We start from the raw sequence: 57530 nt of genomic DNA, 5'->3' as shown, positions 1-57530 counted from the left end.
TAATAACAAAGGATTTTTTAAATCTCCAAATTTTTTAGAAACATCTTTTTCTATATTTTTTAATTCTTTTTTAATTTGAGAAATTAAATTTTTATTTAATTTTTTCTTATCTTTATAAAAAATCTCACAAACTTTTGTAGATATTGTAAAACCAGGAGGAACTGGCAAACCCATTCTGCCCATTTCAGAAAGGTTAGCACCTTTTCCACCTAAAAAATTTTTTGGATTTTTAATACTTTTAGATTGTTTCGAATTAAAATTTAATATGAGTTTCGTCATTAGCTAGACTCGATTAAAGAAAAGTTAACATAATTGTCGAATGTTTTACACATCATTTGAATTAGTTCTAGCCTATTTTTCTTAATTACCAGATCATCCTCATTTACAATTACACTATCAAAAAAATCAAATACCTCTCTTTTAATACTTGCTAAATTGTCCAATGTTTGAACAAAATTTTCATCATTATTAATACTTGAAAAATATTTCCTCAATTCATTAATTTTTTTAAATAGATTTTTTTCAAGTTCAGTTTTAAAAATACCAGGGTCAGTTGTATTAGATAACTCAATTTTATCTTTTTTTAATTCACTTTCTAGAATATTTGATGCTCTTTTATAGCTTGAAATAATATCTATTCCGTTTTGTTTATTAATTATTTTATTTAAATTTTTTGCTTTGTTAAAAATAATTACAGATTGATCTAAGTTAGAAGAACTTATTGAAGCTTTTATTATATCGTTTCGGATATTTTCCTCCTTCATATAATATTTTAATCTATCTAATAGAAAATCTAGTAATTCTTTTTGTAAAGATTTATTCTCAAATTCAAATCCTTGATCCTGATACAAACTTGAAGAATAATTTATTAAATCTCTAATTTTAAAATCTTTTTTATTTTCAATTATAATTCTAACAATCCCTAATGCTAATCTTCTTAAGGCAAAAGGATCCTTGGAACTTGTTGGTTTTTGGTTTACACCAAAAAATCCAACTAAAGTATCAATCTTGTCAGCTAAGGATAAAGCAATGCTATAAGGTTTTTTTGGAATTTTTGTTCCAGATCCAACGGGTAAATATTGCTCACTAACAGCAAGTGATATTTCTTTTTCAAAACCTTGTACATTTGCAAAATAACCTCCCATAATCCCCTGAAGTTCTGGAAATTCACCAACCATTTCGGATAATAAGTCTACTTTGCTAATCGATGCTGATAATTCTACTTTTTCTTTGCTAATTAATAACTCATCAGAAATAATAGCACCAAGCTTTCGCATTCTTTGAGCTTTATCAAAATAATTTCCAAGACCTTTGAAATAATTCATTAATTTTAAATCAGAAATTTTTTTGACCATGTTTTGAGTTTTATCTTTCTGCCAGAAAAATTCTGCATCACTTAATCTTGCTTCAACTACTCTTTCATTTCCTAATTTAATTAATCCTTTTTTATCTTTATTGTTTGCTACTACCAAAAATTGATTTGTAATGTTTCCTTTTTTATCAAAAGTAGGAAAATACTTTTGGTGGTGTTGCATGGTTAGTATTAAAATCTCTTTAGGTATATTTAAAAATTTTTTATCAAATTCACAAATAATTATGTTTGGTTGGTCAGTTAAATCGACTACTTCCTGAAGAAGCTTGGGATTGCTATTAATATTTATATTTCTTTTTTTTAAAATAATATCAAATTTTTTTTCTATTAAATCTTTTCTCTCAGTGTGATCGATAAGTATATCCATTTTTTTAAAAAAATTTTTATAAGATTTAAAGTCTAAAAATAGTTTTTTCTTTTCTTCAAATTCTTTATCTACAAATGTTAAATTAGATGAAATGAAATGATGAAATTTAAAATTTAACTTTTTTTTATCAAAGATGGATAAGATAGATTTTAATGGCCTACCCCATAATAGTTCATAATTTGACCATCTCATTGACTTTTTCCATTGAATTTTATTCAGTATTTGAGGTATGGCTCCTTCTAATAATGTATGAGTATCTAATTTTTTTGATCTAGTTTTATAAAAATAGAACTCACCTTTATCTGTTTTTTTTATAAACAATTCTTTTTTTGAAACACCATTAGATCTCGCAAACCCCTCCAACGCAGCATCTGGAGACTTTGTACTCGGACCTTTTATTTCCTCAGATTTTAAAACTATCTTCTTTTCAACTCCCTCAAACAAAATTGATAATCTATTGGGTGTTGAGTAGGACGAACTTTTTTTAAATTTAATTGATTTTTCTAAAAAAAATTCATTAAAACTTTTTAGTAAATTTTCTCTTAAATTTTTTTGTAAATTTGAAGGTATTTCTTCACTAAACAATTCTAAGAAAAATTCAGACATTATTTTTGACTATCTAACCAAATACTAGCCGCTGATTTTGTAATATCTCTTATTCTTGCAATATATCCTGCTCTTTGAGCAACGCTAATTGCTCCGCGTGCATCTAATATATTGAATACATGACTTGCTTTTAAACATTGATCATAAGCAGGTAATGAAATTTTTTTTTCAACTAATGACTTTGCTTCCAACTCGTGCATATCAAACATTTTAAAAAGTGACTCTACATTTGCATGTTCAAAATTATATGCTGAAAATTCTCTCTCAGCTTGATGAAATACTTCTTTATATTTTACACCATCATCATTCCATAACAGATCGTAGACATTTTTTTTCTGCTGAATAAACATACATATTCTTTCTAATCCATATGTAATTTCTACAGAAACAGGTTTGCACTCAAATCCTGCCATCTGTTGAAAATAAGTAAATTGAGTAATTTCCATGCCATCACACCATACCTCCCAACCAAGACCAGCAGCGCCCAATGTTGGACTTTCCCAGTCGTCTTCTACAAATCTAATGTCATGATCTGAATGATCAATTCCTATAGACGATAAACTATTGAGGTAAAGTTTTTTAATATTTTCAGGCGAAGGTTTTATAAGAACTTGAAATTGATAATAATGTTGAAGTCTATTTGGATTATCTCCATATCTTCCATCTGTGGGTCTTCTTGATGGCTGCACATATGCTGTCTTCCAAGGTTTAGCCCCTAATGACCTCAATGTCGTTGCTGGATGAAATGTGCCTGCTCCTACTTCCATGTCATAAGGTTGGAGAACTACACATCCTTTTTTACTCCAAAACTTTTGAAGATTTAAAATTGTATCTTGAAATGTAAGAATTTTCTCTTTTGATTTAGAAACCATATCTTTGCCAGATTGATCTTTCATCTAAAATATTTGCAAATTGGTCAATATGATTTGAAGATGAAAGTTTTTGACTTAACCACCCTTTTGTTTTTTCAAATTTTTTAATTACAACATCTTCACCATACTTTTCTTTTAAGATTTCATGTGCATCTCCTATGCCATCTATTAATCCTAATTTCTTAGCTCTTGAACCTGACCAAAATTCACCGGAAAATAATTCTACTTCAGTTTTATTTAATTTTGCTCCACGACTTTTTTCAACAACATTTATGAAATCTTGGTGTAAATCTAATTGAATATTTTTAAGTCTTTGAATATCTTCTTCCTTTTCTTCCATAAAAGGATCTAGTGTGCTCTTGTTCTTTCCAGCTGTATGAACCCTTCTCTCAACACCTATTTTCTTAATTAGTTCAGTAAAACCAAATGATGAATATATAACCCCTATAGACCCAATAATTGAACTTGAATTTGCATAAATTTCATCTCCAGCACATGAAATAAGATATCCCCCAGATGCAGCAACATCTTCTGCAAAAAAAATAACTTTCTTATTACTTTTTTTAGCTTGCTGACGAATAAAACTATAAATTAAATGTGACTGTACAGGTGAACCTCCTGGAGAATTGATTGATATTGCTACTGCAGTAGCTTTTTTTAGAGAAAAAGCTTTTTTAATAATTTCTTCCTGTCCTGCAAAATCAATACCTTGCTTAAATTTACCAGCATTACCAATGACGCCATTTAATTTAATATGTGAAACAATTTTTTTCTTTTTTAAAAAGGAGAACATATTTATCTCTTACAGAATATTTAGTTGATTATAAAGACTACTTATAATTGAAGAAATAGGTGCGTCAAATGATAAGTAATAAATATAGCTTATTTATATTAATTTAAAATTAATATGGGAACTGTAGTACAGCTTAAAAACCAGATAAATAATTCATATTTCCAATTGAAGGATTCTGTTGAAGAAAAACTAGCTTTGACTGAAGAAAGAATAAAATCCAAATTAACTAGTGATGTTCAATTAGTTCAAAAAATGACTAATTATCATATAGAGACTGGTGGCAAAAGACTAAGGGCTTTATTAACATTAGGAAGCGCTAAGTTATGTGGTTACTCAAAAGGTTCAAGAGACGTAAATTTAGCAGCTTGTGTAGAACTTATTCACAGTGCAACTTTGATGCATGATGATGTTATCGATGAAGGTGAGATTAGAAGAGGTAAAGAAACTTTAAATAAAATTTGGAGCAATCATTCCTCGATTTTGATTGGAGATTATCTCTTAAGTAGATGTTTTGAGATGATGGTTGAAGATGGAAACTTAGAGGTATTAAAATTATTATCATCAACTTCATCTAAAATTGCCCAGGGAGAAGTATTACAACTACAACATAATAATGAAGTTGATATGCTTGAAGAAACATATCTAAAAATTATTTCTGCCAAAACTGCAGAACTATTTGCTGCTTCAACAAAAGTAGGTGCAATTTTAGCTGAAGTAGAAAATAAAGAAAAGGATGCGCTAGAATTTTATGGAAGGAATTTAGGGTTAACTTTTCAAATTGCAGATGACACATTAGATTATAATTCTGAATTAAAGTTGTTTGGAAAAAAAATAGGAAAAGATTTTTTTGAAGGAAAAGTGACTTTACCAATAATCTTGCTTTACCAAAAATTAGAAAACAATGAAAAAAATAAGCTAAAAGAAGTATTTAATAAAAAAGAAAGAACTAAAGAAGATTTTAATAATATTATATCTTTGATTAATAAATATAAGATTATAAATGAGTGCTACCAAAAAGCTCAGCACTATATTAATTTAGCATCAAATTCTTTAAGTGTGTTCAGGGATACTAAAGAAAAAGAAATTCTTAAAAAACTTACATCTTTCAGTTTAGCGAGAAATTTTTAAGGACTTAATAAAGCTTTATTCCATAATCCATTCTGGCTTTTTGTATATAGTAATCTTTCATGAATTCTATTTTCTCCATCTAGCCAAAACTCTATATTTTGTGGATTTAAATTCCACCCAGACCAGTGTTTTGGTCTAGGAACTTTTGTTTCATCAGAATATTTATTTTTATATACCTTAATTGAATTTATCAATTCATCTCTATTTTTTAATTCTTGGCTCTGATTTGATGCCCATGCACCAATTCTACTTTCATATGCTCTGGAAGAATAATATTCATCTGCAACATCATCAGAAACTAATGATACAGTCCCGGTAATTCTGACTTGTCTTAAAAGACTTTTCCAATGAAAACACATTGAAGCGTTAGGATTTTCCTTTAGTTCATTACCTTTTCGACTATTTAAATTAGTGTAGAAAACAAATCCATCTTTATTAAAATCCTTAAGGAGCACCATTCTGACAGATGGAACATTATTTTTACTTGAAGTTGCTAGCGCGACTGCATTTGGATCATTGAGTTCACTCTGTTTGGCTTTTTCCATCCATATTTCAAATAACTTAATTGGGTCATCTAAATTTAAAAAGCAGCTGTCGATACCAAGTTGGTTTTTTTCATTCATAATTTAAACAAAATAATCTATATAATATAAATAATGTCATTTAACACTTTTGGAAAGCTATTTCGTTTCACAACTTGGGGTGAATCTCATGGTCCTGCTATTGGCTGCATAGTTGACGGTTGTCCTCCAAATATAAATCTAGATGAAAAAGATATTCAATTAGAATTAGACAAAAGAAAACCTGGACAATCAAAATTTACCACACAAAGAAAGGAAGATGATAAAGTCCAAATACTTTCAGGTGTATTTGAAGGAAAAACTACTGGCACACCAATTTCTTTAATTATCTATAATAAAGACATGAGATCTAAAGATTATGGAAATATAAAAGATAAATTCAGACCAGGTCATGCGGACTTTACCTATTTCAAAAAATACGGAATTAGAGATTACAGAGGTGGAGGAAGATCTTCAGCTAGAGAGACGGCTTCAAGAGTTGCGGCTGGTGCTATAGCTAAACTAGTACTTCAAAAAAAATTAGGAAAAAAATTTAAAGTTATAGGTGCTGTAACTCAATTAGGAATCTTAGGATGTGATACGTCACAGTGGAATGATAAAATTATTTCAAAAAATCCATTCTTTTGTCCAGATAAGTCCATGATTAAATTATGGGAAAAATATTTACTTGGTGTAAGAAAATCAGGGTCATCATGTGGTGCTATAATAGAGGTTAGAGCAAGAGGTATTCCTGCAGGTCTTGGTGCACCTATTTATTCTAAATTAGATTCTGATATTGCATCAGCGTTTATGAGCATTAATGCAGTTAAAGGAGTAAATGTTGGTGCTGGAATGAATTCTGCACAACTAAGTGGCGAGCAAAACTCTGACGAAATATCATTAAAAAATAATAAATTAAAATTTAACTCTAATAATGCAGGCGGGATCTTAGGCGGAATTTCTTCTGGTCAAGAAATAATAGCATCATTTGCAGTTAAACCTACATCTTCAATTTTAACTACAAGAAAAACTATTAATAAATTCGGAAAAAATACCACAATATCAGTTAAAGGGAGACATGACCCTTGCGTAGGAATAAGAGCTGTTCCAGTTGGAGAAGCTATGATGAATTGCGTTTTATTAGACCACTACTTAATGAATCAGGCTCAGTGCGGATAAATAGTTAGTTTTTCACTACTCTAATTGAATCCTTATTAAATAAAACTTCTAAAACTTTTTTTGTAATTTGTGGACTATTAAGTCCAGCAATATCATACATATTTTTTGGATTATCTTGCTCTATGAATTCATCTGGAAGAGTCATGGATCTAAATTTTAACCCTTTATCAAATATCCCTTTTTCAGCTAATAAATTTTTAACATGGGAACCAAATCCTCCTATAGAACCTTCTTCAATCGTAATCATTAATTCATGTTCTCTTGCAGATTTTAAAATTAAATCTTCATCTAAAGGTTTTGCAAATCTGGCATCTATAATTGTTGTTGAAATACCCTTTGCTTTCAATTCTTCTGCAGCTACTTTACATTCCTCAAGTCTAGTTCCTAAGCTCAACAAACAAACTTGAGTTCCTTGCTGAATAATTTTTCCTTTACCTATCTCTATTTTTTCCTCTATTGAAGGAAGTTCAACTCCAATACCTGTTCCTCTTGGATATCTTATTGCACAAGGTTTATCATTAATATCAACCGAAGTATTAATCATTTTTACTAACTCAGCTTCATCACTAGCTGCCATCACGATAAAATTTGGTAAAGTTGACAAATAAGTAATATCAAAAGACCCTGCGTGCGTTGATCCATCTGCGCCAACTAATCCAGCTCTATCAATTGCAAATCTTACAGGTAGACTCTGTATTGCTACATCATGCACTACTTGATCATAAGCTCTTTGAAGAAAGGTAGAATAAATAGCGGCATAGGGTTTATACCCTTCTGTTGCAAGACCTGCAGCAAAAGTAACTGCATGCTGTTCGGCTATACCAACGTCAAACATTCTTTTTGGAAATTCCTTGCCAAAGATATCCATACCAGTTCCACCTGGCATTGCTGCAGTTATTCCAACAATCTTACTATCTTTTTTTGCATGCTTAACAAGTGTATTTGCAAAAACTTTTGTATATGCAGGTAAATTAGAACCACTTTTTTGTTGCTCTCCAGTTTCAACATTAAATTTTGATACTCCATGATAGTGATCACTAGCTTTTTCAGCATAAGAATATCCTTTTCCTTTTTGAGTTTTAATATGTATCATAATTGGACCCTCATGCTTTGAGTCTCTAGCATTTCTTAAAATAGGGACAAGTGTGGAAAGATCATGTCCATCTATTGGTCCTGCATAATAAAAACCAAGTGAGCTAAATAGTGTTCCACCGGTGACAGCAGAACGAAAAAAATCTTCTGCCTTACCAGCTTTAGCACTAAATCTTTTTGAAAAAGCTGAGGTGATTAATTTTAAAGTTTCTCTTAAGCTAAAATAGATTTTTCCAGTAAATAACTTTGCTAAATATGTTCTCATTGCACCTACTGGTTTTGCTATAGACATATCATTATCATTTAATATAACGATCATTTTAGTTTTTGATGCACCAGCGTTATTCATAGCTTCATATGCCATACCAGCACTAATTGCGCCATCTCCAATAACAGCTATTACATTTGAAGATTTATTTTCTAATTTATTTGCTTCAGCCATGCCAAGTGCAGATGATATTGATGTGGAACTATGAGCTGCACCAAATGGGTCATACTCACTCTCAGATCTTTTAGTAAAACCTGATAAACCGTTGCCTTGTCTTAAGGTTGTAATTTTTTGTTTTCTGCCCGTTAAAATTTTATGTGGGTATGCTTGGTGTCCTACATCCCAAATTAATCTATCACTAGGTGTGTCAAAAACATAGTGCAGAGCTACAGTCAGCTCAACAACCCCCAGACCTGCACCTAAATGTCCACCAGTTTTAGATACTGCACTGATCATCTCTTCTCTAACTTCATCAGCTACTTGTTGTAAATCATTTTCAGAAACTTTTCTTAAATCGGATGGAAAGTTAATATTATGTAAAAACTTGTAATTATTTTTCATTTATTTCTATTCAATATAAATTCTAATGTATCGTTTAAATTTTTTGATTTTGAACCATAAATTTTTAAATTTCTATTAATATCTGAAATAATCTTACCACAATATTTGATTGAATAATCATAACCTAGCAAACTTATAAGCGTAGCTTTGCCTTTTTTTTGATCTTTTTTTGTTCTCTTCCCAGCAATTTTAGAATTACCTTTAAAATCTATTAAATCATCTGCTATTTGAAAAAGAAGACCAATATCAGAACCAAGACTCTCAAAAAATTTGATTTCCTTTTGACTTTTCTCCTTAATGATTGCTGGTACTGCACAACAAAAACTAAAAAGTTTTCCTGTTTTTTTAATTTCCATTTCTATAATTTGTTTTTTTGAAACTTTCTTTTTTTCAAAATCTAAATCTAAATATTGACCACCCGCTATACCCAAATGTCCTGAACACATAGAAAGTTTATCAACTAGTTTAACTTTAATTTTGTCCCTCAACTTTATCTTCGAACTAGTTAAAATTTCAAAAGCCATTGTTAATAATGAATTTCCAGCAAGGACAGCTGTCGACTCACCAAATTTAATATGAGCTGATGGTTTACCTCTTCTCATATTATCATTATCCATGCATGGTAAATCATCATGAATAAGAGAATAAGCATGAATACATTCTACAGCAGCACCTATAGCAATTAATGTATGATAGTTAATTGAGAATAACGATCCAATATCAATTAATATTTTAGATCTAATTTTTTTTCCTCCAGGAAATAATCCATACTTCATTGCATAAATTAATTTGGAATTTTCTTGTTCCTGAATGTATTTTTTCAAGAATAAATTGGTATCTTTTGCAATTTTATTAAGTTGATTTTTCACTTTCTCTTAATGATATCCTTAATTTTTTTATTTGTATTTTCACTAATAGATCTCAAATTTTTTTGAAATTTTTTTTCAATTAAATTATTTAATTTTAGTAACTCTTGATAGTTTTCTACAGAATTGTCTAGGTCATCTTTTTCTTCTAAAGACTTTATCATTTGATTTGCTTCATCTGTTAACTCTTCGAGCGTTCTATTATCATAATCGAGTGGTAAATTTTTATCTTTCATATATTAATCATTACTATTACATGAAAAATATTCAATCAAACATCAAAAAAGCAAAAAATTACCTAGATAAAAGTCATTGTGTAGCTGTTCCAACAGAAACTGTTTATGGACTCGCAGGTAACGCATACTCGGACACCGCTGTTAAAAAAATTTTTAACCTAAAAAAAAGACCTACTAACAATCCACTAATTGTTCATTACTATAATTTAAAAAAAATTTCAGAAGACTGTGAGATAAATGATAATTTTATTAAACTTTATAAAAAATTTTCTCCAGGACCAATAACATATATATTGAAGCTCAAAAAAAATTCTAAAATATCAAAGTTTGTAACTAATAATAAAAAAACAGTTGCTATACGATTTCCAAAACATCCTCTATTTAGAAAATTACTTAAAAATTTAAAATATCCAGTTGCAGCACCAAGTGCTAATATTTCTTCAAGATTAAGTGCTGTAAAAGCAGCAGACGTCAAAGATGAATTTGGCAACAAAATAAAATTTATTTTGAATGGTGGTGTTTGTAAAATTGGTGTCGAGTCTACAATATTAAATATAACAAATAAACCTAGATTACTAAGATATGGAGGACTGAATGTTTCAAAGATTAAAAAAACTTTGAATCAAAAAATAACAATTAATATAAGTTCAAAAGATAAAATTTCTCCTGGTCTTTTTCCTTTACACTATTCTCCAGGACTACCTTTAAGAATGAATGCAAAAAAAAACAAAAAAAATGAAGCTTTTGTACTCTTAAAAAAAAGAGAAAATATATCTAAAGATATTTATTACTTAAGCAAAACAAATAACTTAAATGAAGCTGCCAAAAACTTGTATAGTGTTTTGAGGAAAATAAAAAAAGATAAATATAAATCAATAGCTGTAGAAAAAATACCAAATGAAGGAATTGGAAAAACAATAAATGACAGACTCAAGAGAGCATCAAACTTCAAATGAAAAACTCAATAGAAGTCATAAAGCTATCAAAATCATATAAGACTAAAAAAGCAGTTAATAATATAAATTTTAAAATTAATGAAAATGAAATAGTAGGACTGTTAGGTCCAAATGGTTGTGGAAAAACAACAACAATAGGAATGATACTAGGATTATTAAAACCTACAAGTGGCCAAGTCTTAATCAATGGTAAAAATATTGAAAATAATAAAATTTCAATTCTTCACAAAATGAATTTTATTTCTCCCTACATTGAATTGCCTAAAAAATTAACAGTAAAACAAAATTTAATTGTGTATGGGAAACTATATAATATTCAAAATTTGAATCAGAGAATTAATTTTCTCTCAGAAAAATTAAGATTGGGAGATCTTTTAGATAAAATTACAGGAGAACTGTCATCAGGACAAAAAAATAGGGTCAGTCTTGCGAAAGCATTAATTAATGATCCTACAGTGCTCTTGCTAGATGAGCCAACTGCTGCTCTAGACCCCGAAACAGCAGATTTTATTAGAACATTTTTAGAAAAATACAAAGAAGAAAAAAAAATATCTGTTTTGTTGGCTTCTCATAACATGGATGAGGTAAAGAGATTATGTAATTCAGTTATGATGATGAAAGATGGTAATATTGTAGACAGTGGTACTCCAGAAAATTTAATAAAAAAATATGGACAAAAAAACTTGGAAGAAGTTTTTTTGGAAATTGTTAGGAACGATAAATGAATATTACAAGAATATACGGATTATTTTTAAGGCATTTTTATTTAATTACTAGGTCGTTCCCGAGAATACTTGATTTAATATATTGGCCTTCTATCCAAATAACTCTTTGGGGTTTTATTTCGAATTTCTTTGCAGCACACAGTTCATACTATAGTGGAGCTGTTGGAGTTATATTGTCTTGTGCAATTCTTTATGATTTTCTTTTTAGAACAAGCATTGGTTTTAATATGTTATTTTTAGAAGAAATTTGGAGTAGGAATTTTACTAATTTATTTATTGCTCCAATGAAAATTAGTGAAATAATTACTGCACTTGTAATCACCGCTTTAATAAGAGCTTTAATCGGATTAATTCCAGCGATACTTTTAACCTCACCATTATTTGGCATATCTATATTAAACTTGGGATTACCATTAGCTTTTCTTTTTTTAAGTTTGTATATTTTTGGAATTACTTTGGGGCTTTTTGTTTCAGCTGGGTTGCTGAGATTTGGGCCGTCTTTTGAGAATATTGCATGGTCTACAATGTTTTTATTGGCACCTTTTGGTTGTATCTATTATCCAGTTGAAATTTTACCTGAAATATTTCAATCAATAGCATACGCATTGCCTTTAGTTTATATATTTGAAGAAACCAGAAATATCTTGGTCAATGGAATTGTTAGTTATGAAAATATTCGTATCGCACTTTCACTAAATGCATTTTATTTCTCAGTTGCTATAGCAACTTTTTATTTTTCATTTGATAAAGCTAGAGAAAAAGGGACATTAATTAATATTGGAGAGTAAATGGTGCGCCTGCAAGGAGTCGAACCCTGAACCTCCAGAGCCGAAATCTGGCGCTCTATCCAGTTGAGCTACAAGCGCATATAGTATTAATATTATATTTTATGGAAAAAAGCATTAATTTTATAGTTGAGGAAGAAGAAAAGAATTTAAGAGTTGATGTATTAATTAACAAAAGAGACGAAATTATTAGTAGGACCAGAGTTAAAAATTTAATTTTAAAAGAAAAATTAAAACTAAATAATGAAATAATTAAAAGTCCATCTAAAAAAGTTTCGATTGGTGATGTTGTAAATCTTACGATTCCAGAACCAGAGATTGCATCTCTAAAGCCTTATGATTTTAAATTAAATATTGTTTATGAAGACTCTGATTTATTAGTAATCGATAAACCTTCAGGAATTATAATGCATCCTGGGGCAGGCAATTATGATAAAACAATTGTAAATGCATTAATGCATTACAATAAAGAATCTTTATCAACTATTGGGGATGAATTAAGACCTGGAATTGTTCATAGAATTGATAAAAATACTTCAGGTTTAGTTGTTGTGGCAAAAAATAATGAGACCCATGAAAATTTATCAAAACAATTCAGTAAGCACACAATTATTAGAGAATACCAACTTTTAATATGGGGAAAGCTAAGACCATCTTTTGGTAGGATAGAAACATTTATTACTCGTAGTTCAAAAAATAGACAACTTATGGAAGTGAGCAGTTCAAAGGGTAAGAAAGCTGTAACAAACTATAAAACAATTGAAATTTTCGAAAATAAAAAAATACCAACATTAAGTTTAGTCGAATGTAAATTAGAAACTGGTAGAACTCATCAAATCAGAGTGCACATGAACCATAAAGGAAATAGTTTAGTTGGTGATGACAAATATAAAAAAAAATATAAAAAATTAAAAAACGTTGATTTTGACATTCAAAATTCAATTACAAATTTAGACAGACAATTTCTACACGCAAAGACTTTAGGCTTTGTTCATCCTAGAACTCAGAAAGAACTGATTTTTACCTCAATTTTGCCTCAAGAACTAAATAATATTTTAAAAATGCTTAGAAACACAGAAAAATAAATTATTGAAAATTAAATATAATTAACTAAATAAACTCTGCTATGAGCACAACTATGAGCAACAATCTTCCTACACTATCCAATGAGGGTGGTCTTTCTGCATATTTAGAACAGATTAAAAAATTCCCAATGTTGGCCGCAGAAGAAGAATATATGTTAGCCAAAAATTGGAAAACAACTGGAAATATTAAAGCTGCTGAAAAGTTAGTAACTAGTCATTTAAGATTAGTTGCAAAAATTGCTATGGGATACAAAGGCTATGGTCTGCCAATTAATGAAATGATTTCAGAGGGAAATGTTGGTTTGATGCAGGCTGTTAAAAAATTTGAGCCTGAAAAAGGTTTTAGGTTAGCAACTTATGCTATGTGGTGGATTAAAGCATCCATCCAAGAATATATTTTAAGATCTTGGAGTCTTGTAAAAATTGGAACAACAACTGCTCAAAAAAAATTATTTTTCAATTTAAAAAAAATTAAAAACCAAATATCTCCTGAAACTGAAGGCGATTTAAGAGATGAACACGTTAACCATATTGCCAACAAACTTGATGTGAGTAAAGAAGAAGTTGTTTCAATGAACAGAAGACTTTCTGGAAAAGAGTTTTCATTGAATGCTCAAGTTGGAGAAGATGGTGATGAATGGCAAGACTGGTTAGTAGATAAAGAGCTTGATCATGATTTAAAATTTGCTCAACATGAGGAAATGGAGCAAAGAAAAGACTTGTTAAAAGACTCTATTAAAGTGCTTAATGATAGAGAAAGAGAGATATTGTATTCAAGAAGACTAAATGATGATCCAACAACCCTGGAAGATTTAAGTAAAAAATATAAAATCAGTAGAGAAAGAGTTAGACAAATAGAAAATAAAGCATTTGAAAAACTTCAAAAACAAATGCTACTTCTTGCTAAATCTAAAAATTTATTACCAGCAAATTAAGCTTCAAAAGGATTTTCAATTAAAATAGTATCATCTCTTTCAGGACTAGTAGAGACGCTTGATATTTTTGCACCTATAAAATCTTCTACTGCAAAAATATATTTTTTTGCATTATCAGGTAATGAGTCCATATTTTTAATTCCACTAGTAGATACTTTCCAGCCTGGAAAAGATTTGTAAATTGGTTTTATTTTAATTTGATCCTCTACAGCAGCAGGCAAATAATCTAATTTTTCTCCATCTAGTTCATAAGCAATGCACATTTTAATTTCATCTAATTCATCAAGAACGTCCAATTTTGTTAAAGCTATACCATCTATACCTGAAACTTTAATTGTTTGTCTTACTAGAACACCATCAAACCACCCACATCTCCTTTTTCTACTTGTAACAGTTCCAAATTCTTTTCCACGTGTGCCCAAAAGTTCACCTACTTCATCAGTTAGTTCTGTTGGAAAAGGCCCTTCCCCTACTCTTGTTGTATAAGCTTTTGTAATTCCTAAAACATAGTTTATTGAATTAGGACCACAGCCTGTTCCAGTAGCTGCGCTCGAAGCAACTGTATTAGATGAAGTTACAAAAGGATAAGTTCCATGATCTACATCAAGTAAAATACCTTGGGCACCTTCAAATAAAATTTTCTTTTTTTGCTTTTTAAATTGATCAATTTTAAGCCATACAGGCTGTGAAAATTTTAATATTTTAGGAGCAATTTTGAGTAAATCAGATTTAAGTTGATCTTTTTCAAAAATTTTTTTTCCAAGTCCTTTTCTGATTGCATTATGATGTATCAATACAGAATCTAATCTTTGATCTAAATTTTTTTCTGATCTTAAATCCATAACCCTTATTGATCTTCTTCCTACTTTATCCTCATAAGCAGGACCAATTCCTCTTCTGGTAGTTCCTATTTTACTTTTTCCTGCCGTATCTTCTCTAATTTCATCCATTTCTCTATGGAATGGCAAAATCAGATTTGCAGATTCTGATATTATGAAGTTATCTACATCTACTTCTACACCTTTAGATTTAATCTCTTCAATTTCTTCCAATAAGGCCCAAGGATCTACAACAACACCATTACCAATTATTGATATTTTACCTTTTCTAACAATGCCAGATGGAAGTAATCTTAGCTTATAAGTAACGCCATCAATAACAAGAGTGTGGCCCGCATTATGACCACCTTGAAATCTAATAACTACATCTGCCTGTTCAGATAACCAATCAACAATCTTGCCTTTTCCTTCATCACCCCATTGAGATCCAACAACAACTATGTTTTTCATTAATTAAATTTTTTATTTACTTTTATAGAAGTGAGATGGTTAATTGGACCATGACCTCTTCCATAATTTGGGTTTGTTTTAATAGCTGAATTTACATACTTAATTCCAAGCTCACAAGATTTCTTTGCTGGTTTTCCACACGATACAAATGTAGTGACTGCACTTGATAAAGTACAACCTGTACCATGAGTATTATTTGTTTTATAACGCGTACTATTAAAAATCTTAATATCTTTTTTATTAACAAAAACATCCTTAACTATTTTATTTTTTGAATGTCCACCTTTAATAAGAACATTTTTAGCTCCAAATTCCATAAGCTTATTTGCAGCGTAAATCATATCTTCAACAGATATGATTTTTGTTTCAGTCAAAATTTCAGCTTCAGGAATATTAGGGGTAACTAGTGAAACTTTTTTTATTAATTCCGATTTTAATAACTTAATTGCTTTATTATCTATTAATTTGGCACCACCTTTTGCAACCATGACAGGGTCTAAAATAATACTTTTAACTTTAATTAAATTTAATGCTTTAATTACCATCTTGATAACATTAGATGAGTGTAACATTCCTATTTTGATTGCATCAGGCTTAATATCTTTTGAAGTAAAAACTATTTGATTGAAAATTTCTTTTGGATTGATGCCTACTATTGATTTCACGCCTGTAGTATTTTGAATTGTAACTGCAGTTATAGCTGTCATCGCATAAGAACCTAGAGCTGTAACAGTTTTAATATCAGCTTGTATGCCAGCCCCACCAGATGAATCTGAACCCGCAATAATTAAAATTTTCGAATTTGGTTTCAATTTATTTTATTTTTTTGGATATCATGTTTACACATCTGGATAAAAGTATTTTATTATCACTTTCTGCCATCACTCTAATTTTAGCTTCTGTTCCCGATTTTCTAACTAAAACTCTTCCCTTACCATGAATTAATTTTTCTGCGAGTTTTATAACTTTTTTTATTTCAGGTTTATTAATAATATTTTTATCTTTAACAGTTATATTTTCTAATAATTGAGGAGTTTTCTTAAAACTCTGAAAAAATTCACTCGTTTTTTTACCTTTTCTCAGAGCAAAAAGAACTTCTAAAGCTACAAGCAACCCGTCTCCAGTTGTTGCAAATTTACCTAAAATAATATGTCCTGATTGTTCACCACCTAAATTAAATTTATATTTTTGCATTTTTTCTTTAACATATCTATCGCCTACATTAGCTCTTAAAAATTTTATTCTTTTAGATTTTAAATATTTTTCCAATCCATAATTCGACATTAGAGTTCCAACAACACCACCTTTTAGCATTTTTTTATTTTTCCATCTTGCAGCTAAAGCAGCTATTATTTGATCACCATCTACAATGTTACCTTTTTCATCGCACATTATAATTCTATCAGCATCTCCATCTAAAGAAATGCCAATATGAGCTTTATATTTTTTTACAGCTGTTCTAATTTTTCTTGGAAAAGTTGAGCCACAATCTTTATTAATGTTTAAACCATTTGGGTTTACACCTATTGCTATAACTTTAGCGCCTAATGATTTTAATAACTCAGGCCCTGCTTTATAACCAGCACCATTGGCACAATCTATAACAATTCTTAATCCTCTTAAATTGAACTCTTTTGTGAAATTTTTTTTTAATATTTTAATATATTGTTTAGTACCTGTTTCTAATCTTTTAACTCTTCCTAACTTTTCAGGACTGGAAAGGTTATTTGATATTTTTTTATCTATAAGAGCTTCTATTTTTTTTTCTATTTTATCTGATAATTTCATTCCATCAGGACCAAATAATTTTAATCCATTGTCATAATGAGGATTATGAGAAGCTGTAATCATAATACCCATATTAGCCTTCATTTCTTTTGTAAGCATAGCTAATCCATTGGTTGGTAAAGGACCCAATGTGTAAACATGCATGCCAGCAGAAGCCAAACCAGATACAAGCGCAGGTTCAAGTGTATATCCTGACAATCTTGTATCTTTTGCTATTATTGCTGTTTGTTTTTTTTTCTTTTGGGATTTAAAATATGTACCACTAGCTAGTCCAAACTTAAAAAACATATCTCCATTAATATTTTTACTATTAATAGCTCCTCTTATTCCATCTGTTCCAAAATATTTTTTTGCCATTATTTATTTGTTATCTCTTTAAAAACTTTAATTGCTTGCATAACTTCATTAACATCATGAATTCTTAAAATCTGAACTCCTTGTGTCATCAAATATAATGATGACGATATTGTTCCTCCAATTCTAGTAAAGCTATCATTTTTTTTGGAAATATCTCTAATAAATCTTTTTCTAGAATTTCCTACAAGTATAGGAAATCCTAATGAATGAAAAATAGAAACACTTCTGATTAAATTCATATTATGTTTCAGTTTTTTTCCAAACCCGATTCCAGGGTCTAAAATTATATTGTTATGTTTAATACCTTTAGACCTTAGAAGTTTTATTTTCTCCTCAAAAAAATCATAAATATCTAGTAATTCATTATTATATTTTGGATTTTTTTGCATATTTTCTGGTGTTCCAAGCGTGTGCTGAATGACAAAAGGAACTTTATTTTTTTTTAATACGTTTATTGTTTCTGTATCAAAACTTAAGCCTGAAACATCATTAATTAGTTTTACACCTAATTTAATTCCATTTTTCATTATATCAGATTTTCTAGTATCCAAAGAAATCGGAATTTTTTTTACAATAGATTTTAAGATTTCATTAATTCTTTTCCATTCATCTTCTTTATTTACTGTCTTTGAACCTGGTCTTGTTGACTCTCCTCCAACATCGATTAAATCAGCGCCATCATTATATAGTTTAAAAGCATGACTTATTCCTCTTTGTTTTGTATTAAATTTTCCTCCATCAGAAAAACTATCTGGGGTAAGATTTAAGACACCTAGTATATTTGGAACTTTTTTAAATTCTAAGTTAGAAAAATTTTTTTTTTTAGTTTTAATTTTTTTTAAATCTAAATTAACTTTTTTCTTTAAATCATTTGGTAAATATTTTATTTGATTAATTGAAATTTTTTTCTTTGATTTTCTAGTTATTATTTCAATATGATCAAACGATATTTCCTTAATTTGATGTAATGGTATGGCTTTTTTTTTATTTACTAAAATTTTTGATTGATTACCATAATAGAAATTACACGCTCTTGTGTAATATCTTTGCATTATAAATTAATGAACAATTTTTGGTTTTAGACCCATGGCTCCTAAAGCCGAGTCATGATCATCTTTTGAGTCTTGATTTTCTAAAATTTTATCTTTTGGATATAAGTTTTTGTTAATTATGTTCTCAATCTCTTCACCTGTTAAGGTTTCGTAAGTAATTAATGCTTTAGCAATTTTATGTAGATCGTCAATTTTCTCAGTCAAAATTTTCTTTGCTTGATTATATCCTTCGTCGACTAGTTTCCTAATTTCCTTATCAATTTTTTGAGCAACTTCTTCAGAAACTGATTGTGTTTGAGTAACAGATCTACCTAAGAAAACTTCCTCTTGATTTTCTCCATACTCAACTGGACCCATTTCCTCACTCATACCATATTTAGTTACCATCGCTCTTGCAAGTTGAGTAGCTTGATTAATATCTGAACCACTTCCTCCACCTGCTCCTGTAGAAATGTTATCTTTTCCAAAAATTAATTCTTCTGCAACTCTTCCTCCAAAACAAACTGCTAGTCTAGCTTTTAAATATTTGATTGAATATCCATGTTTATCTCTTTCTGGTAAATTCATAACCATTCCCAAAGCTCTTCCTCTTGGAATGATAGTGGCTTTGTGAATTGGATCATAACTAGGCATATTAAACGAGACTAAAGCATGGCCACCTTCGTGATATGCGGTAAGTTTTTTTTCATCCTCAGTCATTACCATTGATCTTCTTTCAGCACCCATTAATACTTTATCTTTTGCCTCTTCAAATTCTAATAAAGTTACTATTCTTTTATTTTTTCTAGCTGCTAATAAAGCAGCTTCATTGACTAAGTTAGCTAAATCTGCTCCTGAAAAACCGGGGGTCCCTCTTGCAATAGTTCTTAAATTTACATCGGGTGCCATCTTAATTTTTTTCACATGGACTTTTAAAATTTTTTCTCTTCCAATAATATCTGGGTTTGAAACAACAACTTGTCTGTCAAATCTTCCAGGTCTTAATAGTGCTGGATCAAGAACATCAGGTCTATTTGTTGCTGCAATTATGATAACTCCCTCATTAGTATCAAACCCATCCATCTCTACTAATAATTGGTTTAAAGTTTGCTCTCTTTCATCATTACCTCCGCCTAAACCTGCACCTCTACTTCTTCCAACTGCATCTATTTCATCAATGAATATTATGCACGGAGAATTTTTTTTACCTTGTTCAAACATATCTCTTACTCTTGATGCTCCAACACCAACAAACATTTCAACAAAATCTGAACCAGAGATAGTAAAGAAAGGAACTCCTGCTTCACCTGCAATAGCTCTTGCTAACAAAGTTTTTCCCGTTCCTGGAGGTCCAACCAATAAAGCACCTCTAGGTATCTTTCCACCAAGTCTACTAAATTTTTTAGGGTCTTTTAAAAATTCTACAATTTCTTCTACTTCTTCTTTTGCCTCTTCTACTCCAGCAACATCATTAAATGTTACTTTGCCTTTAAGTTCATTCATCATCTTAGCTTTTGACTTGCCAAATCCCATTGCTCCACCTTTTCCACCTTGCATCTGTCGCATAAAAAATATCCAAACAGCAATTAATAAAAGCATTGGGAACCAAGAAAGTAGTACGCCAAATAAAGATGGCATTTTTTCTTCTAACGGAGCCGCTGAAATACTTACTCCTTTGTCTGATAATTTTTCAATTAAATTTGGATCGTTTGGAGCATAAGTTGAAAATGAATTTCCATTTGAGTAAACACCCTTGATGTTGTTTCCCTGTATCTCAACTTTTAAAACTTCTCCATTTTCAACTGAAGTTAAAAAATCTGAAAAAATTATTTGATTTCCTCCTCTAATATTTGATTGAGGGTTTTTAAACATGTTATAAAGACCAATAGTTAAAAAAACTATTATTCCCCACATAGCCAGATTTTTAAAATTCATGATGTAAAGATAAGAATTATTGCAAATTAAACAAGTGACAAAATAACTATAAATTTAGTGATATTAACGCTCTTTATATACAATTACAGTTTTCTTGATTTTTTTTATTACACAATTCCCAAGTGTAGACTTAAAAGTAATTTTACTCTGTAGATTTTCTAAAATATTGGTAATTTTTTTACCTCTGGGCGGAAAATACTTTTTCCCAACTAACTGTAAGATCTTTGAAAATGACCTGAACAAAACTTCTTGAGGAAAGTTAAAAAATTCTTCTTTTAATACAACTTTATTTTGAGAAATAATCGAATTTTCTTTTAAATTTTTTTCACAAAAAAACTGGATTGATTGGTCGACACTTTTTAAGTTACTAATTGATAATTTAAATTTACTTTTATCCAAACCTTCACTTTCAAGATTTTTAATTAAATTTCTTACTCTCACTCTTGTAAAAATTTCATCTTCATTTGAGGGGTCTTCTACATATTTATTAAACACCTTTTTTGAGATGTAGATTAAATCTTTTTTTTCAACGTTTATTAAAGGTCTTAAGATATTTGCATTATTAATTAAAGTCGTTTTGTCTAAAGATACGATACCCTTTAAACCACTACCTCTTAAAAGCCTAATTAAAAAATTTTCATAAACATCATCTTCATGATGACCAAATAAAATATGATTAATTTTAAATTTTTTTGATTGGTTAATTAAGAGATTATATCTCTTTTTTCTTGCAAGAGATTGGATATTATTTTTGGGTTTTTTCCCATTCCATTTTAAAATATCTAAATCTATAGAAAAATCCTTCAAAAGATTTTTTACAAATAAAGCTTCTACAGATGAATTATTTCTCAATTTATGGTCAACTAAAAAGTATTTAATTTTTAAAGATTTTTTAATTGAATAAATTTTTGAAAAAAAAGCTAAAGCAAGACTATCAGGGCCACCTGACACAGCAACTGTAAAATCGTTATTTAAATTTAAATTATTTTCAAATTTATTATAGATTTTATAAATTCTTTTATCTCTTAGCTTATTAAGAAGTTGTTTATGAATCTTGCTTGACGCATTCAAATTTTTTAGACTCATATTTTGCTTTTTGTATTACAGACTGATTTGCGTTTGGATATTGCAACTCTACACCATTAATCATCTTACAGCCTTGATCTTTTTCACCAATTTGAACCATTGAAACTCCAAGTTTTAATAAATTTATTGGAGCTTTCTTTCCTTTTGGATATTTTTGATATCCTTCGAGATAAGCTGAAGCAGCATCAGTATAAAGTTGTCTTATTCTGAAAGTTTCTGCATACCAATATTGAGCACTACCTGCTAATTCATCTTCAGGATTTGATAACACAAATTCTCTAAAAGCTCTTTCTGCTGTACTGTAATCTCCAACTTTTAAGAAACTTGTTGCAAATTCATATTGTTCTTTTGGAGTTAAATCTATTGGTAAAATTTTATCTTCAGCTTGAAAAGTTTCTTCTACAATAGAAGCTGTAGTATCAACCGATTGAATCTGTTGATTCTCCTCTGAAGTTTCCATATCTTTATAAGAAATTGTACCTAAGTCCTGAGGCTGCGAGCTTCCAGGAAGAATTTGCTTCTCAATTTTAGGCGCAGAACTGAGTTGTTGACTGCTATCAATTACATTAACAGAACTTAAATCATTTTCTATATCTTGAAACCTTATCTGATTATCAGACTGTAGCTTGGATACTCTGTTCGAAAGTTTATCAAGCTTAAAATTAATTTCCTCAAATTTATTAGTAAGTTCTCTAAACTGCTCCTCTACCTCTGATAACTTTAACAAATGTCTAGTTAAGACATCCTCAGAATTATTATCAAGACTTGATACTGATTGATTATTTGTTGTACTTTCTATTTCTATTGATCCTGAGTAAACGGCTCTTTCAAGAGTTTTTAAATCTTTTTTAATTAAATCTAAAATTTCATAAATATTATGGTTATCTGAGTAAGCAATTCCCGAAAAAAAGAAATTTAATATTATTATTAAATTAAATAATGTTGATCTAAAAAGTGATCTCATTAAATTTTTATATGATTATAAAAAGGCAAAAAAAAGACCCTAAAAGTTTTTAATTTTAGGGTCTTTTTTAAAAATTCTTTAGTTTGCTTTAACAGTAACTGATCTTCTGTTTTTAGACCATGCTAAAGGATTTGATCCTGAGTCAACAGGTCTTTCTTTACCATAACTGATTACAGTAATTCTGTCTGATGAAACACCATAAGTCATTAGATAATCTTTTGCAGCGTTAGCTCTTCTTTCTCCAAGTGCTAAGTTATATTCTCTTGTTCCTCTTTCATCTGCATGACCTTCTAAAACTACAGTGATGTTAGAATTTTCTCTTAACCAAGCAGCTTGGGCTCTTAAAGTTTCTCTTGAAGCTGTAGTTAATATAGATTCGTTAGTTGCAAAGAATACTCTATCAGCAACACCATCTGCTAAATATTTTACGCTATCTGTTCCAACGTAAACGTCTCCTTGCATTTGACCCGCAATTTTTTCAATTTTAGTTACTTCTTCTTTTTTAGTTTCTTCTTTTGGCGCCTCTACAGCTACCTCTTTTTTTGTTGCACACGCTGTTAAAATTATTCCAGCTGAAATAACTAATAACGTGTTTTTGAAAATTTTGTTTAATCTCATTAATTTGCTCCTTGCTGCTTTTTCAAATACTATTTTTTTCACAACTAATTAGATGTTTCAACCCAAAAAATCAAGAAATTTCATCGTATTTAAAGATAAAATGATATTAATTACTTAATAAAGACGACCAAGATGGGTCAGATGCGTCCGTCTCAGTTGTTATCAATCTTTCATTATAACCAGTTAAATCAATAGACCATAATTTAGCAGAAAAACCTTCGCCTTTAGAATTAGTTTTTGTTTCTCTATAAAATATCAAAACTCTTCCATTGGGTGACCAAGATGGGGCCTCTTGATAATAGTTTTCTGTTAACAATCTTTCACCAGTTCCATCCGTTCTCATCACTCCAATATAAAATTTTCCTTTATGTAATTTTGTAAATGCAATTAAATCACCTCTAGGAGACCAAACTGGTGTTCCGTACAAACCATTACCAAAAGAAATTCTTTTCACGTCACTTCCATCATTTTTCATGACATAAATTTGTTGGTAACCACTTCTGTCAGAGTTAAAAGTTATATATTTTCCATCTGGAGAATAAGAAGGTGATGTATCAATTGAAGGATGATTTGTTATTCTCTCTACTAATCGAGTTTCTAAATTCATTGTATAAATATCTGATTTTCCATCTTTTGCGAAACTCATGATTATTTTTTTACCATCAGGTGAAAATCTAGGAGCAAATGTCATTCCAGGAAAATCTCCAACTACTTCCTGTGTTCCGGTTTCAATATCTAAAAGATAAACACGTGGCATATTTTTAAAATAAGATAGATAAGTAACCATTTGGCTAGCAGGGTTAAATCGTGGAGTAAGTACAAGCTCATTTCCTAAAGTTAGAAATTTGTTATTTGCACCATCTTGATCCATGATAGCTAATTTTTTTATTCTTTGTGTTTTTGGTCCTTCTTCAGCTACATAAATTATTCTTGTATCAAAATACCCTTTTTCTCCTGTTAACCTCTCATATACTTTATCTGATATTATATGCCCAACTCTTCTCCAATTTGTTGGTACAGTTGTAAATGCTAAAGCCATCATCTCTTTTGCAGCAAGCACATCCCAAAGTCTAAACTCAACTCTTAATTTATCATTAATAAAATTTACTTTACCGGTGATAAGAGCTTGAGCTTTAATTAAATTCCAATCCTCAAATCTTGGTTTTAAATTTGCTATATCTGGAGCTTGTAAAAATGCTTTTTTATCCAAAGGATTAAATAAACCTGAAGTTCTTAAATTATTTTCAACAATTAATGATATTTCAGATCCAATGTTCTCTTTATCTAAAATTTGCTCAAAATTTTTTCTAGACGTTTCATCTATTGATAATGGTGAGACTGCAAGTGGAAGAGGGTTTAAATTTCCCCTTGTAATATCAACTTCAATTAACGCTAAAGCTTTTAATGGAAAAAAAACAAAAATGAAAATTATAAATTTTTTAATCATAAATTCTTTATACTAACCTCCTAACATCTCTCTTGCATCAAAATTTAATTGTAATTCTTTCCATCTCTCGTAACCAGAAGCTGGAACTCTCAAAGGTTGACATAATCTTACTGCTCTTAAGGCACTTTCTGCTAAGACTTTATAAAAACCTTGTCCAGGTTTATTCATTCTAGCATGATCTAAAATCTCAGTTTTGGTGACTGAACCATCTGGTTTAAGCTTTAACTTTATTCTAACTAGTAAATTTTCATCATAAGGCAAACCTAAAGGTATACTCCAACAACCAAATATTTGGGCCTTTAAAGCATCTTCCTCACTTAAAGTTAGTTTAGAGTTTTCAATGTTTCTCACTTGATCTTGAGTAACATCATTATTGGTTTTCACTTTTTCTGCTGTTTCTTCTTTTGATTTATCTATTAAAGCTGCAATATTGTTTGGATCAAATAAATCTTTTTTTTCAAACTCAGATACTTGCTTTACTTCATTATCCACTTTTTCTGGATTTTGTTTTTTTTCCTCTTTGGTCTTTAATTTTTTTACCTCTTTATCTGGCAAAGGGACAGCTTCAGGATTTTGTTTTTCTATCGTTTTGTTTTTTTTCTCTGAGACAACAGTCTTAGTTTTGGTTTTTTTTACTTTTTTCGGTGGAGCTTGTTCTGAGACAAGTTTTTTTTCTTTTTCTTTTACTTTTTCAATAATTTTTTTTGCTTTAGGCGCAAAAGGGATATTTGTTTCTTCTGTTATTTGAATTAATTCAACAGAAACTATGGGTGGAATATCTATTGGTTTTTTTGATAAAAAAGGCAAACTTAAAGCTGTAAGGACAACTAAAGATATGTGTAAAGCTGAGGATATAGCTATACTACTACTCTTCACTGTAACTACCTTTGTTTAAGGGGCTCAGAGATTAGCGCAACCTTTGTAAAACCAGATCCAGATAATAAACCCATTATCTCTAAAACTCTTCCATAGTTTATTGTTTTATCACCTCTTACATAAATTCTTGTGTCAGTTCTATTTTTTGAAACAGCTAAAACTTTAGCAATTATATTGTCATACTCTACTTTTGATTCTTGAATAAAAATTTCACCTTTCGCATTAATAGAAAGTGTTAAAGGTTCTGTTTCCTCAGGCAAAGAATCTGCTGAACTCTCAGGTAGATCAACCTGAACACCTACTGTTAAAAGCGGTGCAGTGACCATGAATATAATTAATAGAACCAACATCACATCAACAAAAGGTGTTACATTAATCTCACTCATTGGTTCTTTTGATGAGCGATTTAATTTAAAAGCCATTTAAATTATTGTTAAAAATCTTTTTGAAAAATTCTCTAATTTTTCTGAATATTTTTTTGCGTCTGTATTAAATTTATTGTAAGCAACTACAGCAGGTATCGCAGCTAACAGTCCTAATGCAGTAGCAAACAACGCTTCGGCTATACCAGGTGCAACTATTGCAAGACTGGTATTTCTTGAAATTGCAATTGACTGAAAAGAATTCATAATGCCCCAAACTGTTCCGAACAATCCAATAAATGGTGCAGTTGAACCAACAGTTGCTAAAAATGTAAATCCCTTTTCAATCTTTGACATTTCTTTTTCTATCCCACCTTCAAGGAAGGCTGTCATTCTTTCAGACAAATTTGTTTTGGATTTTTTCTTTAGTAAGTTTTCCATGGCATTTTGAAACACCAAAGACATTGGGTCATCTAAATTATTTGGTAAACTATTATAAAAATTTTCAGCAGATTTAGAGTTCCAAAATTTTTCCTCAAATTCCTCTGATGATTTATTTATTTTTTTAAAAAGTCTATATTTTTCTATAATTACTGCCCATGAATATACAGAGCAAAGTATAAGGCTAATCATTACTGCTTTAACAATAATATCTGCTTTTAAAAATAAACTAAAAAGTGAAAAATCTGTATTTGCACCTAGGTCTATCGCTTTTGCTGCTATGTCTGCTTCCATAATCACTCATCACACTTAATTGTGTCATGAATTTGACTATATAAATTCAAAGATTATTCATTTTTGTATGTTTCATGAAAATAGCTAGCTATTAGAATTGCATCAGCTTTATTAGAGTCTTTTTTTTTCGATAAATTTGACGAAAAATAAGGAAATATTTCGATAGCTCTTGTCCTGCTAGCATCCTTTTCTGAATTAATTAAATTAAAATATTTTTTCCATTTTGCTGGTCTTACAAAATAAATTGGCAACTGCATTGCGCTACAAATACCTTTTAAAATTCCAAAAGATTGACCAAAATTAAACATACTAGTTACACCTTGACCTGGCATAGCTGAAACTTGTTCTATAACAACTTTAATATTTTTTTTTTCATATGTTTTTATTCTAGAAGAAATTTCATTATATATTTGAGATCCATTAACCTGCTTTTTATTTTTTTTCCCTTCAGTCATTGTTGGCATCTCAAGCACATCTTTAATTATTCCATCCTCTAAAAAACAGATAGATCCTGATATTCCTGGATCAATTCCTATTATTAACATTAAATATTTCCCAAATTTACGTTTGAAAAAACGTTCTGAACATCATCGTCATCTTCTAGATTTTCTAAAAACTCAATCACACTCTCTTTTTCATCATTTTGAATATCAACACTATTGATTGGCACCCACTCAATCTCTGTGGAAATAAAATTTGCAATTGTATTTTCTAAATTTTTTTTAACATTATAAATTTCATTTGAAACACATTGAACTTCATGAAATTCATTGTGAGAAATACATTCCTCTGCACCAGCTTCTATAGCCAATTCAAAAATTTTGTCTTCTGATATTTCATTTTTATCAATCTTTATTATCCCAAGCTGTTTAAAGTTGTGAGATGCTGATCCTTGCGTACCTAAACTTCCACCAGATTTTTGAAAAATGGTTCTCACATTGGAAGCTGTTCTATTTTTATTATCAGTTAAAGTTTCTACAATTACAGCAATTTTGTTTGGTCCAAATCCCTCATATCTCAAATTTTCAAAATTTGCACCAGACGCAGCGGAAGATTTATCTATTGCTCTTTCAATATTATCTTTTGGCATATTTGCTGATCTAGCAGCCTGTACTGCTGATCTTAATCTTGGGTTCATTGCAGGATCTTTGTCTCCGAGCTTTGCAGCAACAGTAATTTCTTTAGACAACTTTGAAAAAATTTTTGAACGTTGCTTATCAGCTTTTCCTTTTTTATGTTTAATACCTGCCCAATGAGAATGACCTGCCATATCTAAATTAAAAATTTTTTAATTTTTCTCCAAATATATAACTATTAATGTTTTTAGCTAAACCAGTATTTATATCACAATCAACAATAACACCAGACAAAGTCCCTTCCCCAACTGCAGGAAAATGTTTGACCGAGTCTTTTTTTAAAAATCTGTTTAATGAATTCTCTTTATCCATTCCAATTACAGAATCGTAATCTCCACACATACCAGCATCTGTTTGGTATCCAGTACCATTGTTTAGTATTCTGGCATCATTCGTTGGTACATGTGTGTGAGTTCCAACAACTAACGTTGCATGGCCATCAAAAAAGTGTCCTATAGCATTTTTCTCACTAGTAATTTCACCATGAAAATCAACCACTAATAAATCGTAGTCATCTTTTAATTTATACTCACTTAAAAATTTTTTTGAAATTTCAAAAACATCATCACACTTTTTCATAAAAACATTACCCATGAGGTTAAGTACCCCAACTCTTATATCTTTATTTGTTTTGAAAATTTGAAAACCTCGACCAGGGGCAGGCTCAAAAAGATTTTTAGGACGTAACAATCTTTCTTCTTTTTCTATGTACTTCATGATTTCTTTTTGATCCCAAACATGATTGCCAGTTGTGATTACGTTAACACCACAGTTATAAAAATCTCTACAAATTTCTTCTGTCAAACCCACCCCTTGGGCTGCAGCATTTTCACCATTAGCAATAACAAAATCAATTTTTTTTGATTTAATTTCACTAAGCAAGCTACTAGTAAGTTTAGAACACCCCGAAATACCAACAACATCACCTAAAAATAAAATTCTCAAAATATTAAACCTCTTTCAGTAATTATTAAATCAAGCTTCTTATCATAATTATTAACTGGTACCTCTTTTAATTCTTGGAAAGAAAAAGCAAATCCAACCTTAAAGACCTTTTTTTTAATTTCAATTTTTTCAATATAACGATCATAAAAACCACCACCATAACCTAAACGGTTAAATTGCTTATCAAAAGCTAATAGTGGAACTAATAATATATCTGGATAAACTTTCTTTTGAGATAATGGTTCAATAATCCCATATTTGTTTATCTTTAATGGATTATCTTTGGACCATTCATAAAAGTCCATTTGGTTATTTTTCTTGATGATTGGTAATGAGGTAATTTTTTTATTTTTACTAAATAAATTTAAAACTTCTAAATCATCTATTTCGTGATTGTATGGGTAATATCCTCCAACAATTTTTGTTTTAAGCTTATTATCCCTTAGAAATTTTATTAATTTTAAAGAATTGATTTTCAAATTTTCATTAAAATTTTTTTTTCTAAGTGATGTTATCTTTCTTCTTAATTTAGATTTATTCACAAATTTATTGAGATAAATTTTCTTGTTTTGCTTTTTCAACAAAACTTGAAATTTTCTCTGCAGCAGTATCAATTAAATCTTCATATTTTTTTTGATTAGTTTCAATCTCGATTTTTAATTTGTCATGATTTAAATTTAACTCTTTTATTTCTCCTTCTTTTTTATCCTTATATTCATAAATTAGAGTTTTTAATTCTTTAAATTTATTTGATAAATCTTTTAATTCTTGTTTCTTTTGTTCAACTTTCTTTTTTGTTTCGTAATATTCATCCATTATTTTAACTGCTGTAATTAATAAGAGTTTATTCTCTCCTAAGTTACCAAGATCGTTTTTTAAATGATTAAATTTTTGGTTTATTTGTATTAACAATTCTTCTAGATGTTCCTCTTGTCCGTCATCACAAGATAATAAAAACTCTTTATTATTAAATTTAATACTTACATTTGCCATTTATCAATCTCTTCCAACAAAGTATCTGTTTCTTGATTTAATTCATCGATTTTCTCAGAAAACTCTATTTGCTTTCTTTCTTCAACCTTTTCTTTACTTTTAAACTCATCTAATCTTTTTGACAAAATTTCGTTTTGATCTGATAGTTCTTTATATTTTTTTTCTAGCTCATTTTTTTCAATCTCTAATTGATTTTTTTGCATGTTAAGATTTTCAATATTATTTTTCAAATCTGGATTAGTTAGATCTAAATTTTTTAATTCTTCTAAAGCTAGATGAAGTTTTTTTTCTTTTTCGTTTATAGAATTCATATATATATACTTATAATATTAAATAGAATCTTCTTAGTCTAGTCAGGATAATTTTGAGTATAATACATAACGATTTAGCGAATTGTATCAGATTTTTATCTATTGATGCGGTTCAAAAAGCTAATTCTGGTCACCCTGGGATGCCAATGGGTATGGCAGATGTTGCGACTGTACTTTTTAGGTATTTTTTAAAATTCAATCCTCAAAATCCAAATTGGATAAATAGAGATAGATTTGTTTTATCAGCCGGGCATGGCTCAATGCTTCTTTACTCTTTATTATACTTAACTGGTTATAAAAGTATTTCGTTAAATTCGATAAAAAAGTTTAGACAACTAAACTCTATTTGTGCGGGCCATCCAGAGTATCATCCAAAAACTGGAATTGAAACAACTACTGGTCCGCTTGGACAAGGAATAGCGAATGCAGTTGGATTTGCAATAGCTGAGGAAATACTCAAAAAAAAATTAGGTAAAAATCTAATTAATCACAAAACTTATGTTCTAGCTGGTGATGGTTGCTTAATGGAAGGTATTAGTCACGAAGCAATGAGTTTAGCTGGTCACTTAAAATTAAAAAATTTAGTAATGCTTTTCGATAATAATAATATTTCAATAGATGGTCCAACAAGTCTTGCCGTATCAGACAATTTTAAAAAAAGATTTGAAAGCTATGGATGGGATTACATACTAGTTGATGGTCACAATGAAAATCAAATTTATAGAGCTTTAAAAAGAGTTCAAAATGCAAAAAAACCAACAGTAATTTCTTGTAAAACAAAAATTGGATATGGTTCTCCAAATAAATCTGGTAAGTCATCTTCACATGGTAGTCCTTTGGGATTAGATGAAATTAAATTAGTAAGAAAAGTACTTAAGTGGAAATATAAACCTTTTGAGGTTCCAAATAAGTTATTGAAAGAATGGAGAGCTATAGGAAGCAAGGGTCAGTTAATTGAAAAAAAATGGAACAAATTAACTAAAAAACAAAGTAAAAAATTAAATCTAATCAAAAATAATAATAACTATAAAAATGTTTTAAATGCAGAAAAGAAACTTGCAATCAAAGAACCTAAAAGCTTAGCAACAAGAAAATGTTCTGAGTTAACTTTAAGCGCATTAACCAATTCAATTAATAATCTTATTGGTGGTTCTGCAGATTTGGCTGGATCTAACAATACAAAAACAAAAAAACATAAAATTATTACACCAGGTAATTTTGAGGGAAATTATGTTCACTATGGTGTCAGAGAACATGCAATGAGTGGGATAATGAATGGCATCGCACTCCATAGTAATTTTATTCCTTATGGTGGAACTTTTTTAATATTTTCTGATTACTGTAAACCATCAATAAGATTATCAGCTCTAATGCAACAAAGAGTTATTTATGTAATGACACATGACTCAATTGGCTTAGGTGAAGATGGGCCAACACATCAACCAATTGAACAATTATCTAGTTTAAGATCAATTCCAAATCTAAATGTATTTAGACCTGCAGACAGAATTGAAACAATTGAATGCTGGGAGCATGCTTTAAAAACTACAAATACTCCGAGTGTATTGTCTCTAACAAGACAAAATTTAGATCCGATCAGAAAAAAATATTCTTCAAATAATAAATGCTCACTTGGTGCTTATGAAGTGCTTAGAACAAATAAGAAAATTAAATTAACAATTTTGGCAAGTGGTTCAGAAGTAAATCTTGCAATCGAAGCAAGTCAAAAACTTGCCAAAGATAAAATTTATTCTAAAGTTATTTCAGTACCTTGCATGGAGCTTTTTGATAAACAAAGTAAAAATTATAAAAATAAAATACTAAATGAAACCAAAAATAAAATATCCATAGAAGCTGGTTCAAGCGATTGTTGGAAAAAGTATGTTGGAGAAAATGGAAAAAATTTTGGAATTGATGAATTTGGTAGAAGTGCACCATTTAAAGAAATATATAAGTATTTTGGGCTGACAAAAGAAAATATAACCAATAAATCAAAAAGTTTAATTAATAATTAATAATGACAATTAAAGTTGGAATTAATGGAATGGGTAGAATTGGTCGAATGGTAGTTCGATCAATTATAGAAAGCCAAGATAAAAAAATAAAAATACAACACATCAATAACAGATCAAATTCTGAGGCTACCTGCACATTGATAAAATATGATTCAATACATGGTAAATTTAATGCTGAGTTAGATTTTGATGAAAATCATTTGATAATAAATAGTGAAAAAATTACATTTTCACAGGAGTCTAGTATTGAAAATATAGACTGGAAACAATCTGATGTTGATTATGTTTTTGAGTGTACAGGAAAATTTAATTCTAAAGAAAAACTTTTAGCTCATATAAAAAATGGAGCAAAAAAAGTAATAGTATCTGCGCCGTGTAAAAATGCAGATAAAACAATCGTATTTGGTGTAAATGAAAAAGATATAAACAGTAAGGACCAAATAATCTCAGCTGCATCATGTACGACAAACTGTTTGGCTCCAGTTGTACATACACTTAATGAAAATTTTGAAATTGAAAAAGGGTTTATGACAACTATTCATGCATTTACAAGTGATCAAAGAATTCTGGATAATTCACATAAAGATCCAAGAAGAGCAAGATCAGCAAGTCAATCAATTGTTCCAACATCTACTGGTGCATCAAAAGCAATTGGTGAAATAATTCCTAGCTTAAATGGAAAGTTAGAGGGGGTCGCAATGAGAGTACCTACCCCAAATGTTTCACTTGTAGAATTAGTTTTCTGCACGAAAAAAAATATCAATAAAGAAAATATAAATAAATCATTTGAATTAGCATCAAAAAATAAACTAAAAAATGTATTAGAAATCACTTATGAAAAGTTAGTATCAATTGATTTTAATCATAATCCTGCATCTGCGATTGTTGATGGATCTCTTACTAATGTTGTCGGAGATAATATGGGTAAAATTTCAGCCTGGTATGATAATGAATGGGGTTTTTCAAATCGTATGTGTGATATTGCAGAGTTTATTCATCAAAATTCTTAATGAAAAGTATTTCCAGATTAACAGACCTGGCAGGTAAAAAAGTTATTTTAAGATTGGATTTAAATGTACCTCTTTATAATGGTAAAATAACTGACACTACAAGAATTGACAAAGTTCTTCCAACAATTAAATTTTTATTAAAGCAAAATTCAAAAATAATTATCTTATCTCATGTCGGTCGACCTAAAGGAAAAATGATAAAAGATCTTTCGTTAAAACCAATACAAGAGGATATAGAAAAAAAATTAAATGAGAAAATAAACCTTATTGAAAAGAATATATATGAGATAAATAAAGACTTACTTGATAATTTTAGTGAAAAAATTTTATTAATTGAAAATATTAGATTTTATCCAGAAGAAGAAAAAAATGACACTAATTTTGCAAAACATTTAGCAAGTTTAGGTGATATTTATGTAAATGATGCTTTTTCATGCTCACATAGAGCTCATACATCTGTTTGTGAAATTTCAAAATTTTTACCGTCTTTTTCAGGATTACAACTAGATTTAGAGATTGGTGCATTAAAGAAAATTACATCTAAAATAATTAAACCTGTTACTTGCATAATTGGAGGATCTAAAATTTCTACTAAAATTAATATTATTAAAAATTTAATTCCAAAATTTGATAACATAGTAATTGTGGGTGCAATGGCGAATAACTTAATTGAACACAATGGATACAATATAGGAAAATCTCTTAAAGAAGAAAATGTTAATTCTATAGTTAATGAAATACTTTCATATTCAAAAGAAAAAAATTGTAGATTAATTTTTCCTGAAGATGTGGTGGTGGCCAATGATTTAAATGGACACCCTAAAATTAAAGAATTGAATCAAATTAAATTAGATGAAATGATTTTGGATATAGGTCCAAAAACTGTTGAAAGTATATGTAATATTATTGATAATACAAACACCATATTATGGAACGGTCCTGCTGGATATTTTGAAAATCCTAATTTTGCTAATGGAAGTACTGCAATTGCAAAAAAAATAGTTGAAAAATATAAAGAAGATAAAATTTATTCTGTTGTAGGTGGTGGAGATACCGTTTCATTAATTAATTCTTTAAATGCTGATAAAGACTTTAATTTTGTTTCAACTGCAGGTGGAGCATTTTTGGAATATCTTGAAGGAAAAGAACTTCCTGGTATATGCGCTCTAAATTAATATGTCAGAACTAAATAAAATAGCTCTTAAAATACTTTCAAATGGCAAAGGAATACTTGCGGCAGATGAAAGTAACGGGACTATGACGAAAAGACTTGAGGCTGTAAATATTGAGTCTTCACCAAAAAACAGACTCGCTTTTAGAGAAACTCTTTTTAGTTCAGAAAGCATGAAAGATTGTATCGGTGGCGTGATCTTATACGATGAAACAATAAACCAAATTTCAAGTTTAGGTAAATCAATTCCTGAGTTAATCTCTGCTAGTGGAGCAGTACCTGGAATTAAAGTAGATACAGGTGCAAAAAATTTAGCAAACTCTCCAGAGGAAAAAATTACAGAAGGGCTAGACGGGCTAAGAGAAAGATTAAAAAAATACTATGAGCTTGGTGCAAGATTTACAAAATGGAGAGGTGTTTATTCGATAAGTAATAACTATCCTAGCAAACTTGCAATTCATTCTAATGCTCATGCGCTTGCAAGATATGCCGCTTTAGTTCAAGAATGTGAAATGGTTCCTATAGTGGAACCAGAAGTTTTAATGGATGGTGATCATTCAGCTGATGAGAGTTTGGAAAAAACTTCAGAAGTTATAAAAAAATGTTTTGAGGAACTAATTATGCATAAAATTGATTTATCAGGGATCATATTAAAACCAAATATGATTTTAGCTGGAAGTAATTCAAAAAACAAAATCTCTAATGAAGAAGTTTCAGACAAAACACTTAAATGTCTTAAAAATTCAGTACCTACAGAAGTACCAGGAATTGCTTTCTTGTCTGGAGGTCAATCCGAAGTAGAAGCAACAGAAAATCTCAATTTAATTAGCAAAAACAATAGTACAAATTTTATAATGACCTATTCATATGGTCGAGCTTTACAACAAAGTTCACTTAAATTTTGGTCTAAAGATATCACTAAAACTAACGAAACACAGGATGTGTTTAATCATAGAGCAAGAATGTGTACTTTAGCTGCTCAAGGAAAATGGACAAAAGATCTTGAGAATAAATAAAAAAAAATTTATTTATCTTATCTCTCCAAATAAAATAACGAAGAATTTTTACCAGATGCTGAATGAGGTGTTAAAATCAGGTAAAATAAGTTTTTTTCAAATGAGATTTAAAAAATACTCATTTAAAAAAAAAATTTTGGTAGGAAAAAAGATCAGACAATTATGTAAAAAAAATAATGTAAAATTTATTGTTAATGATGACCCAGTTCTTGCAAAAAAATTAAATGCTGATGGATGTCATTTAGGGCAAAAAGATATGAATTTTAAAGAAGCCAAAAAAATAATTGGAAATAAAATTATTGGAATAACATGTCATAACTCAATTAAAATTGCAAAAGAAGCAATTAAAAATAGAGCTAATTACATTGCGTTTGGTGCTTTTTTTCCAACGAAAACAAAAAAAGCTAAATACAGGGCTAATATAAAAACTTTGAATAAAGTAAAAAAATTAACAAATATTCCCATCGTAGCTATAGGTGGAATAACAAATAAAAACTATAAAAAACTTTTATTGAACAATGCAAATTTTTTAGCTATCTCAGGCTACATTTGGAATAATAAAAAATACAAACCTAAAGAAGCTATAGAAAGTTTAATATGAAAATAAATGCAAGTGAAATTAGAGTTGGGATGCTTTTAGAATATAAAAACGATCTTTGGCAAGTTCTAAAAACACAACATGTAAAACCTGGAAAAGGTGGTGCGTTTGCACAAGTTGAAATGAAAAGTGTTGGTAAAAATACCAAACTAAATGAAAGATTTAGATCTAGTGAAACTGTAGAAAAAGCATCACTGGATGAGAATAAATATAATTATATGTATGAAGATGAAGCAAATTATTTTTTTATGGAACCAAAAACCTTTGAGCAAATTGAAATTAAAAAAGAAATTATTGGAGAAAAAGGTAAACTATTAACTGAAAATCTTGAAGTGTCTGTAAGTTTTTACAACGAAAATCCAATTTCAGTTGAATTACCAAATCAGGTTCAATGTAAAATTGAAATTACTGATGCAGCATTAAAAGGCCAAACTGTATCTTCATCATATAAACCAGCAACTCTAGATAATGGTTTAAATATTCAAGTTCCACCGTTTATAGAAGCAGGTGATGAAGTCATTGTTGATACTCGAAATTTAGAGTACGTAAAAAAAATTTAAAATGATATCAATATCTTCAAATCTTAACTTGATGATAAAGGCTGCTGAAAAAGCATCTAAATCTGTGATCAGAGATTTTGGTGAAGTAGAAAAATTACAAGTTTCTAAAAAAGGCCCTTACGATTTTGTTACAAAAACAGATAAAAATGTAGAAAAAATTTTAATAGAAGAATTATCTAAATCAAAAAAAAATTACTCATTCATAACAGAAGAAACTGGGAAGATAAATAACAAGGACAAAGAAAATTTTTGGATTATAGACCCAATAGATGGGACAACCAATTTTCTTCACGGAATTCCTCATTTTGCTATTTGTATTGCTCACATGTCTAACAATGAAATAGTAAGTGGATTAATTTTCGATCCAATAAAAGATGAAATGTTTTTTTCTGAAAAAAACAAGGGAGCATACTTGAATAATCAAAGACTAAGAGTGTCAAAAAAAAATTCTACTGAAGATTGTTTATTCTCAAGTAATCATGAAGGTACAAAATTTAGTGATCTAAATATGAGATGTAGTGGATGCGCTGCACTTGATCTTGCATATGTAGCCTCAGGAAGACTGGATGGTTTTTTTCATAATAAAATTAATATTTGGGATGTAGCGGCGGGTGCTTTAATGGTTGAAGAGGCTGGTGGAATAGTTAACGAAATTAACAAATTTGATATAAAAAATATTGATATCAGAGCTTCAAGTAGTGCAATTAACGATAAAATGCTTGAAAAATTAGTTAACTTTTAATTGTTTTAAAAAATTCTTTTGTTATAAGTCTCCGCATGAAAAAAAATATTCATCCAAACTATCATACTATTAAAGTAGAAATGACTGACGGAACACAATTTGAAACAAAATCAACTTGGGGTGCTGAAGGTGATTTGCTTAAACTCGAAATTGACCCAAAATCTCATGCTGCTTGGACGGGTGGAAAACAGAAATTAATGGATAAAGGTCGAATAAGTAAATTTAATAAAAAATTTCAAAACTTTAAATCAGAAACAAAAAATTAAATGTCAAATGCACCTCTAATGCCTATGGCTACAGCTGTATGGTTAGTAGAAAACACAACTCTAACATTTAAACAGATAGCAGATTTCTGCAAACTACACGAAGTGGAGATACAAGGTATAGCAGATGGAGAAGTAGCCAAAGGAATTAAAGCTTATAATCCAATTATTTCAGGACAACTTTCAAGAGAAGAAATAGAATTGTCATCAAAAGACGAAAGTAGACCACTACAAATTAAAAGTAGTGATATTGAAATTTCAAATGATGAAAAGAAAATAAAAAAATATATCCCTCTTTCTAAAAGACAAGACAAGCCAGATTCAGCTTTGTGGCTTATCAGACATCATAATATTTTGAAAGATTCACAAATAGCTAAATTGGTTGGCATTACGAAAAATTCAGTCACTTCTATAAGAAATAAAAATTATTGGAATTATAATAATCTTAACCCTAAAGATCCTGTTGCATTAAATTTATTTTCTCAGAAAGACCTAATGGATGCAATAGAAAAAGCTGAAAGAAGAATTAAGAGAGAGAAAAAAGAAAAAGAAAAACAAAACAAAGTTAATCAAACAGGCATATAATGAACAAAACTTATAGACATAAATTAATAAAAGTGATAACAAACCACTTTTTTGGAGGTAGTTATCAAAATAGAAGTTAAAGATAATAATGTTGAGCAAGCATTAAGAGTGTTAAAAAGAAAACTGCAAAGAGATGGTTTTTTTAAAGTTATTAAATTAAAAAATACTTATGAAAAACCTTCTGAAAAGAAAAAAAGAATTCTTCAAGAAAATATTAAAAGAGTTAAAAAGTTAAATAAGCTTAAGAATAGAATTTAAATATATCGCGGGGTGGAGCAGTCTGGTAGCTCGTCAGGCTCATAACCTGAAGGTCGGCGGTTCAAATCCGTCCCCCGCAACCAATTATTTATGTTAATCTAGTTCAAATTTATTGAGATAATTTTTTATTAATTTTTTATCTTGATCTTTTTTATTTAAAATACAATTACCTATAACAAGATAATCAAGCTCTGTTCCCATAAAACAATTAAATGCATCAGTAGGTGAATTTACTATGGGTTCACCTCTAACATTAAATGAAGTGTTTACTAGAATAGGACAACCAGTTTTTTCTTTAAACTTTGATATTAAATCATAGTAACGCCTGTTAGTATTTTTGGACACTGTCTGAATTCTTGCAGAGTAATCAACATGTGTTACAGCAGGTATTTCTGATCTTTTTACATTAAGCTTATCTATACCAAAAAGGTTCATTTGCTCTTCAGTCATATTTATAATTTTTTTGGAATTAACATTAGATACAAAAAGCATATAAGGACTCTCATCTTGGATATCAAACCAATCAGTAAGGTCTTCTTTTAAAACTGAGGGCGCAAATGGTCTAAAACTTTCTCTATATTTCACTTTTAAATTTAAATTTTTTTGCATATTTTCAGATCTAGGATCAGCTAAAATAGATCTGGCACCTAATGCTCTTGGACCAAATTCCATTCTTCCTTGAAACCAACCAACAGCTTTATCATTTGATAATATTTCAGATGTCTTATTAATTAAATCTTCATAATCTAAAGTTTTAAAATTTGCGCCTAAAGATAATAATTCTCTTTCTATGTCTTTTTGACTGAATTCATTACCTAAGTATGAACCCTTCATGTCATCGTTAGGATTAGCTGTTCTTTTATTTCCATTTTCTATATGCCACAATGCAAGTGCAGCACCTAATGAACCACCTGCATCTCCAGCCGCAGGTTGTATCCATATACTATCAAAAATTTTTTCTTTTAAAATTTTTCCATTAGCAACACAATTTAAAGCAACTCCACCTGCTAAACACAAGTTTTTAATATTATATTCCTGTTGTATAGAAGTTGCTAACTTTATCATTATTTCTTCGGTTACTTTTTGAATAGATGCTGCAATATCCATATGAAATTGTGTTATATTCTCCTTTTCAGGATTTCGTGGGTTTTGACCAAATAAATTGCTGAATTTTTTATTTGTCATTGTAAGACCAGTTGCATAATTAAAATAACTTTGATCTAATTTAAAAGTACCATCATCTTTAATATCAATTAATTTTTTAATTTTATCTTCATAAGTAGGATTTCCATATGGTGCCAAGCCCATTAATTTATATTCTCCACTATTGACCTTAAAGCCTGTATAAAAAGTAAAAGCTGAATATAATAATCCTAAAGAGTGAGGAAAATGGATCTCTTTTTTAATTTCTAATTTATTTGCTTTGCCTATGGCAACTGTAGTAGTAGCCCATTCTCCTACTCCATCAGCTGTTAAAACTATTGCTTCATCATAAGGTGATGGGAAAAAAGCACTTGCTGCATGACTCAAATGATGATCTGAGAAAAAAATATTTTCATCAGATTTATAATTTTCATCATGTTCTCTAAGTTTTTGGTAGATTAGATTTTTTTGAAAAAGTTTTTCTTTTATCCATAATGGCATTGCTTTTGCAAATGAAATAAAACCTCTTGGAGCAAAGCCTACGTATGTTTCAAGCAATCTTTCAAATTTTAAAAAAGGTTTTTCAAAAAAAATAATTTGATCCACTTCACTTAATTTTAGTTTTGCAAATCGCAAGACAAATTCTACTGCATTGTGTGGATAACTTGGATCATGTTTTATTCTTGTAAATCTTTCCTCTTGGGCTGCCGCTACTATCTTTCCATCAATTAAAATACAAGCTGCACTATCATGGTAAAATGCAGAAATACCTAATATAGATTTCACTTTAAAATATTGTATAAATAAATGGTGCGACTGCTGAACCCTGTGTTAACACAATTAGTCCACCAAAAATTACAAGCATGATTATTATCGGTAAAAGCCAATATTTTTTTCTTACTTTTAAAAATTCCCAAAATTCTCTAATAAAACTCATTTTAAAACTGATTTTTCATTTTACTTTTTGGTCCTTTTTTTTCAATCCAATAAGATTTATCCTTATTAAACTTTAAATTTAGTACATCTTTACCGATAATTCTCATTAATAATCCAATGGGTGTTACTACAAAAAAAAATATTATTCCCATTACCAGAGGTGAAATAAACCTACCTAAAATTATTCCAAATTTAAACCACAATCTATTTAATGGTGTTAAAATTTTTGAGTTTAAAAACCCAAGTATTAAAAAAATAAATGAGATAATTAAAGACCAGACTCTAATATCTTGAGAATTAAATATTGGATATAATCCAATTATAAAAAATACTACAAAAAAAACTAACCCAAAACTTCTGTTGGTACTTTTATTCTCTATATTATCCATAAGATTAATTTTTATATGTGAAAATTAGATTTTTTACTGTCGATTAAAAAACCTTTGACTGTTTCATTGGTTAATTTTGAAAAACTTTTTCCAAACTTTTCAATTTTTTCAATTATAGCCGGTGGAACTGTAATTATATGACAGCCTAATTGTTTAGCCTGTAAAAAATTATATGGTTCTCTAACACTGGCCCACAAAATTTCAACATTTTTAAATTTTTTTGCTAAAGCAATACTTTTTTTAAATTCTGGGATTGGATCCTTACCAACATCTCCAGCTCTTCCAGCAAATATAGATATTATTACTCTAGTTTTTTTATTAATATTCTTTAAAATTTTTTTTGTCTGTTGAGCGCTGTATACAGCAGTAATATTGAGTTTGATATTTTTTTTGTTCAATTCTTTAATTAACTTTCCCATGAAAATATTTTTTGAATTTGCAACAGGTATTTTAACATAAACGTTTTCTCCCCAATCATTGATTTTCAATGCTTGATTTTTCATTGACAAGTAATCATCACTAAATACCTCTAAGGAAACTGGTTTTTTGTTTGAAATTTTCAATATTTTTTTTGAATAATCTTGATAACTTTTAGCTCCTGCTTTTCTCATTAAACTTGGATTAGTCGTAAATCCTTTTACAATTTTCTTTTTATTAAATTTTTTAATTAAATTTAGCTCGGCTATATCGCAATATACTTTGATACTCAATTTTTCACCTATAGGTTTTTTGTTATGTCTTCAGTCATTTTTTTAGCATCTGCAAATAACATAAGAGTATTTTCTTTATAAAAAAGATCATTATCAATACCAGCATAACCTGGTGATAAACTTCTCTTTACAAATAAAACTGATTTACATTTCTCAACATCTAAAACAGGCATACCATAAATTGGGCTCTGAGGATCAGTTTTTGCAACAGGATTTGTGACATCGTTAGCACCAATTACAAAGGCAACGTCTGCATTTGCAAAATCGTTATTTATTTCCTCTAACTCGAATACTTCGTCATATGGCACATTTGCCTCTGCTAAAAGTACATTCATGTGACCAGGCATTCGACCCGCAACAGGATGAATCGCATAGGAGACTTTAATGTCATTTTTTTTAAGTGTATCAACCATCTCTCGTAAAGCATGTTGTGCTTGCGCTACAGCCATTCCATAACCAGGAACAATAATAACTGAGGATGCATTTTTCATTAAAAAAGCTGCATCATCTGCGTTACCACTCTTGACTGGTTTTTGCTCTTTATTAGTAGTGCTAGAAGTTTCCTCAGTTGCACCAAATCCACCCAGAATAACATTGAAAAATGAACGGTTCATACCTTTACACATTATATAGGAAAGTATTGCTCCAGATGAACCAACTAGCGCCCCAGTAATTATTAAAGCTGTATTTTCTAGTGTAAAACCAATTCCAGCTGCTGCCCAACCTGAGTAAGAATTTAACATAGAGATAACTACTGGCATATCTGCTCCACCAATTGGAATTATTAAGAGAAAACCAATTAAAAAAGAAACTGCCAATAATATCCAAAATAAATTTGAAGACTGTGTAGAACACAATAAATAAGTTAAAACAATAATTGAAATTAAAATTACAGCGTTCAGAGGGTGTTGGCCTTTAAATACAATAGGTGAACCTGACATAATTCCTTGTAATTTTAAAAAAGCGATTATGGAGCCCGAAAATGTGATAGCTCCAACAGCAGCACCAATAGACATTTCAATTAAACTCCCAAGTTTTATATTTCCTGGTGTACCAAGATTAAATGCTTCTGGATTTAAAAAAGCTGAAATTGCTACAAATACAGCAGCAAGTCCAACAAGGCTATGGAAGCCAGCAACTAATTCTGGCATAGCTGTCATTGGAATTCTATAGGCTATAAAAGCTCCAATTGAGCCACCTACTAAAATGAATATCAACACAAATATAAATCCAGTAGAAAAATTTTCTATAGATAAAAACGTAACTGTTATAGCAATAACCATTCCTATAATACCAAAGAAATTACCCTGTCTAGACGTTTCTGGCGAAGACAATCCTCTTAAAGCGAGAATAAATAATACACCTGAAACTAAATAAAAAATTGCAGATAAGTTTGCAGATATCATAACTATTTATCCTTTTTCTTTTTCTTATACATTGCAAGCATCCTCTGAGTTACTAAAAATCCCCCAAAAATATTTATAGCTGCTAGAGCTATAGCTAAAAAACCAAAAATACTTGAGGTATTGAAGACACTATTAGAATTTCCCGACAAACCAGCTATGATTGCTCCTACAATTATCACAGAAGAAATTGCATTAGTAACTGACATTAGTGGTGTGTGTAATGATGGAGTTACACTCCATACCACATAATATCCAACAAAAATTGAAAGAATGAATATACTTAATCTAAATATTAAAGGGTCAATTTCCATAATTTATTTTATCAATGTATTTTTGATAATTTCGTCCTCTAGGTTAATATTTATTTTTTTATTTTCTTTGTCGAATAAATTATCAACAAAATTAAATACATTTTTTGCATATAAGTTAGAAGCAGAAATAGGTAGTTTATTTAATATATTAGATTCACCCATTATTTTAACTCCATTTCTCTCAATAACTTTATCAACTTCTGTAAATGAAGTGTTACCTCCTTGAACAGCTGCTAAATCATATATTACTGATCCAGGTTGCATGTTTTCAAACATACTATCTTTAATAATCAGAGGTGCTTTTTTTCCTGGTATTAAAGCTGTACAAATTACAATATCAATTTTTTTTAAAGTTTCAGATAAAAGTTGTTCTTGTTTTTTTTTAAAATCATCTGAAGCTTCTTTTGCATAACCACCCTCGGTTTCTAAATTATCTGAACCCTCTACAGTTAAAAATTTACCACCTAAACTTTCAACCTGTTCTTTTGATGCGATTCTTACATCCGTCGCAAAAACTATAGCCCCCATTCTTTTCGCAGTCGCAATTGCCTGAAGACCAGCAACACCTGCACCAACAACCATAACCTTGGCAGCTGGAACGGTACCTGCCGCTGTCATCATCATTGGTATCGCTTTTTCAAAATTTGCAAAAGATTCTATAACAGCTTTGTAGCCAGCAAGATTCGCTTGTGATGATAAAATATCCATAGATTGAGCTCTTGTAATTCTGGGAAGCAGTTCTAACGAAAAAAGATTTATTTTTTTTGCTAGGTTTTCTAATTTTTCTTTGTTCTCATAAGGATTTAAAACTCCAACTATTGTTTGATTCTCTTTAACATTTAAAATTTTATCATCCGACAAAATTCCAACTTGTACAATTACATCAGAAGAGTTTACAATCTCATTTTCATCTTTTAAAATTTTAGCTCCAGCAACTTTGTAACTATCATCTTTAATTTCAAGATGTACACCGTAATTTTCACTTAAACATACTTCAAATCCAAGTGAGATATATTTTTTCACTATCTCTGGCGTTATGGATATTCTTTTCTCTATTTTCTGATTTTCTTTTATAGATCCAATTCTCATTTAAACTTTATAGTAAGAATGTTGCCATTAAAACTAAAACTATAATTACTGCTATAGTGCCCCAAAGCACAAATTTTGTAAAATTGTTCCAAGTTTTTTTATGGCTATCATCATCCATAAAAATTACTTTTGTCTAGCTTTAAATTTTGGATTAGTTTTATTTATCACATAAACTCTACCCCTTCTTCTCACAAGTTTAGAGTTTAGGTCTCGTTTTTTTATTGACTTGAGTGAGCTTTTAATTTTCATAATTTTACGGTTTTTTAAATGAAATTAATTGAAATATCAAATACTCTTTATAAATAAATTAATACCTATTGTCTCGATTAATTAACACAATTATAAGTGCGATTGGCAAATAAAAATGGCTAAATTTATCAAATTTAAAAAAGTGAATTTCATAAATAGTGATTTTATAGAAGTATACAAAAAAATTAAAAAAGGTGGTCTACTTGTTGCTCCAGCAGCATCAGCTCTAGTTGAAATTGAAAAAGATAAAATCTATCATAACTCTCTAACAAATTCAGATATAGCTTTATTAGATAGTGGTTTTTTTTGTATTTTATTAAGAATTTTTAAAAAAAAAAAAGTAAAAAAGCTTTCTGGATATAAATTTTTAAAAGAATTTCTAAAAGTTAAAGATAATTACAATGAGGTTATACTTCTAATAGATCCAACAAAAGATGATTCTCGTCTTAATTTAAAACTTCTAAAGAATAAAAAATTTAATAAAGTATATTCTTACGTTTCTCCATTTTATAAAAATAACTCCTCGTTTGATGAAGATAAAAAATTATTAAAATTAATTAAACAACTAAATCCAAAATATATAATAATTAATATTGCTGGAGGAAAACAAGAACCTTTAGGTTTTTATTTAAAAAAAAAATTATCTAAAAAAATATCAATTATTTGCACTGGAGCTGCGATAGCTTTTTTAACAAAAAGGCAAGCTCCAATTAATGATTTGGTAGATATGCTTTATCTAGGATGGGCTTTAAGATTAATTTATAACCCTATTAATACTTATAAAAGATTTTTAAGTTCTTTTATGTTAATTAAATTTTTTATTTGAATTTTCTTTGAAGTTTTCAATATAGTTTTTAAGATCAATTTTTCCAAATCTCTTATGGACTTTTTTATTATTTGATAAACTTGCTAATGCTGAAGCATACCTTTCACCTTTACGATAAGATAAAAATTTTTTTTTAAGTCCAAACATTTTTGCAACTTCTAAAATTGAATAAGATTTTTTATTTGAAACACTGTAATTAAGATATTTCTTTTTTTTCCAAGCTTCATAGCAAACTAAAATTGTATCAAATATGTGTGTAAATCTTCTAGTTTGAGTACCAGGTTTGACTATTGGTAAAGGTAAATTTTTTTCATAACAATTTTCAAATATTCCAATAACAGTGGCCATATCTCCAATTTTGATTTGGTTTGGACCATAAACATTGTAAAAAAATATAACTTCATATCTAAATTTAAACCACAAGTTAAAATTTTCTAATAATTCTAGATTTTTTGATTTAGTAAAAGCATAAGGGGATAAATTTTTATCTCTACCAGAATTTCCAAGAGTAGCAGATGTAGCAGAGTAAATTAATCTTATATTATTATCCAGGCAAAATTTAAATACTGCCTTACTCCCAAGAGTGTTTGATGCATAACATTGATCAAAATTTTTAAAACTTTGGAAAATTCTAGAAAATTCACCAAAGTGAAAAATAGAATCAATATTTTTCTTTCTTGAACTTAAAATTTTTTCAATATTCTTAGTATCTCCTCTAACGTATTTTATTCTTTTATTATTAATATGGTTTGATTTTTTTCCTGTGGAATAATTATCTATACTTATGAAATTGAAATTTGTTTTTTTTAAAAAGAAACTCAATAGGTTGGTACCTACAAAACCAGCACCTCCTGTTACAACTATGAATTTTTTCATGTTTATGAAGTAATGCCTGGCAAAGTCCTACTCTTCCATATCTTAAGATAAAGTACCATCGGCGCTTAAGGGCTTGACTTCCGAGTTCGGAATGGGATCGGGTATAACACCTTCGCTAAAATCACCAGGCAAACTGCTTATATAGATCAAATAAGAATTGTAAAGTCATTAATAATATAATTAATAACTTCTAGTATATTTGCTCGTATTTGATCCACTTTTGATTTGATCAAATATCCATTTATATGTTTTTTCTAACCCATCTTTAAGATTAATTTTTGGCGACCAGTTTATTTCATTTTCAATTTTTGTATTGTCGCTCGATCTTCCTCTAACACCTTTGGGTTTATCTAGTTGAAAATTACGCTTTAATTTCACTTTAGCAATCTCTTCAATCATATCTATCATTTGATTAATGGAAACTTGTTCAGAACTTCCGACATTATAAACTTCTTTTTTAGAAGAATTAAAAACTTTTTCAGTTCCATCTAAACAGTCATCAATGTACATAAAACTTCTTGTTTGCTTTCCATCTCCCCATACATCAATCGTATCAATATTATTCATTTTTGCATTTATAATTTTTCTACATAAAGCTGCTGGTGCTTTTTCTCTACCTCCATCATAAGTACCTATTGGACCATAAACATTATGATATCTAACCACTCTTGTTTCTAATCCAAAATCTTCAGTAAAATGTCTACACATTCTCTCACTAAATAATTTTTCCCAACCATATCCATCTTCGGGCTCTGCTGGATATGCATCGGCTTCTTTTAATCCAGGAACAAATATCTCTTTTTGTTTTTGTCCATTATATACACATGCACTTGATGAAAAAAAATATTTACTAACTTTATTTTGAATACAAGCTCTTAACAAATTGGTATTAATTAAAACCGACAACATACATTCTGCCTTATTATTTTCAATGAAACCCATTCCACCCATATTGCAGGCCATATTGTATATAAAGTCAGTTCCTTCAGTTACTTTTAAACAATTTTCATACTCTTTTAAATCTAGTGAATAATTTTGGTTTTCTTCAAAATATTGAAACCAATATTCGGTTGGCTTGATGTCTGCACAAACCACATCATTGCCTTGGTCCATCAGTCTTTTTACTAAATGACCTCCAATAAAACCACCAGCACCACAAACTAAGTATTTTGACATGATAATAATCTTAAATTTAATATATTAATAAACTAAAATCACAATTAAATAATTTAGTTTTTATTTTTTTTTTTTATTGAAAATAGAACTCTGTATTTTAATATTGTAATTACAGTTAAAATTGCATCTTTAAAACCGATTTTTTTACCGTCATGATAACTCCTTCCATTATAATTTATTGGGATCTCAATAATATTTTCGCCAAGTTTTGATAATTTTGTAGTTACCTCTGAACAAAATGAAAAGTTTTTTTCTTCAAGTTGTAATTTTAAAAATAATTTTTTCCTAATTAATTTATAACATGTATGTACATCAGTTAAATCTTGATTATTAATTACATTAGAAATTTTGGTTAACACAAAATTACCAAAAATTCTAAATTTTTTTTCAAAAGTAAACTTATTTATACTTTTCTTTCTCCCCAAAACTCTAGAACCATAAACTACATTTATACTTTTATTTTTAAAAGGTTGTAAAAGCTTCTGATAATCTGATGGTTCATATTCTAGATCTGCATCTTGGATAATTACTATATCACCTTTTATAAATTTAATTGCACTAATTATTGCAGATCCTTTTCCTAAATTTTTTTTATGAAAAATTACCTTATCTACTTTTTTTTTTAATTTTGATTTAATTATTTTGGATGTTCCATCTGAAGAACCGTCGTCTATAAGTATAATTTGTTTTTTGATTTTTTTTTGTTTTTTAACTTTAATTATAAGCTTCTCTATCGTATTCTTTTCATTGTAACAGGGTATTAAAATTGAAACTAACATTTTTTAATTTAATTAATTAAATTAAATAGGTCATTTTTATAAATAAATGAATTATAAAATTAATTAACCATGTATCTTTTGCTTAATTATTATTTAGGAATAATAGTAATATTTACTTCAGTTTATGGTTACGGAAAGATATTTAGCAAAAATAATGACGATTTTTTCATTTTTCTATGTGGATATTTGTTTTTAGGAATAGTTGCAATAATTATTCATTTTTTTATTGCTATTAATATATGGATAAGTTCTGTTATATTAATTTTAGGAATCTGCTTATTTGTATACAAACTAAAAATTAGAAATTTTTTATTTCAAGTTCCTTTAATATTATCCTTTGCAACATTATTGATAGGATTCACTGATCACCCTATAGATGCTAATTTATATCACCACTCTTATGTATCTTATTTGAAGCAGGAAAAAATTATTTTTGGTATTGCCGATATTCACTCTAGGTTTGGTCATATATCTTTTTTACAATTCGTTCAATCAATCACCACTAATGATTTTCTTACTATTTATTCAATTTCAAATTTGAACATATTATTTTACTATTTATTCATAATTTTTTGCGCAAAATTAATTTTTCGAAAAAATACAAATAATTTTGTTTTAGTTTTAACAACTCTGATTTCATCATTTATATTAATTAAATTAGCAAGGTATAGAGAATTTGGAAATGATTTAATACCATTACTTGTTGCTAGTTATTTTTTAATAAAAATATTTATTATAAATTTAAATAAAGAGATTTATAAAAATAATAAATTAATCAAATATTCTCCAATTTTTTTCTTTATGATGTTGTCACATAAAATAACTTACGTATTCAGTACTTTTCTATTTGCAAGCAACTTAAATAATAAAATAATTTTTGGTTATTTTAAAAATTATAAAAATTTATTAATTCTTATTAGCTCAATAATCTTTATTAGTCTTTGGTTGGTAAAAAATATATTTGAAACCTCTTGTTTAATTTATCCAATAATCCAAACTTGTTTTGAAAATACAAAATGGGCTCTAAGTGGACACGCTAGTCCAGAATTTGCAATGATTAATGCAGAAGCTTGGGCAAAAGGGTGGATTGACAAACCTGATAATTATGAAATTTCCATGGAAAATTATAATGTATCTTTTAACTGGTTAAAAGTGTGGTTTGGTAAGCATTTTTTAAAAATTATTGAAATAATTTCCCCACTATTACTAATAATAATTTTAATTAATATAATGATAAGAAATGCATCAGAAATAATAACAGATAAAGAACTTTTTAAAGAGATAAAAATTTTTTTATTTAAAATTTTTATCTTAAATTTTGTTGGTTTAGCTTTCTGGTTTTTAAACGCACCTATATTTAGATATGGATCATTTTATATTATCATTTTAATTGTAAATTTATATCTTATATATGATTTTAAAAAAATTTATAATATTTCAGAAAAAATTAAATCTAAATTTAAATTTATTTTTGCCATATCTTTAATAGTGTTTTTTTTAAAAAATATAGATAGACAAATAAATTCAAAGAATACTTTTTTTCCTATAACTAAGCCTTCAATTTTTGAGTATGAAAAAATTATTTTTAATGAAATTAATTTTTTAAAACCTAAAAATAATATTAATATATGTTTTTATACTGATTATATTTGTTCACACATGATTACAAAAAGTTTTAATGTTGAAAAGTTAGGTAAATATTTTTTAATTAAAAACTAATTAATTTTTAACTTTCTTTTTTATCTATAATTAAAATATAATTTGATGTTAAACCAAATAACTTAATTTGCTCTATTCTAAAATTTTGTATATTTAATGTTTTGCAAATTTCTAAAAAATCTTTTTTTGATAGAAGATTTAAATTTTCCTCTAAAGAAAGAAAATTTTCCCCAAGTAATCTTAAAATTTTTCTATGATATAATTTTGGAAGATAATGTAAAAAAGGTATTTTCGTATGAAATTCGATAGGATAATATCTATTTGGTGTAGTTATGAATGTTTTGTATTTACTAACCCTATAACATTCAGAAACAAATTTTAATTGATTTTCAAATGATCCTACATGCTCTATAGTTGCACTGCTAATAACTACATCAAATTTATTATTTTCAAATAGCATTTTACGAGCATCACCTAAGTGTATCAAAATTTCAGGATAAATAGTTTTCAATTCCAATAAATCTAAATTTGATAAACAGCTAATGTTAATTTTTTTATAAAAATATTTTAAAATTTGATTTTCATGATTCGCTAAAGATGGGGTCGTTCCAACATCTAGCAAACTTTTGTACTTTTGATAGTCTAATTGTTTCTCAATTAATTTATTTATTTCAGATCTTTTGCTTTTAATTATTTTACTTATAAATTTATTTAAACCAAATAATCTTCTAGAATAGTTTTTCTTAATATCATTTGTCATTAATATATTTTAAAATTATTTTTATATTAATCTACACTTTATAATTTGAAAAATTACGGGAAAGATATCATAAAATTTAATTTTTTTTCCCTCTTCGTAAGTTCTACCGTTATAATTTATCGGTACCTCATAAAATTTTTTTCCGTATCTAACAATTTTTGATAATATTTCAGCTTGTTGTTCAAATCCAAATGTTTTTAAATCTCTAGGATTTATCAAATCTTTTTTGAAAACTACATAACAAGAATATATGTCAGTGAACGTTGTATTGTTCAAAATATTAAAAAGATTAGAAATAATATTATTTCCTAATTTATTTAGAAAGTAGTGAGACCTTGTATAGTTTGAATAATTAAACCTTGAACCGATAATTAGATCAGGTTTAAACTTATTAATAACATCAAAAAATTTCTTGAAATCTTCTGGATCATATTCATCATCTGCATCCTGAAAAAAAATATAATCATGTTTAGCAATTTCTAAAGCTCTTTTAATGCACCCACCTTTGCCAATATTTTTTTTATTTATTATTATGTTATCAAATAAATCTTTATTTTGATTTAGGATACTTGCAGTATTATCAGTTGAACAATCATCAACAATTATTATTTCATATTCACCACTATTATTAAAAACTTCATTTATTTTTTTTAATATTTTTATAATTGTCATCTCTTCGTTAAATGTTGGTATAATTATTGATGATTTTATATTCATTAAGATAAATTAATTTTTAAATTTATTTAGAGACAATTGCATAATAATTAAGAAGTATATTAAAGAAAAGATCAAAATTGAAATAATACTATTAAATAATATACCCAATAAATAAGGCGTAAAGATCAATAAACTAATTATAAAAAAAGTTTTTTTAAAATTAAAATTTTTTAAAAACAAATGATGCAAGTGTTCTCTATCAGGGTAAAATGGATTTTTCTTTGCTATAATTCTAACAATAAAAAGTCTTAACATATCTATTCCTGGCAAAAGAAGAATTAAAACTATTTCATCAGCAAAAAGTAAATTTGACTTATGTGCATCAATCGTAAAAAAAGAGATTACTACCGCCAATAGATATGTACCACTATCTCCAAAAAAAATTCGGTCTTTTAAATTTTGGTAAAAAATAAAAAAATTTGTAATTACTAATGTTAATACTAATTCAATATTATAATTTTTTAAAACTAATATAAATAAAACAAAAAAGAAAAAAATACTTGATTGACCATTTATTCCATCAAACATGTTTAATGCATTAATAAATATAACAACACAAATTGTATAGAACAAAACTTCATGATTATTTAAGTAAATTTTAAAATTTAAAAATGAAAATTTAAGTTCATTAGATAAAATCTCATTTTTAAAAGTTAAGATGAATAAAAAAGTTAAAATAATTTGGATTATTAGTTTAATATTTGGTGAAATATCTTTTTTATCGTCTATAAATCCAAAAATGAAAAACATGTAAGAAAAAAATAACAAATAAATTTTGAAAGAATTATTTAAAATTAAGTAATTAAAACTTAAATCAAATATGAGGAACAAAGTTAAAGCTAGTAATAAAATTAACCCTCCTAATAATGGCGTATTTTTTTTGTGAAATTTTCTAGAATTGTCTGGTTTGTCATAAACATTAATAAGTTTAGCAATTTTATTTAAATTGAGTAAAATAAGTAAATTTACAAATATTACAAAAATATAGAAAATTATTAAGTTCATTTGATATATTATTATATTTAATTTTACATGAATAAATATTTCTAATATCAGCTAAAAAAAAATAATGAATAAAAAAGTAATTAAATTTGAAAATATCGTAGGTGTTTTTTTTGCATTATTACCAGTTGCTTTGATATCTGGTCCATTTTTTAGTGATCTAATAGCATCAATCATTTGCATCTATGCAATTCTTAATTTTAAGAAATCAAAAATTGATTTAAACAATATATTTATAAAGTTAGCTTTTATTTTTTATTTATGTTTTATCTTAAATTCTCTTCTATTTGAATACAGGTTAGAAAGTTTAAAAAATAGTTTACCATATATAAGATTTTTTTTCTTTGCTGTAGGAATAAAAATAATTCTAGATGCAGATGAAAAATATTTCAAATATTTCTTATACGCATGCATATTATCAATTTTGTTAGTGTGCTTTTTTGGTTTTGTTGAATATTTTAAATATACTTTTCAATATTTTCAGAGATACACTGAACTTAATAGTCTTGAGACTAATGATCCATCAAGAGAAAAATTACAATATTTATACAGTGAATTCCCAAATAGAATTTCAGGTATATTTCAAGATGAAAAAATTATGGGATCATATTTATTCAGATTGTTTCCTCTTTTTGCTATTTCTTTCTTTTACTTTAACCAAAATCTAGATAAAAAAAAATTACTCTTTTTTATTTTTATTGTAGTAATAATTTACTTTAATACTTTTATTTCGGGTGACAGAGCTCCATTAATACTTCTTAGCTTTTTAATATTTTTAATATTTTTGGTATGTTCAAATTTAAGAAAAATTTTTACTAAAATAATAATATTTATCCTTATTATTAGCTCATTTACTTTATTTTTTGATAGTAAAATTAAAGAAAGAATTATAGATCAAACATTAAGAAATATACAAGGAGCTTACAATGATGGAGAGTTAACACTAATAACTAAAGAACATCAGGGTCACTTTAATGCAGCATATATTATTTTTAAAGAGTATCCAATTTTAGGTGCAGCAACAAAAGGCTTTAGGTATCAGTGTTACAACAACTTAATTAAAAAGGAAGACGTAATCTGTACCAATCATCCTCATACTCCATATTTGCAATTATTATCAGAAACAGGGATTTTGGGAACTTTAATAGCAATAATTATATTTTTTACTTTATTTTTTAAAATTTTTATAAAGGAAAATTTAAAAAAAAATATAAGGTCTACTTCATTAAATATTGTTTACATTGCACTATTTGTATCATTCTGGCCACTAACAACATCTGGTAGTATTTTTAATAACTATAATTCTATATTTTATTATATTCCTCTTGGCTTATTTTTGTTTTTAAATAAAAAAAATGTTTAGGCTAATTTTAATTACATTACCTTTGATTATAGTTATTTTTGTTTTAGAAATCACACTGAACTTCTTAAAACCTACAACTTATGAAAAAGATGATTTTCTTGGTTGGAAACTTAAAAAAAACTTTAAACACGAATTTTCAAACTTTACAAAAAAAAATAAAAAATACTCAACAATTTTTATTACAAATAAAGATGGAAACCTCGAATTCAACTTAAATGGAAGTTACGAAAAAACGATAAAAATACTTATCATTGGTGACTCATTTTCGACTGATCCCTTGGTGTCAAATGAAAAATTTTGGTATAGTGTGATGAGTAAAAAAATAGCAGAAACAAATAAAATAAACTTAAATACAACAATTTCTGGTGGAGGAGGCTATGGAACTTTACAACAATTATTAATTTCAAATAAACTCAAATCTTTAAATCCAGATATATTCATTCTTCAATTTTGCATAAATGATTTTGAAAATAATATTTTAGATTGGGAAAAAAGAAATTATCGATTTTCACAATACTTTTGGAGACCTTATTTTGATTTAGACAGCAAACAAATTTATTATGAAAAAAACATTTTTAAATCAATATTGAAACCATTTAAAGATAGTAGGTTGCTAAGTGTATTGTTGTCAAGAACAGGAATTTTAGCTGAAAAATATTTCTCAGATCCTATACAAAACGATAAAGAAATGTTTGAAAGTTCTTTAAAAACTACTAAATATTTACTTCAAAAAATTTTTCAAAATTTCCCCTTTTCAAAAAAAATAATTTTAAGTTGTAAACAAGCCTCAAATTTTCCAGATACTGAATGGAAAAAAATTGGAAATGAGATTGGTTATATCGTTTTAACTGAAAACAATAAGGCTATAGAAGGTGCTATGAGGGAAAATTTAGATATATTTAACATAGACGGAGGTCACTACAACGAACTTGGAAACAAAATATTTGGTGAAGCCATAGCAAATGAAATGGAAAAGAAGAAGTTATTAAATTCCTCAAACTTTTAATTTTTTTATATTCATCTGATGATGTAATAATATCATATAAGCATATAAAAAAACCGAGTCAAAACCCCAAATTAAAAAACTTTTTTCGATGGCTGTCCTAAAAAAAATAACTAAAATTGTAAGAGTAATTGCAGCTAAAACATAATCATTCTTCTTTATTTTTAAAAATACAAATTTTGCAAAATATTTTAAAAATACTAAACCTAAAAAAATATAAACAGTAAATCCTAAAACCCCTCCTGTGAGTAAAATATAAACAGGACCAGATGGCAAGTCTTCAAAATAATTTTTATATATATTTAAAAATTCATTATCATTATTGTTAAATATTACTCTATCGAACTCTGGACCAGATCCAAAAAATATTATTTCCTTATTATTTAGTAAATATTTAAATGTATATTTTATTTTGTCTATGCGACCACTAAGTTGCATATTGATTAAACTTCTATCATGAAAATTATCTAATTTTTTTTCAGCATAATCCAAATTAAATATTCTATTCTGTTGAATCATATTTTCCTTTATATTTTCATTTTCATTATCTAATAGAATTTTAATTTTATCATTTAATTGATGAGATAAAAAAACTGCAAAAAAAATTGATAAAAATAAAATAAGTTTTTTTATAAGAAGATTTGCTTTAAAAAATAAAATGATATGAATAATTATTAATGCATAGAATGCAAACCTAGATTGATAATAATAAATTATACAAATAAAAACAGTAGTAATTAAGAAATGATAAAATCCTTTAATTTTTTTAGAAATTTTTACTTGGAAAGTAATTAAACAAATATAAAAAATATATAAGTATAACAATATTCTTGAAATTCCATTGCTATTAAAAACTATTTTTTCCCCAAAAAAATAAATTTCATAGCCTCCATAACCAAATTGTTTTGGTTGCAAAATATATTGTGGAAATGATTTAATAAATATGACCAGAGCATAAAGGACAAAAATTCCTAAAATTGTAAATAAAATATAGTTATACACTCTTTCTTTTTCATATGAACTATTCTGAATATATAAAAAATAATTAAAGTAAAAAAATAGTGAAATTAAAAAATTAAATCCTCCACCAAAATCTTTTCTAAAATCAAAATAATAAGCAAAAATAATTCCAATTAATTGACTAATAAAAATCATAAAAATGCATATCAAAATAATATTTAAATTATGTTTATTTTTAAAATTAATTAGATTTAAGAATAAAAAAGTTAAACATAATAAATGAGGTAATATCTCTCTTAATTGGAAAAAATTTAAATTGGTTATTTGCTCAAAATAGTTTTTATCTTCAAAAATATTACCAGCATTTGTTCCAATAGAGAGCCAAATTAAAGGTAAAGGCAATAACAAAAAAAAATGTTTCAAATAATCTAAGAAAAAAGTTTTGGAATTCATTTTAAATTTTTTTTAGTATCAGTATTATTTTAATTAAAGATGAATATATAGTTAAATTAATAATAAAATAAATATATACTCAACTTATGTTACTATTTTCTATCTCCACATTTATATTTGCGAATATATTTGCTTTAATTGGAAAAACTTTTTTTAAAAAAGATTTAAATTTGTTAACTAGCATAATTGTAGGAATTTTTCTTTTTGGATTGTTTAATATTTTCTTTTCACTTTTTTTTAAGTTATCTTCCCCTCTATATTTTATATGTATCATTTTTTTTATAATAATTTCCTTGAGAAATTTCTCATCAATTAAACATAAGGAATATATTACAGTATTTTTATTGTCTTTAATTGCCTCTCTATTCTCAAACAATATAGAGCCAGGCTATGATGCAGGATTATATCATTTTCCATTTCAAAATTGGATAGCAGATAATGGAATATCTTTTGGACTTGTTAATTTTAATCATAGATTTGCTAATTCATCATTGCTAAATTTTATAAATGCACCATTGTGGATTGGCAATAATCCATTTCTATTAATTAATATCTCATTAATATTTTATTTAATTTTTTTTTTAAAGATAATTGATTTTTTGGAAAGCGATGAATTATATTTGAAATTAGTAGGTCTAATTTCTATTCTTACATTTCCATTATGGTACAGATATCAAACTCAAAATTTTGGATTAGTCGATGTACCATTTTCTATTTTATATTTTATTTTAGTAACACAATTAATACCTAGTATTATTTCATCATCAACTCAAAAAGACATAAATATTTTATATATAAATATCATTTTATTTTGTTTGGTAATTTCTTTTAAAATGTCTGGAATTTTAGTTTGCCTAATATTTATAATTTATATTTTAAAAAAAGACATAATCAAATTATTATTTATGAAATATAGAGCAAACTTTGTTTTATTTTTTTTAGTAATTGTTTTTTTTGTATCTTGGTTTACTCACAATATAATAATATCAGGTTGTATAAATCCCTATATTTATATCACATGCTTAAACGTAGAGTGGTCTAATTTTGATTATATAAAAATGCTTAATGAGCAAAATCTTGAGTGGCGAGATAAAATAGTAGACTATAAAATTTTAATTCAATATTTAAAACCAAGCTACATATTAATAATATTACTTTCATTATTTCTAAATTTTTATGTTTTAAAAAAACTTTATAAAAATAAAAATAATTATTTAATTTACTCTTTTTTTTATTATCCTAATAT

65 protein-coding genes, 2 tRNA genes and 1 rRNA gene (1 of these 68 running past the window's edge) are annotated in these 57530 nt (G+C 27.9%); 23 read left to right on the top strand and 45 right to left on the bottom strand.

Features of this window, described 5'->3' with window-relative positions; translation table 11 throughout:
• The 4 genes in view from ppdK to ACTTAS_RS00325 are tightly spaced (each overlapping or abutting the next) and all read right to left on the bottom strand, a layout consistent with a single transcriptional unit that may run on beyond the window.
• Window positions 1-279 carry the 5' portion of a pyruvate, phosphate dikinase gene (ppdK, locus tag ACTTAS_RS00340; RefSeq protein WP_440677923.1) on the bottom strand. The gene continues 2382 nt to the left of window position 1, outside the view, so the window shows 279 of its 2661 coding nt (coding positions 1-279); it begins with the start codon at window positions 277-279; its stop codon lies beyond the left edge, outside the window.
• Window positions 279-2345 carry a glycine--tRNA ligase subunit beta gene (glyS, locus tag ACTTAS_RS00335; RefSeq protein WP_440677922.1) on the bottom strand — a complete coding sequence of 689 codons (2067 nt, stop codon included), beginning with the start codon at window positions 2343-2345 and terminating at the stop codon, window positions 279-281. Before glyS ends, ppdK begins: the two co-directional genes overlap by 1 nt.
• Window positions 2345-3241, bottom strand: a complete 897-nt coding sequence (locus tag ACTTAS_RS00330) for a glycine--tRNA ligase subunit alpha (RefSeq protein WP_440677921.1) — start codon at window positions 3239-3241, stop codon at window positions 2345-2347. Before ACTTAS_RS00330 ends, glyS begins: the two co-directional genes overlap by 1 nt.
• Entirely contained in the window at window positions 3207-4010 is an 804-nt protein-coding gene (locus tag ACTTAS_RS00325) for a S49 family peptidase (RefSeq protein ID WP_440618082.1), read from the bottom strand. The genes ACTTAS_RS00330 and ACTTAS_RS00325 overlap by 35 nt, the downstream gene beginning before the upstream one ends.
• A gap of 114 nt (window positions 4011-4124) precedes the next feature.
• Here ACTTAS_RS00325 and ACTTAS_RS00320 point away from each other — a divergent pair, with 114 nt between their 5' ends.
• Window positions 4125-5138, top strand: a complete 1014-nt coding sequence (locus ACTTAS_RS00320) for a polyprenyl synthetase family protein (protein ID WP_440677920.1) — start codon at window positions 4125-4127, stop codon at window positions 5136-5138.
• Here ACTTAS_RS00320 and pdxH read toward each other — a convergent pair.
• Window positions 5135-5761 carry a pyridoxamine 5'-phosphate oxidase gene (gene pdxH / locus ACTTAS_RS00315; protein WP_440677919.1) on the bottom strand — a complete coding sequence of 209 codons (627 nt, stop codon included), beginning with the start codon at window positions 5759-5761 and terminating at the stop codon, window positions 5135-5137. The two genes, ACTTAS_RS00320 and pdxH, sit on opposite strands and share 4 nt — an antisense overlap.
• A gap of 33 nt (window positions 5762-5794) precedes the next feature.
• Here pdxH and aroC point away from each other — a divergent pair, with 33 nt between their 5' ends.
• Window positions 5795-6877, top strand: a complete 1083-nt coding sequence (aroC, locus tag ACTTAS_RS00310; protein WP_440677918.1) for a chorismate synthase — start codon at window positions 5795-5797, stop codon at window positions 6875-6877.
• 4 nt (window positions 6878-6881) lie between these two features.
• Here the strand turns inward: aroC and dxs are convergent, their stop codons facing one another.
• From dxs to ACTTAS_RS00295, 3 genes are read right to left on the bottom strand one after another with little or no spacing between them, the layout of a single operon-like run.
• Window positions 6882-8798, bottom strand: a complete 1917-nt coding sequence (gene dxs, locus ACTTAS_RS00305) for a 1-deoxy-D-xylulose-5-phosphate synthase (RefSeq protein WP_440677917.1) — start codon at window positions 8796-8798, stop codon at window positions 6882-6884.
• Entirely contained in the window at window positions 8795-9667 is an 873-nt protein-coding gene (locus ACTTAS_RS00300; RefSeq protein WP_440677916.1) for a polyprenyl synthetase family protein, read from the bottom strand. The genes dxs and ACTTAS_RS00300 overlap by 4 nt, the downstream gene beginning before the upstream one ends.
• Window positions 9664-9900, bottom strand: a complete 237-nt coding sequence (locus ACTTAS_RS00295) for an exonuclease VII small subunit (RefSeq protein WP_440677915.1) — start codon at window positions 9898-9900, stop codon at window positions 9664-9666. The genes ACTTAS_RS00300 and ACTTAS_RS00295 overlap by 4 nt, the downstream gene beginning before the upstream one ends.
• 20 nt (window positions 9901-9920) lie before the next feature.
• On the opposite strand from ACTTAS_RS00295, the gene ACTTAS_RS00290 reads away from it, so the two are divergent.
• From ACTTAS_RS00290 to ACTTAS_RS00280, 3 genes are read left to right on the top strand one after another with little or no spacing between them, the layout of a single operon-like run.
• Window positions 9921-10856 carry an L-threonylcarbamoyladenylate synthase gene (locus tag ACTTAS_RS00290; protein WP_440677914.1) on the top strand — a complete coding sequence of 312 codons (936 nt, stop codon included), beginning with the start codon at window positions 9921-9923 and terminating at the stop codon, window positions 10854-10856.
• Complete coding sequence (locus ACTTAS_RS00285) at window positions 10853-11581, top strand: ABC transporter ATP-binding protein (protein WP_440677913.1); 729 nt, start codon at window positions 10853-10855, stop codon at window positions 11579-11581. The genes ACTTAS_RS00290 and ACTTAS_RS00285 overlap by 4 nt, the downstream gene beginning before the upstream one ends.
• Entirely contained in the window at window positions 11578-12369 is a 792-nt protein-coding gene (locus ACTTAS_RS00280; RefSeq protein ID WP_440677912.1) for an ABC transporter permease, read from the top strand. The genes ACTTAS_RS00285 and ACTTAS_RS00280 overlap by 4 nt, the downstream gene beginning before the upstream one ends.
• Window position 12370: 1 nt before the next feature.
• Here ACTTAS_RS00280 and ACTTAS_RS00275 read toward each other — a convergent pair.
• A tRNA-Arg gene (locus ACTTAS_RS00275) sits at window positions 12371-12447 on the bottom strand.
• A 23-nt stretch (window positions 12448-12470) separates the two neighbouring features.
• On the opposite strand from ACTTAS_RS00275, the gene ACTTAS_RS00270 reads away from it, so the two are divergent.
• Complete coding sequence (locus ACTTAS_RS00270) at window positions 12471-13451, top strand: RluA family pseudouridine synthase (protein ID WP_440677911.1); 981 nt, start codon at window positions 12471-12473, stop codon at window positions 13449-13451.
• A gap of 41 nt (window positions 13452-13492) precedes the next feature.
• A complete protein-coding gene (gene rpoH / locus ACTTAS_RS00265; RefSeq protein ID WP_440677910.1) occupies window positions 13493-14386 on the top strand; it encodes an RNA polymerase sigma factor RpoH in 894 nt (297 codons plus the stop codon).
• Here rpoH and ACTTAS_RS00260 read toward each other — a convergent pair.
• The 18 genes from ACTTAS_RS00260 to ACTTAS_RS00175 form a co-directional block, all read right to left on the bottom strand.
• The gene (locus ACTTAS_RS00260; protein WP_440614002.1) at window positions 14383-15675 is read right to left on the bottom strand and encodes an adenylosuccinate synthase; all 1293 of its coding nucleotides are present in this window, start codon (window positions 15673-15675) and stop codon (window positions 14383-14385) included. The two genes, rpoH and ACTTAS_RS00260, sit on opposite strands and share 4 nt — an antisense overlap.
• Complete coding sequence (gene thiD / locus ACTTAS_RS00255) at window positions 15675-16487, bottom strand: bifunctional hydroxymethylpyrimidine kinase/phosphomethylpyrimidine kinase (protein WP_440614001.1); 813 nt, start codon at window positions 16485-16487, stop codon at window positions 15675-15677. The genes ACTTAS_RS00260 and thiD overlap by 1 nt, the downstream gene beginning before the upstream one ends.
• Window position 16488: 1 nt before the next feature.
• The gene (glmM, locus tag ACTTAS_RS00250) at window positions 16489-17820 is read right to left on the bottom strand and encodes a phosphoglucosamine mutase (RefSeq protein WP_262590288.1); all 1332 of its coding nucleotides are present in this window, start codon (window positions 17818-17820) and stop codon (window positions 16489-16491) included.
• Window positions 17820-18872, bottom strand: a complete 1053-nt coding sequence (folP, locus tag ACTTAS_RS00245; protein WP_440677909.1) for a dihydropteroate synthase — start codon at window positions 18870-18872, stop codon at window positions 17820-17822. Before folP ends, glmM begins: the two co-directional genes overlap by 1 nt.
• A 6-nt stretch (window positions 18873-18878) precedes the next feature.
• On the bottom strand, window positions 18879-20786 hold the full coding sequence (ftsH, locus tag ACTTAS_RS00240) for an ATP-dependent zinc metalloprotease FtsH (protein WP_262590286.1): 1908 nt from the start codon (window positions 20784-20786) through the stop codon (window positions 18879-18881).
• A 63-nt stretch (window positions 20787-20849) separates the two neighbouring features.
• Window positions 20850-21872: a tRNA lysidine(34) synthetase TilS gene (gene tilS / locus ACTTAS_RS00235; protein ID WP_075506292.1), complete on the bottom strand. Its 1023-nt coding sequence runs from the start codon at window positions 21870-21872 to the stop codon at window positions 20850-20852.
• A complete protein-coding gene (ybgF, locus tag ACTTAS_RS00230) occupies window positions 21832-22836 on the bottom strand; it encodes a tol-pal system protein YbgF (RefSeq protein ID WP_262590284.1) in 1005 nt (334 codons plus the stop codon). Before ybgF ends, tilS begins: the two co-directional genes overlap by 41 nt.
• A gap of 78 nt (window positions 22837-22914) precedes the next feature.
• Window positions 22915-23454: a peptidoglycan-associated lipoprotein Pal gene (gene pal, locus ACTTAS_RS00225; RefSeq protein ID WP_440614677.1), complete on the bottom strand. Its 540-nt coding sequence runs from the start codon at window positions 23452-23454 to the stop codon at window positions 22915-22917.
• A gap of 106 nt (window positions 23455-23560) precedes the next feature.
• Window positions 23561-24901: a Tol-Pal system beta propeller repeat protein TolB gene (gene tolB, locus ACTTAS_RS00220; protein WP_075506060.1), complete on the bottom strand. Its 1341-nt coding sequence runs from the start codon at window positions 24899-24901 to the stop codon at window positions 23561-23563.
• 12 nt (window positions 24902-24913) lie between these two features.
• A complete protein-coding gene (locus ACTTAS_RS00215) occupies window positions 24914-25777 on the bottom strand; it encodes an energy transducer TonB (RefSeq protein ID WP_075506059.1) in 864 nt (287 codons plus the stop codon).
• Between the two features lie 5 nt (window positions 25778-25782).
• Entirely contained in the window at window positions 25783-26199 is a 417-nt protein-coding gene (gene tolR / locus ACTTAS_RS00210) for a protein TolR (RefSeq protein ID WP_075506058.1), read from the bottom strand.
• Window positions 26200-26874 (bottom strand): protein TolQ, encoded by a 675-nt coding sequence (tolQ, locus tag ACTTAS_RS00205; RefSeq protein WP_440677908.1) that lies wholly within the window; start codon window positions 26872-26874, stop codon window positions 26200-26202. It abuts the gene before it with no gap.
• Between the two features lie 53 nt (window positions 26875-26927).
• Window positions 26928-27419 carry a crossover junction endodeoxyribonuclease gene (locus ACTTAS_RS00200; RefSeq protein ID WP_440677907.1) on the bottom strand — a complete coding sequence of 164 codons (492 nt, stop codon included), beginning with the start codon at window positions 27417-27419 and terminating at the stop codon, window positions 26928-26930.
• Window positions 27419-28144: a YebC/PmpR family DNA-binding transcriptional regulator gene (locus ACTTAS_RS00195; RefSeq protein WP_440677906.1), complete on the bottom strand. Its 726-nt coding sequence runs from the start codon at window positions 28142-28144 to the stop codon at window positions 27419-27421. Before ACTTAS_RS00195 ends, ACTTAS_RS00200 begins: the two co-directional genes overlap by 1 nt.
• A 7-nt stretch (window positions 28145-28151) precedes the next feature.
• Window positions 28152-28955 (bottom strand): TIGR00282 family metallophosphoesterase, encoded by an 804-nt coding sequence (locus ACTTAS_RS00190; RefSeq protein ID WP_440677905.1) that lies wholly within the window; start codon window positions 28953-28955, stop codon window positions 28152-28154.
• On the bottom strand, window positions 28952-29497 hold the full coding sequence (locus ACTTAS_RS00185) for a 5-formyltetrahydrofolate cyclo-ligase (RefSeq protein WP_440677904.1): 546 nt from the start codon (window positions 29495-29497) through the stop codon (window positions 28952-28954). Before ACTTAS_RS00185 ends, ACTTAS_RS00190 begins: the two co-directional genes overlap by 4 nt.
• Before the next feature lie 4 nt (window positions 29498-29501).
• A complete protein-coding gene (locus ACTTAS_RS00180; protein ID WP_440677903.1) occupies window positions 29502-29948 on the bottom strand; it encodes a cell division protein ZapA in 447 nt (148 codons plus the stop codon).
• Complete coding sequence (locus ACTTAS_RS00175; protein WP_440677902.1) at window positions 29936-30259, bottom strand: 5-formyltetrahydrofolate cyclo-ligase; 324 nt, start codon at window positions 30257-30259, stop codon at window positions 29936-29938. The genes ACTTAS_RS00180 and ACTTAS_RS00175 overlap by 13 nt, the downstream gene beginning before the upstream one ends.
• Before the next feature lie 53 nt (window positions 30260-30312).
• On the opposite strand from ACTTAS_RS00175, the gene tkt reads away from it, so the two are divergent.
• The 11 genes from tkt (at window position 30313) to ACTTAS_RS00120 (ending at window position 38560) form a co-directional block, all read left to right on the top strand.
• Complete coding sequence (gene tkt / locus ACTTAS_RS00170; protein ID WP_440677901.1) at window positions 30313-32274, top strand: transketolase; 1962 nt, start codon at window positions 30313-30315, stop codon at window positions 32272-32274.
• 2 nt (window positions 32275-32276) lie between these two features.
• Window positions 32277-33284 (top strand): type I glyceraldehyde-3-phosphate dehydrogenase, encoded by a 1008-nt coding sequence (gap, locus tag ACTTAS_RS00165; RefSeq protein ID WP_440677900.1) that lies wholly within the window; start codon window positions 32277-32279, stop codon window positions 33282-33284.
• Window positions 33284-34459, top strand: a complete 1176-nt coding sequence (locus tag ACTTAS_RS00160) for a phosphoglycerate kinase (protein WP_440677899.1) — start codon at window positions 33284-33286, stop codon at window positions 34457-34459. Before gap ends, ACTTAS_RS00160 begins: the two co-directional genes overlap by 1 nt.
• Before the next feature lies 1 nt (window position 34460).
• Complete coding sequence (locus ACTTAS_RS00155; protein WP_440677898.1) at window positions 34461-35471, top strand: class I fructose-bisphosphate aldolase; 1011 nt, start codon at window positions 34461-34463, stop codon at window positions 35469-35471.
• Entirely contained in the window at window positions 35458-36072 is a 615-nt protein-coding gene (gene thiE, locus ACTTAS_RS00150) for a thiamine phosphate synthase (RefSeq protein WP_440677897.1), read from the top strand. The genes ACTTAS_RS00155 and thiE overlap by 14 nt, the downstream gene beginning before the upstream one ends.
• Entirely contained in the window at window positions 36069-36629 is a 561-nt protein-coding gene (gene efp / locus ACTTAS_RS00145) for an elongation factor P (RefSeq protein ID WP_440677896.1), read from the top strand. The genes thiE and efp overlap by 4 nt, the downstream gene beginning before the upstream one ends.
• 1 nt (window position 36630) lies before the next feature.
• A complete protein-coding gene (locus ACTTAS_RS00140; protein ID WP_440677895.1) occupies window positions 36631-37371 on the top strand; it encodes an inositol monophosphatase family protein in 741 nt (246 codons plus the stop codon).
• Between the two features lie 35 nt (window positions 37372-37406).
• A complete protein-coding gene (rpmE, locus tag ACTTAS_RS00135) occupies window positions 37407-37637 on the top strand; it encodes a 50S ribosomal protein L31 (protein ID WP_440677894.1) in 231 nt (76 codons plus the stop codon).
• Window positions 37638-38219 (top strand): cell cycle transcriptional regulator TrcR, encoded by a 582-nt coding sequence (locus ACTTAS_RS00130; protein WP_440677893.1) that lies wholly within the window; start codon window positions 37638-37640, stop codon window positions 38217-38219.
• A 63-nt stretch (window positions 38220-38282) separates the two neighbouring features.
• Window positions 38283-38477, top strand: coding sequence for a 30S ribosomal protein S21 (gene rpsU / locus ACTTAS_RS00125; RefSeq protein WP_075484443.1), 195 nt, complete (start codon window positions 38283-38285; stop codon window positions 38475-38477).
• A 6-nt stretch (window positions 38478-38483) separates the two neighbouring features.
• Window positions 38484-38560, top strand: a tRNA-Met gene (locus ACTTAS_RS00120).
• A gap of 10 nt (window positions 38561-38570) precedes the next feature.
• On the opposite strand, the gene ACTTAS_RS00115 is transcribed toward ACTTAS_RS00120, so the two are convergent.
• Genes ACTTAS_RS00115 through ykgO form a run of 9 tightly spaced genes read right to left on the bottom strand, consistent with a single transcriptional unit; the run spans window position 38571 to window position 44710 of the window.
• On the bottom strand, window positions 38571-40406 hold the full coding sequence (locus ACTTAS_RS00115) for a carbamoyltransferase family protein (protein ID WP_440677892.1): 1836 nt from the start codon (window positions 40404-40406) through the stop codon (window positions 38571-38573).
• A 1-nt stretch (window position 40407) separates the two neighbouring features.
• Window positions 40408-40557, bottom strand: a complete 150-nt coding sequence (locus tag ACTTAS_RS00110) for a DUF5989 family protein (RefSeq protein ID WP_440677891.1) — start codon at window positions 40555-40557, stop codon at window positions 40408-40410.
• A 1-nt stretch (window position 40558) separates the two neighbouring features.
• Entirely contained in the window at window positions 40559-40945 is a 387-nt protein-coding gene (locus tag ACTTAS_RS00105; protein ID WP_440677890.1) for an SxtJ family membrane protein, read from the bottom strand.
• A gap of 11 nt (window positions 40946-40956) precedes the next feature.
• On the bottom strand, window positions 40957-41655 hold the full coding sequence (locus tag ACTTAS_RS00100; RefSeq protein WP_440677889.1) for a transaldolase family protein: 699 nt from the start codon (window positions 41653-41655) through the stop codon (window positions 40957-40959).
• Window positions 41656-41663: 8 nt separating this feature from the next.
• Window positions 41664-43061 (bottom strand): NAD(P)(+) transhydrogenase (Re/Si-specific) subunit beta, encoded by a 1398-nt coding sequence (locus ACTTAS_RS00095; protein WP_440677888.1) that lies wholly within the window; start codon window positions 43059-43061, stop codon window positions 41664-41666.
• Between the two features lie 2 nt (window positions 43062-43063).
• Window positions 43064-43372, bottom strand: a complete 309-nt coding sequence (locus ACTTAS_RS00090) for a proton-translocating transhydrogenase family protein (protein WP_440677887.1) — start codon at window positions 43370-43372, stop codon at window positions 43064-43066.
• 3 nt (window positions 43373-43375) lie between these two features.
• Window positions 43376-44461 (bottom strand): Re/Si-specific NAD(P)(+) transhydrogenase subunit alpha, encoded by a 1086-nt coding sequence (locus ACTTAS_RS00085; protein ID WP_440677886.1) that lies wholly within the window; start codon window positions 44459-44461, stop codon window positions 43376-43378.
• Between the two features lie 7 nt (window positions 44462-44468).
• Complete coding sequence (locus tag ACTTAS_RS00080; RefSeq protein ID WP_440677885.1) at window positions 44469-44579, bottom strand: aa3-type cytochrome c oxidase subunit IV; 111 nt, start codon at window positions 44577-44579, stop codon at window positions 44469-44471.
• A 5-nt stretch (window positions 44580-44584) separates the two neighbouring features.
• On the bottom strand, window positions 44585-44710 hold the full coding sequence (ykgO, locus tag ACTTAS_RS00075; RefSeq protein WP_008545413.1) for a type B 50S ribosomal protein L36: 126 nt from the start codon (window positions 44708-44710) through the stop codon (window positions 44585-44587).
• 115 nt (window positions 44711-44825) lie between these two features.
• Between ykgO and ACTTAS_RS00070 the strand changes: the two genes are divergently transcribed.
• A complete protein-coding gene (locus tag ACTTAS_RS00070; RefSeq protein ID WP_440677884.1) occupies window positions 44826-45536 on the top strand; it encodes a WecB/TagA/CpsF family glycosyltransferase in 711 nt (236 codons plus the stop codon).
• On the opposite strand, the gene ACTTAS_RS00065 is transcribed toward ACTTAS_RS00070, so the two are convergent.
• From ACTTAS_RS00065 to ACTTAS_RS00050, 4 genes are all read right to left on the bottom strand, one after another.
• Window positions 45516-46412 (bottom strand): NAD-dependent epimerase/dehydratase family protein, encoded by an 897-nt coding sequence (locus ACTTAS_RS00065; protein ID WP_440677883.1) that lies wholly within the window; start codon window positions 46410-46412, stop codon window positions 45516-45518. The genes ACTTAS_RS00070 and ACTTAS_RS00065 overlap by 21 nt on opposite strands.
• A 14-nt stretch (window positions 46413-46426) precedes the next feature.
• A 5S ribosomal RNA gene (rrf, locus tag ACTTAS_RS00060) occupies window positions 46427-46541 on the bottom strand.
• A 51-nt stretch (window positions 46542-46592) separates the two neighbouring features.
• Window positions 46593-47588 (bottom strand): NAD-dependent epimerase/dehydratase family protein, encoded by a 996-nt coding sequence (locus ACTTAS_RS00055; RefSeq protein WP_440677882.1) that lies wholly within the window; start codon window positions 47586-47588, stop codon window positions 46593-46595.
• Between the two features lie 53 nt (window positions 47589-47641).
• Window positions 47642-48367, bottom strand: coding sequence for a glycosyltransferase family 2 protein (locus ACTTAS_RS00050; protein ID WP_440677881.1), 726 nt, complete (start codon window positions 48365-48367; stop codon window positions 47642-47644).
• Window positions 48368-48436: 69 nt separating this feature from the next.
• On the opposite strand from ACTTAS_RS00050, the gene ACTTAS_RS00045 reads away from it, so the two are divergent.
• Window positions 48437-50086, top strand: coding sequence for a hypothetical protein (locus ACTTAS_RS00045; protein WP_440677880.1), 1650 nt, complete (start codon window positions 48437-48439; stop codon window positions 50084-50086).
• A gap of 7 nt (window positions 50087-50093) precedes the next feature.
• On the opposite strand, the gene ACTTAS_RS00040 is transcribed toward ACTTAS_RS00045, so the two are convergent.
• From ACTTAS_RS00040 to ACTTAS_RS00030, 3 genes are read right to left on the bottom strand one after another with little or no spacing between them, the layout of a single operon-like run.
• Entirely contained in the window at window positions 50094-50786 is a 693-nt protein-coding gene (locus ACTTAS_RS00040; protein ID WP_440677879.1) for a methyltransferase domain-containing protein, read from the bottom strand.
• 21 nt (window positions 50787-50807) lie between these two features.
• Window positions 50808-51503: a glycosyltransferase family 2 protein gene (locus tag ACTTAS_RS00035; RefSeq protein WP_440677878.1), complete on the bottom strand. Its 696-nt coding sequence runs from the start codon at window positions 51501-51503 to the stop codon at window positions 50808-50810.
• Between the two features lie 9 nt (window positions 51504-51512).
• Entirely contained in the window at window positions 51513-52508 is a 996-nt protein-coding gene (locus tag ACTTAS_RS00030) for a hypothetical protein (RefSeq protein ID WP_440677877.1), read from the bottom strand.
• A 64-nt stretch (window positions 52509-52572) separates the two neighbouring features.
• Between ACTTAS_RS00030 and ACTTAS_RS00025 the strand changes: the two genes are divergently transcribed.
• Together ACTTAS_RS00025 and ACTTAS_RS00020 are read left to right on the top strand one after the other, a co-directional pair.
• Window positions 52573-53868 carry an O-antigen ligase family protein gene (locus tag ACTTAS_RS00025; RefSeq protein WP_440677876.1) on the top strand — a complete coding sequence of 432 codons (1296 nt, stop codon included), beginning with the start codon at window positions 52573-52575 and terminating at the stop codon, window positions 53866-53868.
• Complete coding sequence (locus ACTTAS_RS00020; RefSeq protein ID WP_440677875.1) at window positions 53861-54874, top strand: hypothetical protein; 1014 nt, start codon at window positions 53861-53863, stop codon at window positions 54872-54874. The genes ACTTAS_RS00025 and ACTTAS_RS00020 overlap by 8 nt, the downstream gene beginning before the upstream one ends.
• Here ACTTAS_RS00020 and ACTTAS_RS00015 read toward each other — a convergent pair.
• Both ACTTAS_RS00015 and ACTTAS_RS00010 read right to left on the bottom strand, forming a co-directional pair.
• On the bottom strand, window positions 54863-56284 hold the full coding sequence (locus ACTTAS_RS00015; protein WP_440677874.1) for a hypothetical protein: 1422 nt from the start codon (window positions 56282-56284) through the stop codon (window positions 54863-54865). The genes ACTTAS_RS00020 and ACTTAS_RS00015 overlap by 12 nt on opposite strands.
• Before the next feature lie 79 nt (window positions 56285-56363).
• Window positions 56364-56558 (bottom strand): hypothetical protein, encoded by a 195-nt coding sequence (locus ACTTAS_RS00010; protein WP_440677873.1) that lies wholly within the window; start codon window positions 56556-56558, stop codon window positions 56364-56366.
• A gap of 19 nt (window positions 56559-56577) precedes the next feature.
• Between ACTTAS_RS00010 and ACTTAS_RS00005 the strand changes: the two genes are divergently transcribed.
• Window positions 56578-57530: hypothetical protein (locus ACTTAS_RS00005; RefSeq protein ID WP_440677872.1), on the top strand; the 953-nt coding region annotated here is incomplete at its 3' end.

The organism is Candidatus Pelagibacter sp. HIMB1611, from assembly GCF_052047715.1.
Taxonomy (GTDB): Bacteria; Pseudomonadota; Alphaproteobacteria; order Pelagibacterales; family Pelagibacteraceae; genus Pelagibacter.
This window is presented reverse-complemented; position numbering and strand designations above follow the sequence as displayed.

Bases quoted from the DNA above. Each gene is read 5' to 3' on its own strand.
- ACTTAS_RS00025 (WP_440677876.1), top strand. From the start codon at position 52,573: ATGAATAAAAAAGTAATTAAATTTGAAAATATCGTAGGTGTTTTTTTT.
- ACTTAS_RS00050 (WP_440677881.1), bottom strand. From the start codon at position 48,367: ATGTTAGTTTCAATTTTAATACCCTGTTACAATGAAAAGAATACGATA.
- ACTTAS_RS00325 (WP_440618082.1), bottom strand. From the start codon at position 4,010: ATGTTCTCCTTTTTAAAAAAGAAAAAAATTGTTTCACATATTAAATTA.
- ACTTAS_RS00180 (WP_440677903.1), bottom strand. From the start codon at position 29,948: ATGGCAAATGTAAGTATTAAATTTAATAATAAAGAGTTTTTATTATCT.
- ftsH (WP_262590286.1), bottom strand. From the start codon at position 20,786: ATGAATTTTAAAAATCTGGCTATGTGGGGAATAATAGTTTTTTTAACT.
- ACTTAS_RS00320 (WP_440677920.1), top strand. From the start codon at position 4,125: ATGGGAACTGTAGTACAGCTTAAAAACCAGATAAATAATTCATATTTC.
- tolB (WP_075506060.1), bottom strand. From the start codon at position 24,901: ATGATTAAAAAATTTATAATTTTCATTTTTGTTTTTTTTCCATTAAAA.
- ACTTAS_RS00045 (WP_440677880.1), top strand. From the start codon at position 48,437: ATGTATCTTTTGCTTAATTATTATTTAGGAATAATAGTAATATTTACT.
- ACTTAS_RS00260 (WP_440614002.1), bottom strand. From the start codon at position 15,675: ATGAAAAACATAGTTGTTGTTGGATCTCAATGGGGTGATGAAGGAAAA.
- ACTTAS_RS00085 (WP_440677886.1), bottom strand. From the start codon at position 44,461: ATGAGAATTGGATCTATAAAAGAAAATCAGAAAATAGAGAAAAGAATA.
- ACTTAS_RS00290 (WP_440677914.1), top strand. From the start codon at position 9,921: ATGAAAAATATTCAATCAAACATCAAAAAAGCAAAAAATTACCTAGAT.
- ACTTAS_RS00055 (WP_440677882.1), bottom strand. From the start codon at position 47,588: ATGTCAAAATACTTAGTTTGTGGTGCTGGTGGTTTTATTGGAGGTCAT.
- ACTTAS_RS00155 (WP_440677898.1), top strand. From the start codon at position 34,461: ATGTCAGAACTAAATAAAATAGCTCTTAAAATACTTTCAAATGGCAAA.
- rpoH (WP_440677910.1), top strand. From the start codon at position 13,493: ATGAGCACAACTATGAGCAACAATCTTCCTACACTATCCAATGAGGGT.
- pdxH (WP_440677919.1), bottom strand. From the start codon at position 5,761: ATGAATGAAAAAAACCAACTTGGTATCGACAGCTGCTTTTTAAATTTA.
- ACTTAS_RS00140 (WP_440677895.1), top strand. From the start codon at position 36,631: ATGATATCAATATCTTCAAATCTTAACTTGATGATAAAGGCTGCTGAA.
- ACTTAS_RS00080 (WP_440677885.1), bottom strand. From the start codon at position 44,579: ATGGATGATGATAGCCATAAAAAAACTTGGAACAATTTTACAAAATTT.
- efp (WP_440677896.1), top strand. From the start codon at position 36,069: ATGAAAATAAATGCAAGTGAAATTAGAGTTGGGATGCTTTTAGAATAT.
- tilS (WP_075506292.1), bottom strand. From the start codon at position 21,872: ATGAGTCTAAAAAATTTGAATGCGTCAAGCAAGATTCATAAACAACTT.
- tolQ (WP_440677908.1), bottom strand. From the start codon at position 26,874: ATGGAAGCAGACATAGCAGCAAAAGCGATAGACCTAGGTGCAAATACA.
- ACTTAS_RS00295 (WP_440677915.1), bottom strand. From the start codon at position 9,900: ATGAAAGATAAAAATTTACCACTCGATTATGATAATAGAACGCTCGAA.
- ACTTAS_RS00040 (WP_440677879.1), bottom strand. From the start codon at position 50,786: ATGACAAATGATATTAAGAAAAACTATTCTAGAAGATTATTTGGTTTA.
- ACTTAS_RS00110 (WP_440677891.1), bottom strand. From the start codon at position 40,557: ATGAGTTTTATTAGAGAATTTTGGGAATTTTTAAAAGTAAGAAAAAAA.
- ACTTAS_RS00195 (WP_440677906.1), bottom strand. From the start codon at position 28,144: ATGGCAGGTCATTCTCATTGGGCAGGTATTAAACATAAAAAAGGAAAA.
- glyS (WP_440677922.1), bottom strand. From the start codon at position 2,345: ATGTCTGAATTTTTCTTAGAATTGTTTAGTGAAGAAATACCTTCAAAT.
- ACTTAS_RS00015 (WP_440677874.1), bottom strand. From the start codon at position 56,284: ATGAATTCCAAAACTTTTTTCTTAGATTATTTGAAACATTTTTTTTTG.
- ACTTAS_RS00105 (WP_440677890.1), bottom strand. From the start codon at position 40,945: ATGGATAATATAGAGAATAAAAGTACCAACAGAAGTTTTGGGTTAGTT.
- dxs (WP_440677917.1), bottom strand. From the start codon at position 8,798: ATGAAAAATAATTACAAGTTTTTACATAATATTAACTTTCCATCCGAT.
- glmM (WP_262590288.1), bottom strand. From the start codon at position 17,820: ATGGCAAAAAAATATTTTGGAACAGATGGAATAAGAGGAGCTATTAAT.
- rpmE (WP_440677894.1), top strand. From the start codon at position 37,407: ATGAAAAAAAATATTCATCCAAACTATCATACTATTAAAGTAGAAATG.
- ykgO (WP_008545413.1), bottom strand. From the start codon at position 44,710: ATGAAAATTAAAAGCTCACTCAAGTCAATAAAAAAACGAGACCTAAAC.
- ACTTAS_RS00160 (WP_440677899.1), top strand. From the start codon at position 33,284: ATGAAAAGTATTTCCAGATTAACAGACCTGGCAGGTAAAAAAGTTATT.
- ACTTAS_RS00070 (WP_440677884.1), top strand. From the start codon at position 44,826: ATGGCTAAATTTATCAAATTTAAAAAAGTGAATTTCATAAATAGTGAT.
- ACTTAS_RS00030 (WP_440677877.1), bottom strand. From the start codon at position 52,508: ATGAACTTAATAATTTTCTATATTTTTGTAATATTTGTAAATTTACTT.
- ACTTAS_RS00010 (WP_440677873.1), bottom strand. From the start codon at position 56,558: ATGATACATATAAAATATAGAGGGGAAGATAACTTAAAAAAAAGTGAA.
- ACTTAS_RS00065 (WP_440677883.1), bottom strand. From the start codon at position 46,412: ATGAAAAAATTCATAGTTGTAACAGGAGGTGCTGGTTTTGTAGGTACC.
- ACTTAS_RS00330 (WP_440677921.1), bottom strand. From the start codon at position 3,241: ATGAAAGATCAATCTGGCAAAGATATGGTTTCTAAATCAAAAGAGAAA.
- aroC (WP_440677918.1), top strand. From the start codon at position 5,795: ATGTCATTTAACACTTTTGGAAAGCTATTTCGTTTCACAACTTGGGGT.
- ACTTAS_RS00090 (WP_440677887.1), bottom strand. From the start codon at position 43,372: ATGGAAATTGACCCTTTAATATTTAGATTAAGTATATTCATTCTTTCA.
- ACTTAS_RS00270 (WP_440677911.1), top strand. From the start codon at position 12,471: ATGGAAAAAAGCATTAATTTTATAGTTGAGGAAGAAGAAAAGAATTTA.
- ybgF (WP_262590284.1), bottom strand. From the start codon at position 22,836: ATGAGATCACTTTTTAGATCAACATTATTTAATTTAATAATAATATTA.
- folP (WP_440677909.1), bottom strand. From the start codon at position 18,872: ATGCAAAGATATTACACAAGAGCGTGTAATTTCTATTATGGTAATCAA.
- ACTTAS_RS00200 (WP_440677907.1), bottom strand. From the start codon at position 27,419: ATGTTAATAATAGGAATTGATCCAGGAATATCAGGATCTATCTGTTTT.
- ACTTAS_RS00285 (WP_440677913.1), top strand. From the start codon at position 10,853: ATGAAAAACTCAATAGAAGTCATAAAGCTATCAAAATCATATAAGACT.
- ACTTAS_RS00280 (WP_440677912.1), top strand. From the start codon at position 11,578: ATGAATATTACAAGAATATACGGATTATTTTTAAGGCATTTTTATTTA.
- ACTTAS_RS00095 (WP_440677888.1), bottom strand. From the start codon at position 43,061: ATGATATCTGCAAACTTATCTGCAATTTTTTATTTAGTTTCAGGTGTA.
- ACTTAS_RS00020 (WP_440677875.1), top strand. From the start codon at position 53,861: ATGTTTAGGCTAATTTTAATTACATTACCTTTGATTATAGTTATTTTT.
- gap (WP_440677900.1), top strand. From the start codon at position 32,277: ATGACAATTAAAGTTGGAATTAATGGAATGGGTAGAATTGGTCGAATG.
- ACTTAS_RS00175 (WP_440677902.1), bottom strand. From the start codon at position 30,259: ATGAATTCTATAAACGAAAAAGAAAAAAAACTTCATCTAGCTTTAGAA.
- pal (WP_440614677.1), bottom strand. From the start codon at position 23,454: ATGAGATTAAACAAAATTTTCAAAAACACGTTATTAGTTATTTCAGCT.
- ACTTAS_RS00130 (WP_440677893.1), top strand. From the start codon at position 37,638: ATGTCAAATGCACCTCTAATGCCTATGGCTACAGCTGTATGGTTAGTA.
- ACTTAS_RS00035 (WP_440677878.1), bottom strand. From the start codon at position 51,503: ATGAATATAAAATCATCAATAATTATACCAACATTTAACGAAGAGATG.
- tolR (WP_075506058.1), bottom strand. From the start codon at position 26,199: ATGGCTTTTAAATTAAATCGCTCATCAAAAGAACCAATGAGTGAGATT.